Below are 43,121 nucleotides of genomic sequence, written 5' to 3'. Positions count from 1 at the left end.
GCTGGGGATGCCGCCGGCCGCGAAACGGCGACAGGCTCATCGGGAGCCACGACAACTTCGGCAAAGCCCGTCTCGCGGGCTCTCATCGTGCGGCGCCACTTGTAGATCAGGCTGGTCGCGACATCGTACTGACGGGCCACCGCCGCCACTGTGGCCCCGGGCGCGAATGCCGCGGCCAGTATCCGGCATTGATCCTCTTCACTCCAACGCCGACGCCGCTCCGGCCCGGTCAATAACGTCACATGGCTCATGCTGTGCTGCTAACTACGCTCGTAAGGACGACCATAAGAGCGCAGCCTCGCTACCGGGCCATGCTCGCGCAAGGCGGCCCTCGCCGGAGGCGTACGGCAAGGCCATGCCGGTGCATGGTGCTTAGAGAGCGGTCTCTTCCAAAGGGAGCGGTCTATGGGCATTCGGCTTGCGGCTCGGAAGAGGCATCTTCGACCGCAGGCCCGGCGGTTTTGATTGCTAATTGAGCGTGGGAAATTGGCCTACTATGCCGTCGCCTAAACGCGGCTAGGCTGTCGAATGTCTGCGTTGAGGTAAGCAATCGTTCAAAGGAAGCGGCATAGGTAGAATTCTCAATGATCGCAATTGAGTTCACCAAATTGTCAGTGACCATGGCCTTGGTAAGTTTCGGAAATAGGCTCTTGTTGTGGGCGTAGCAGCACACTTCAAGAAAGTTGGCGAACTCGACAAAGGTACTCTGTCGTTCACTTTCGGTGGTACTAGATAGAAGCTTTGCTTCCATACCACGCATGTCCGCAAGATAGCGGAACAGCCACTCCAAATCCTTGGATTTGGCCGACGACCGAACGTTGAGCGCATTGAAAATCAACGCGCCCGCCGAAATCAACAGGGCTACTGTGGGAACAACCTCTGTCCACCAAATTGGCACTTAGTCACTTCTTCGTCTGTTGGCTTGTGGCCGTAGACGCCGGCTGTTGCTGCAAGGCTGTTTGCAGGTTCGCGCTGCTCAGGCCTTTGTCTTCGATGTGGACTGGTTTCTGGCTGATTGGATGAACCGGATGGGTTTTACCAGTTGACATGAGAGTGCTCTCCGTCGCGACGATTCGCGAATGAGCAATGTACTTCCTACCTGACCGCTAGGCTACTGGTTGGACCCTGCAAGCCGTCGGCGGCATACGCCCCGTCAACTCGAAGCGTGCAGTTTCAGCCCGGCTTTCGAGCACGCAAACCGCGCCACCTGTGTCGCCGAAGAGCTATCCACAAGGTAACTCCATTTGTAATCAGCGCTGCGCGTTGACAGGGCTTCCCAAGCCTCACGGCATTGGTGAACCACATGCCGCTGGCATCGCTATAACGCGAGTGCAATACGTTCACGACGCCCTTGCCCTCGTATGTGATTTTCTGAACCGTGTAGGTGGCCTGCGGTTCACTAGGCCGATCAATCTTAGAAGGCTCCTTGAGGAGTCCACCATCGAATGCCGTTTCTGGTGCGGCAACAGAAGCCGTCTTGTCGAGCGCGACCACTGACACGCGGAGCCATCCATTGAGAGTCTCGTCGAAGGTCGCGCCGAGGATGATGTTGGCCTCGGGATCCACTTCTTCCCGGATGCGGCTCGCCGTGTCGTCGATCTCGTACAGGGTCATGTCGCGCCCTCCGGTCTGACGTCGAGAGCAGAGGAGCGCTTACTCTTTGATGGGAAGGCGGGAGATTGACACTTCGGTAGCTCACCAATGCTATGAGACACGAAATATGTTTGGATGGTCGGTAGGCATGATTAGAAAAGTGACATCCGACGGAAATGATGCCGTAAATCTTCCTGCGGACGCAATAGGAGCTTTTGTTCCCCTGACGGACTATGACATCGGGATGTTCAACGATTTTGTAACCGAAGAGGTGGACTCGTACTTTTCGTCCAGCATCGCTTGTTGCGACAGCTGCTACGACGATTTCAAAGCCCATTGGCCGGGAGTGGTCCTGAGAGATCTCGAGTTCCAAACGATGTCCAGCGATGTCGACACGTTCCTCAGCACATCAAGGATGCGGGAAGTCTACTCGCCGGCGGAGTTTTCGTCTCTGTCGCATTTCATCGAATGTCCACGCTGTCATGAGTCGATCAAATGGAACATGTGGATTTTCGAGCACCGGTTCAGCGACGTACCTCACGTCGAGGTAGCAATCGAGCAGCTGACCACCCTGGGCAATCTGACGCCGTTCCTCACGCTTGAGCACCCATTCTCGAGGAAGGTGCTGGAACAGGTCCGCTCCCATGCGTCGAGCACAATACCTGTCCGTTTGCCAGACAGCCTTTTTCGCGCACGAACTCGGGAAAGCCTTGTCGTGCGAGGGCAACGCGAAGACGAACTCATGTCCTTCGGTCCCGCCCCCGCCGAAATCGTAGGAGAGGGCCGATTCAACCACGCCGGCACGCCGATGCTGTACCTTGGTGACAAAGCCCGCACGGCTGCTATGGAAATCGGAGTGAAGGATACAGACATCTGTGTAGCGGAGATTTGCCTGAATCTACCGGATATGAAAGTCCTCGACCTAGTCGATCTGGATGAAGATTGGACATCCTTCGAGACTCTGGCGGCGATAGCTGCATCGGCTTTGCTGTCAGCCCCGCGCACAGGCACTGGCTGGCTGAAGAAGCAGTACGTCTTCTCGCGATTTGTTGCCGACTGTGCTCGATCTGCTGGTTTCGCCGCGATCAAATATGGCTCTACGAAAGACCCTAATGGGGCCAACTATGTACTTCTGGAGCCGCTCGAGGACTTCGCGTCACTGGCGAAACTGAAGGGTCTTCAGTGGTTGACGCTGTAGGTATCGTCGGTGCGATGGCGGCGCCATCCCTAGAGCAGCGTCAATAGGAGGTACCATGGGCTGGGAATCACGTCGGAGCAAGTGGAAGAAGAACGACAACGATGCGCGGTCCGACGCAGACATCGACTATGGCCGTATCATACACTCGGCTTCCTTCCGGCGACTGCAGGGTAAGACCCAAATCTTGAACCTTGGCGACAGCGACTTCTATCGCACGCGCCTCACTCACTCACTCGAGGTGGCCCAGATCGCCGGCAGCGTGGCGCGGCAGCTCGCCAAGGACAACGAAGGACACTCCGCTGTACCATACCTCCCCGACTTGGCCCTCATTCAGGCCATCGGATCGACCCACGATCTGGGCCACCCGCCTTTCGGGCACGGCGGAGAGGTTGCGCTGAACTACTGCATGGCGGAAGATGGTGGCTTCGAGGGCAACGGCCAAACGCTGCGGATCCTGACAAGGCTCGAGAAATTCTCTAAGGGAGACGGCTCAGACCTCACCCGCCGCACATTGCTTGGCACGCTCAAATATCCGGTAGCGTATTCTCGGTTGGCGAACCCTGACCGCAAGCCGAGGCTGATCGAGAGTCCATCCGTCCTGAAGCTTATCGATCGCAACTGGTCCAAGCCACCCAAGTGCCACATGGATAGCGAGAAAACAGCCGTCGAGTGGATCTTGGAGATTATGGTGCCAACAGACCGGGACCTTTTTATGTCGTGCGAGGACCCGGCACCGATCAAGGGGGCCGAAGGGAAGGAGCCCGAACCGCAGCATGGGATCGCGCTGCACAAATCGTTTGACTGCAGTATCATGGATCTTTCCGATGACATCGCCTTCGGCGTTCATGATCTCGAGGATTCACTGGCCTTGTCGCTCATCGCAGTCGATGAGTTCGAGAGCTACTTGTCGCCCGAAGTCTGCCGCCACCACCTCGATTGGGTAAACTCGAGGAGGCGGGAGGGCTCCGACAACAACGTGTACGCAACGATGGTCAAGATGCTGTTTGGCGGGGGCGCAGACCGGAAGCACGCGATCAGCCGTCTAGTCGGGTACTTCGTCGAGCACTGTACGATCGAGGAGTTGACTGAATTTCAGGAGCCGCTCATCCGATTCCGCGCCAGCATGAGACCGGAGGCTCGCGCTCTTCTCAAGGCACTTAAGAAGCTTGTCTATGAGATCGTCATCCTCAGTCCGGAAGTACAGCACCTGGAATTCAAGGGACAGCAGATGGTGGTCGCCGTGTTCGAGGCGCTGCGCTCAGAACCGAAGGCATTCCTCCCGCGCCAGACCTTTGAACTCTATAATGCCGAGGCGGAGGGGTCCGGGTGATCTGCGACCACGTGGCTGGCATGACAGATGGCTTTCTCTTAAAAACATACGAGCGTTTGTTCAGCCCGAGGATGGGGTCGGTGTTCGATAGGCTGTGAGCCGGACAGGAGCAAGCGACGAGTAGCTGACGGTCACCGCAACGAGTTCGTTTTGGGCCAACCAAACGCCGCCGCAAGGCTTGGTCCTGGCGCGATCATTCCCGTCTCCGCGGATAGCCGGCGAATGTCGTATTGTCCTTGAGGACGACGAACACCCACGAGCCACACATCGTGGAGAACTGATAGTCCCAGGCAGTGGGAATCACACGGATGGGGGAAAGCCCGCACCATCCGTAGATTTTTCGGAGCCAGCCGGCCTTCGACGTGATGCCGCTCGCGAACCCTATGATGGCAGGCGCGGCGAGTAGGACGAAGCCCCACGCGAGCGCCCAGATCTTCGGGTCGGTATTGGAATTCATAACGAGATAGATCACCCAGCCGGACAGGGGGAAGTTCAAGGCGCTTAAGGTAAGAGCCGAACGAAATAGTCAGGCCCGTCCAGCCTCTGACCTGTAATGAAGTGCGCCCGAAACGACGAGATGATGTAGCCGGGCTGCACCACGAAGACGAAGGCGACATAAACTGCGTCAAGCGAGAGAAAATTTCCCATCCAACCCATGCCCCGAGCGAATCGCACCATTCTATGTGGCTCGGAATTGGCGCCTAGGTCAGCTCAACCAATTTGTCAAAGATCAGCTCTGTTACACATGGACTGTTCGAGCGGGGATGTCAGCTTTCTGAATGTGCGAACTGGGGAGTTCGGCTGGCACCCTTTCTCGTCCATCCTCCCGAAAAGAGACTGTCCGTTTTCGGCACGACCCCGACCATTAATACACATCGCGCCTCTCGATGTTCGCTTTTTGTGCTTCGATAGTCGCATAAAAGGGCAGTGTGGAACTCAACGGCGGCTCATTGGTTTTGCGGGTTCAGCTCGTGGAAAAGGTCCGTCGGCCTTCCGTGAATGCGGGTTTCCGCATCGCCTACCTCGATTTGGTCGATGACCGCCGGACAGGCGAGGCGGAGCCGTATCTCGCCCGAGAGTACATTCGCGCGCATGATTTCGACGAACGCGCCTATCTTTTCATCCGCAGTGAGAAACCTGCGTTTGACGGATGCAGTGGTGCTACGCTTGTGGAGCCCGGGGCGTCTCTATGCGGCAATCCTTCATCGTGAGCCGATGCTATTGTGCAAGTTTCGCAGCACTGCGGGTGGCGATATCGCCCAAGACAGCATGAAGAAGCGTTCCAACTTCCTGTTCGGCGACCCCGGGTGCAATTCCTGATTCGGACAGTTGAACGAGAATTGCCTTGGCGGTGTTGCGCCAGAAGGCGTTCGCGTCCTTCCCGTTCTTGGATTCCAGGACCCGGGCGATCCCTTCGACCAACTTCCGCCGCCGATGCAGCGGAAACGCGCTTATGTTTGAATCACACATCGATCACCTCACCCCTTCAGTCGCGCGAATAAGCATTGGCGGGTGAGAAAATTTGGTTAACAGCGCTTTTGGATAATGGTCCGCAATGGAATAAAGCGTCTACCCAACAAGCCAAGAGGTGTGCCGCGTGTTGATGATCGGCGCGTGCTGAACGGCATCTTCTGGGTGCTGCGCTCCGGTGCTCCATGGCGCGACCTGCCTCAGCGCTATGGCCCGTGCACCACCTGTTGCAACCGCTTCGTCCGATGGCGAAAAGCAGGTGTGTGGCTGCGCAGTAACGAGTCTACGGCCTAAGGTTTGCGGAGCCTCACGCCGGCGCGGCTGCCGTTCTCCGGGATGAACTCGACGCCGGCGGCCTAGAGGGCGATGCGCAAGGCAGCAACGGTTCGCTCTTGTGTGGAGCCCTGTCGGGCCGCGACATCTACTTAATGTCTATTCTAGACAGTCGCCGCGACCATAACTTTTGATAACAGGTCAGGGTCGCGGGATGCCGAGCCGCTTGAAATACCGGGTTACGTCCGGATGCTCGCGATCGTCCCGCCTCAACCGCGCAAGCGCGTCATCATCGCCGGCGAGCGCCATAGCCAAACCGGGAGCGCTTATTCTCCACGGAGCACCGGGCATTGTCTGGTTGTGAAGACGGTGCTTGATCACCAGCCGCCTGAGTGTGTCTTCGCTTACGTTGTAGTCGTACCTGAACAGATCAATGGCCCTCTGGACCGTGATCGCCTCTGCCCGTGGGATCTAGAGCGGCCGAAGCCGTTCGCCTGTTGCCGGCGCTGTTTTGACACGGCGCGCATTGGTCATTCGGCCCGTCGCGCTTTTCTGCGGCCCGCCGTTTCGCCCGACATCAGGGAACGATATCGCCCCCCATGTATTAGAAACCCATGGACACTATGGAACCCCACGGCCACGGGATGGCGGCCGATCTTTTGACATCGGAAGTTGCCAATGCCAGGCAGCGCATCCACCGGACCGAGCTCGCGCTTCAACGCACTGAAGAAATGCTGGCGGAAAATCTCGCGCTGTGCAGCAGGATACGAACTGCGGTCGAGGCCGCAGACCGCTTGGTGAAGATCGATCCCCCCAGCTTTGAAGGACGTCGCGCGGGTTGAACTGGGCCGGCGTTTCATTCGCCTTGCGGCACCCTGCCGCAAGAGCCTGCCCGTTGGCATCACAGCGTGAGCAAACATTGGACAGAAGCATTCCAACGTTCACGATGTGCAACGCCGACGCTAGATAGACACGAATTTCAGTTCAAAGAGCGAGGTTAATGCTGCGGCAAACGAAGGGGGCACGGGGGGTCTTCGCGCGAGCCAGTTATCCGATCTCCCGCTCAGAAATTTCTACCAAATATTCCGACCTCCTGATGGAACCCATTCGTTGCGGGCGAGTTGCGGCTCATTGGGACGGACTTCCCGAACATGACAACGAGCAACAAAGCAGACCATCAGTCTGTCTCCGAAGCGTTTCGGAAACTGATCCGTTCCGAAGGCTATCGTCATCACGTACAAACGTTCTTAAATCTGGAGGTCGAACCAGAACTGCCGCCAACCCTACAGTCATTACTTGCGGCTATTGATCGGGCCAAACAGGGCCCGACGGAAGAAGCTCCCTAGCCGGCTGGCTGAGCGTCAGCTCAAAGAGTATAGAGGCTCGCTTCGTGGCTTGTCCCCCTGATTCCCACGCAGAAGTTATCAAACATTCTTCTTGATTTTTCTCGACAGAGGATCATGAATGTTCTCTTGGGTTCTCGCTGAGGTGGGAGGCCTTGTATGAACGTTTGGACGAACTGCCGACCCGACAAAGTGACTGCCAAACACCTTGTTCACGAGCTGATACTACAAGCCCGTCGCGGCCAAATCATCTCCGTCAAAGAGACTATTGCAGCGGTGCGCCGAGACCGGCCACATCTGGCGGAAACTGACTGCGAGATGGTGGAGCTTATTGTCAATGTTGCCCCAGCCTTTGGCCTGTTCGTCGGGTTCGATCTTCGCGAATAACCGCCTCCTCAACAGGGCGGACCGTCGCGACACGGTCTCGATCAAAGCGGCATTACGCGAAGCTCGGGAGACTGCGCCTTATTTGGTGGCCTCCGACGAAGAACTAACCGAGGCAATCGTCGAGGCAGCAACTGCCATGGGCCTCTGCGTGGCTTTCGACGCCCGGGAGTAGCTGTCGGCCGACTTCGGTGACCTCGCAATGGGCGCGCGCCCGTATGCTGTCATTCATTCTCAATATTCCGGCCTTGGCGTGACAGTCCTCACATTAACGCTCTCGCCGAGGAGAAATAACCATCGGATGCCGCAGATTTCCGACTGGTCCTTTTACGCGATCGTCGCAACGAGTAGACCGACAACAAGCGAAATGACCAGGGCGACACCCACCGGAAGATGATGCATACCGGCTTCGTACCGACCGCTTAGATAACCGTCGATGAACCTTTGGAAACATCCCGTCACGGACTCAGACATGCCTAACAAACGGTAATCGTCCTCATCGCTGAGCCGGTTAGTAGAGACGAAACCCGCTAGCCGCCTGGGGTCCATTCATGGCTCTCCACTGGTTCAACCCTCCGATCCCGGTCAAGACCGAGCGTCCCGGGATCATCCACAATGTCAACAACGCCGAGGCAGCCGGCGAGGAGTTGATGAAGTGGACCAAGCGTGGCCCTTGCTGGGACCTCGCGGTGCGCGTTTGCATGGCCGTGATTTTCGACGAGATGGAACCTGAGGAGGCCCGCAAGGCATTCCTGGCTGCTGCAAAAGAGGAGGGGACATTACTCCCCCCAATGACAACCAGCTAAATTGGATTGCGGTATAAGGTTCTAGGTGTCTCAGACCAACACCGCCTTCGCGAAAGGAGCCCGCCGCCAAGCATGGAGATGAGAGGCGACGGACCCCCCCACAGCGGCTGCACATCCACGAAGTAATCCCGCTGCCGCCTCTAAACCCGCGAGGGCCTACATCGTTCCCTTAGCTGCAGCTAAAGCGGGGTTGGTCGGCGGGCTCTTGGCGCTCTAAGTTCCCTCTTATGGGTCCCCTCTGGTTCGCTCCCCCGGTCTACGTGAAGACGAAACGTCCGGGCATTCGCCATGGGGTCAGCCACGTCGAGGGAGCCGCGGAGGAGCTCATGGGGTGGGACACAAAGGGCCCGAAGTGGACCAAGGCGGTCCAATCCTGCGTGGATGCGTTCGAGGGCAGAGCCTCCCCCCAAGAGGTCCGTGAAGCCTTTGAGGCGGCTGCCAAGGAGGCCAACGTGTATCTCTCCCCTGAGCAGGAGGTATCATGGCGCCCATCTGGTTCGTCCCTCCGGTGTTCGTGAAGACTGAAACCGGTGTCAGGCATGGCTGCAACAATGCGAAGGAAGCCCTTGAGCAGCTCAAGATGTGGACCCGGCGAGGGCCTCGCTGGCATAAGGCGGTGACCCTCTGCCTGTCAGCCTTGGAGGGCGATTCGATTGACCCCCACATAATACGAAAGGCCTTTGAGGCTGCCGCTAAGGAGGCCAAGATGTATCTCTCCCCTGAGTAGGAGTTGTCGTGGCAACCCATTGGTTCTCCCCTCCGGTGTACGTCAAGACCGACCGACCTGGGGTCACCTACGGGTGCAACAACGTCGAGGGTGCCGCCGAGGAACTCATGAAGTGGACCAAGATGGGACCTAAGTGGAGGAAGGCTGTGCAACTGTGCGCCGACCCCTTTCAGGACCGTGTGACTCCGGAAGAGGTCCGTCAGGCTTTCGAGGCTGCTGCCAAGGAGGAGAGGGGGCTGCGTGAGTAGCAGGCCGGTGCCCATGGCTATGTTGGGAAGGACCCGTTAGGCTGTCTAATGCTGACCAAGTCCGCGCTGCTCGAAATAGACCCGGATACGAGAGCATTCACTCTGGTCGGCGCATTTATGGGCCATTTTGCACTTCTTGAAACTGGCATCGGAGCTGCTCTGGGCGAGGTACTTGGCGTCAATGGGGCCCGTCGAGTAATCATCAATCGTAACATGGGGTTCGACGAGAAGATCAAACCGTACCCACGGGGACCGGAACCGGAATGTCGGGTTTCTAAAGCCGATGGCAGAAAGCGGATATTGCTGGGGCGGCATTTGAGAGCACGTTCCTGCTCTTGATTATTGCCAGTGAGCTGTGCGCGCAAATCGGAGGATGGAAGGGCCGGAGGCAGGAAGTACGGCCTCAGCCCGAGGCGCTAATCAAGCGGGTCGGCAATGATCGCGAAAAGCTCAATACGACCTGCAGCGAAACTAAAGAAGGAGTCGCGCGTTGGACGCGAATAACGCTATTTCGTCTCTGAGTATGGTTTAGGTCAGAGTGGTCAAGCCAACGTCGCGTAAGGCAATCAATGCGTCGAGCGCTAGTCAAGCGAAGTCGCCCGCTCCTGACGAGGTCACTTTAGCGCCGCCCGCTTTCCGGCCGGTCCAACTCGCAACGCTCGTGGACACGGTCCCTGCCGGCGTTCGTTGGATCCATGAGATGAAATACGACGGCTATCGTATTCTCGTTGCCGTTGGCGGTGGCGAGGCGCGAGCCTACACACGATCTGGTCTGGACTGGTCTAGCCGTTTTCCCTCGATCCTCTCCGAGGCTCGCAAGCTCAAGGTGCGCTCCGCCCTGATTGACGGCGAAGCCGTGGTTGTCGATGTCGAAGGAAGATCTAACTTCCAGGCGCTTCAGAATGCATTGAAGGGTGCCCCGGCGACTATTGACTTTTATGCGTTCGATCTGCTGCAGCTCGACAGCGAAGATCTGACAAGGCTTCCTCTTGTTGAGCGCAAGGCGAAGCTGGAGGCGATCTTGCCTGCGAAAAATCCGGTCCTTCGTTACTCCGACCATATCCTCGGCCGCGGAGAAGAGCTGCTCGATCGCTTCTGCGCTGCCGGCCTTGAGGGCGTCATCTCAAAGCTCGCGGATTCGAGTTATGTGGCGGCCCGCGGCGCAAGCTGGCTGAAGATCAAATGCATCAGGCGGCAGGAATTTGTGATTGTCGGCTGGACGCCGTCCGACAAGGTCCGGGCGTTTCGGTCCTTGATCCTTGGCGTTCATGACCGCGGCAAGCTGCGTTACGCCGGGAAAGTCGGCACCGGCTTCGATACCGCTGAACTTCTTCGTCTCTTGAACATCATGGCGCCGCTTGAGCAGAAGGCCGCCACCGTCGACGCACCACGCGCCGAAGTGCGCGGCGCACACTGGCTCCGTCCGAAACTGGTCGCTGAGATTGCCTTCACCGAAATGACAAATGAAGGGACATTACGACATCCGAGCTATCTTGGTCTCCGCGAAGACAAGAAGCCGGAGGCGGTCGTGCTCGAGACGGAACGTCATGCAGCCGATCTCGCCGCGTCTGCGACAACCACCATCGCGATAAGTAACCGTGACCGCGTCATCTATCCGGAATCCAACATCACCAAGGGACAGCTCGCCGACCATTACGCAGCGGTCGCGGCGATCATGCTTCCTTGGGTTGGCAGCCGGCCGATCAGTCTGGTTCGATGCCCACAGGGCCGCGCGAAGAAGTGCTTCTTCCAGAAACACGACGCCGGCAGCTTTGGCGACAAAGTCCACCACGTCGGCATCACAGAGAAAGACGGGCACGAGGAACCATATCTCTATGTCGACGATGCCGACGGACTCATGACTTGCGTCCAGATGGGAACGATCGAGCTGCATGGATGGGGGGCTCGGATCGAGGATGTCGAAAAGCCCGACCGCCTCGTGTTCGACCTCGACCCCGATGAAGGCCTCGATTTTGAGGCCGTCCGCAACGCTGCCTTTCAGTTCCGCGCTATCCTTAAATCTCTGGGGCTTACGACTTTCCCGATGCTGACGGGAGGCAAAGGAGTGCACGTCATCGCGCCCCTCACCCCTGGCGCCGAGTGGCCAGAGGTGAAGGACTTCGCGTCTCGCCTGGCGCAGGCGGTCGCCCGGAGCGATCCGACCCATTTCACGGCCGTGTTGTCAAAGGCGCGCCGCAAGGGTCGCATCTTTGTGGACTATCTACGCAATCAGCGCGGGGCGACCGCGATCATGCCTTACAGCGCGAGATCACGTCCGGGCGCTCCTGTCGCGGCACCGATCACGTGGGCGGAGATGAAGACAATAGACGCGCCCTCTCATTTCCACGTGGGCGATGCTCTTGAATTAAAGAAACGCGCAGCCTCCAAAACTCTGGCGGGATGGGGTCGCGCTGACCAATCCTTGCCCAATCTGTAGCGTCCGACGCGGGAAGAGGCAGTAAAGCCGGGATTCAAACGGCAACGCGGCGCTCACGGCCTTGCCTCATTGGAACCTGCGGAGATCGGTCTCGTTTGGCTGAAGCCATGGCAAAAATCGATCCGAGGACCGTCGCCAGTCTTTTGAGGGAATACGCGCAACGGGCGTCTATGCGCGGCGACAATCCCTATCGCACAAAGGCATACTTGCGCGCGGCAGACAGTCTGATGGCGCTGTCGCAGCCGCTTGATCGGATCATCGCCGCCGGCGCCCTCACCAAGATCCCGGGGATCGGTGACGCGATCGCAGACATCGTGACCAAGCTTTACCAAACCGGCACGCACCCAAGCCTTGAGAAGCTGCGCGAGGATGTTCCAGCGGGCGTTATGGAGCTGTTTGCCATACCCGGGCTTCGTCCCGATAAGATACTGAAGCTTCATCAGGCGCTCGGCGTGAACTCGCTGGCGGAGCTCGAGGCCGCAGCGAGAGAAGACCGCATCCGCCCAGTCAAAGGCCTCGGCGCCGCGCTTCAGGCAAAGCTGCTGCAGAACCTGGCCATCGTGCGAAGCGGCGAAACGCAACTTCACCTGCACAAGGCCGCCGCTCTTCTCCACCATGCGATCATATCGGTGAAGCAACAGCATCCAGAGTTTTCGCGCGTGGAAATTGCAGGTGACTTCCGACGCGGTTGCGAGCTCGTTTCCGACTTCGCCCTGGTAGCGCAGGGCAGAAGGTCGACTGGAATCGAGGATACGACCCTCAGGCTTGTTGTCACGGACAGGAAGCACTTTGGCGCGAACCTGCTCGAAGCAACCGGTTCGGCAGACCACCTCAAGCAACTGAAGACGTTCGCGGCCGACAAGGGGTTCACCCTAAACGCCGACGGGCTTCATCGCGGGAGAAAGCTGATCGCGTCAGCGACAGAAGAAGAAATCTACCAAGCTCTAGACTTGCAGTTTATCGAGCCTGAATTGCGCGAAGGCAGGGACGAGATTGAGCGAGCGGCAAAGCAGAAGCTACCCGCCCTCATTCGGGATGAAGATCTGCATGGCATCCTGCATTCTCACACGACCGCATCCGATGGCACCGAAACGCTTGAGGCAATGGCGGAAGCCACGCGTAGGCGCGGTTTCGAATACTATGGTGTCGCCGATCATTCGCAGTCCGCTCACTACGCAGGCGGCCTTTCGTTGCAGGAGATTGCTGAACAGCACCGCGAAGCTGACCGGCTGAACAAGGCATACAATGGAAAATTTCGCATACTGAAGGGCATCGAGGCGGACATCCTGGCTGATGGCTCGCTCGATTACCCGAATCATATTTTGGAGCACTTTGATTTCGTCGTCGCGAGCGTGCACAGCCGCTTCAAGTTGCCGAAGAAAGAGCAGACGGAGCGTATCATTGAGGCGATCGGAAATCCTCGGACGACAATCATCGGGCACATGACCGGTCGCCAGCTGTTGCGCCGACCCGGTTATGATCTCGACGTCGACAAAGTCCTCAAAGCGTGTGCGAAACACGGCGTCGCTGTCGAAATCAACGCACATCCGTGGCGACTCGACCTCGACTGGCGCTGGCATCAAAAGGCACTCGATCAGGGCTGCATATTCAGCATCAATCCGGACGCTCATTCGATCCGCGAGCTCGACCACATGCATTGGGGTGTCGAGATGGCGCGCAAGGGCGGTGTCCCTGCGAAGCGGGTCCTGAATGCGATGCGTTTGACGGCCCTTCTTGCGCATCTCGAACGCCGCAGGCAAACGTTCTAATCTGCTTATGCGCCCGGCCTATCAGCGCAGGAGTCCGTCATTCTCAAAATCTTCCCAGCCGCGCAAACTGGAGTGCGAGTTCTCATCGGGGCCATAACCAGCTGAAGCTGCAGTTCCGCGACCGCTTCTTTGAGCACGTTTCATAGCGGCCCTCCCCGCGGCTCGCCGCCTATTCTCTGCAGCTGTCGCTGCGTCCTGTTCGCGCCAGACCGTTACCAGGTCGCGGTCAAGCACATCCTCCACGTGCTGCGGGTCGAACACGTGAAAGGTGATGTTCCTTGCCCGCCCGCGGAGTTTCACCGTTTTCGTCCCGGCGCTCTGCAAGCGACCATCTTTCAGCCAGCGGTGCCGTTCGGCCGTCGAGATCGTCAGAATGTCCTCGATTTCACGGGGGATTACGGGCAGGTCTTCGATATTCTGCAGTGCTTTGGATATGATCCCGAATACCACCTGCCCATCATTCTCGGCGCCCTCAGACAGGCGCAGGGTAAGCACGCGGGACTCGATATTGAGCAATTTACTGAACTCCGTTGGAAGGCGGGCGCGTATTTCGAGAAAAATACCCCTCGCTCTGACCGACGATCCAAACGTTGCAGCCGGGGTTAAAGGCCACTCTCCAATCAGCTTCGCTGTTGCATTGATTTTTCGGCGCGTGGACATGCCCCTTTATATAGGTCACCGATTGTCGGCAAGCGATGAGCCGATCGCAAAGCCAACATGAGTTCTAATCCGCCAGCGGTCTGAACCACGATGCCCTGAAGGCGCAACCACGATTGTTAGCGGGGCCGCTTGCAACTTCGGCTAACAGGAAGCGGCAGAGTTGATCACAAGGTGCGATATCAGGCGCGTTGCCGCCTGGCGGCTTTTTGGGGGCCGTTTGCTGTCCGTCCGGTTATTGCCGAGGGACCAGTTAAAGCCGCCGTTCGGCTCACGACCTCTTCGCGGAATACAAGGCAAGTTCAGATCCCGCGGAAGCCGACATTGAACTGCCTCTCCGTTTACACGTTTGGCAAATGTTGCGAATGGAGGGAGTTGCATGTTTGAAGGTTTCTCGCTGGAGCAGATCAAACTTCCGGAAGCGACGCTCAGAGTGCGGGTTGGTGGAAGGGGCCACCGCTTCCTGATGCTGCACTTCCTCGCACCCATGCCACTTGGCATCGCGTGGCGCCGATTTTGGCTGAGGAATACACCGTAATTTGCCCTGGTCTTCGGTGCTCGCCCTTGCGGTGTGTCGCAACACAATCAGCGCGTCCGGTTTGCCGTGAACAGATCTTGCTGATGCACCAGTTCGTCCGCGACGGGCTGACGGAGGCGGCGTGTGCCATTCGGGTGGATGGCCGAAAATAACCCCACCTCTGCATGACGCGAATTGTCCCAGCCCGGGTAGGCCGTTATCGGGTACAGGCAAATACCCTCGAATCGATGCTCCGACACCCATAGCGGCACGCACCTCGTCGCGGCATACATAGTGGAGCCAAGCCGGCCCGCCGGATCCCTCTGAGCCGGTCTCGGCAATGAACATCGGCTTACCGTACCGATGAGCAACCTCGAGCAACATTTCCGACAAAGCGCGGTACTCATGGTGTCCCATCGATATCGTCGGCCCGTTTATTTCCCATTGATTGTGCGGCTAGAAATTCAGGCCCACGACAATCGACAACATCTTCGCTCCCGCCCAACTCAGGTTCGACGCGGCCCAGCAACATGTCGTAAGCTTCGAACTGCCCCTGACGGGCGTTTTCGGCCCGACCCCGTTCGCTGCGGGTCCGGTCACGAGGAGCGATTTGGATAAGGGGCTCGGCCCAGACAAATCTGCAGGCGGGGTCGATCTCCCGCATTGCACGAACACCCGCGATGGCAGCCTTCACGAGATGCCGCTTGAACCAGCACGTTTGTTCGGCCCCACGCGGGAAATAGCCGACCTCAACAGCCCATGCGAAAAAGGAGATCTAGTTGATGGGACACAACAGAGGCGGTGTTCCCGCGATCGAACGCTGTACCCTCACGGCTTCTGCCGCGAACGAGGCATAGGCATCGATGAAATGCAGCGATCCCTGATCGACATGGTCTGGAGATCCGTAATGGAAGATGTCCCAGATAACCTGGACACCTGCCGATCGGGCCGCCTCGACCATTGGCGCCCAACTTGACCAGTCATAGGCGAAGCTTGCGGAACCGGAGCCTCCACCTGGTGCTCGTCCATACGCCCCACTTCGCTCATTCGAAGTCTTCTTTCAGCAGTCGGCTTCGAACTCGGCCGCCTTGTTAGGACCGGGAACCGCGTTGGCGAAATACCGCATCCAATGGGGCGCGCGCCATCTTCGTTGCTCAGTCCAGCTCGTCCTGGCGTGACCGGGTAATGCCGAACCGATTTGGTCGAGCCTTTGTTCCTGTGGTGGACTGTCCGGAGCTGGGTGGCGAAGGAGGAACAAGGAGGGCCGTGCCAAGTTCGGGGCGATATACCACCGCCGCCGATCGACTCGAGCGGCTGCTCAGCAACAAGAGAGGCACGGGATCACATGACCGTTCAGATTCGACTTTCCGAGATCGACCACGCCAGGCGCGAGGATCGTGGCGACGGCGCTTGGAGCATCGCACCGGACTTGGGCTATTTGCGCCTAGCAATCGTCAATGTCGTGTTCTTCGGCGCACCGGGCAGCGGAGATCGGAACTGGATGCTGATCGATACCGGGTTGCCGACGTCCCGCGGCAGCATTCTTGCGGTCGCGGAAAAGCGGTTTGGCACGAACGCACGGCCGGCCGCGATCATCCTGACCCACGGCCATTTCGACCATGTGGGAACGGTTCTAGACCTCGCGAATAGGTGGGACGTGCCTGTCTTCGCGCATCCACTCGAGCGCCCCTATTTGGACGGAACCGCATCCTATCCGCCACCGGATCCCTGGGTCGGGGGTGGACTGATGGCGCTGCTTTCGCCGCTTTTTCCACGGGGGCCAATTGATCTTGGCAACCGTTTGGAACTCCTACCTGCCGACGGATCGATCCCCGGAATGCCCGGATGGCGATGGCTACACACACCCGGGCACGCTCCTGGGCATATCTCGCTCTGGCGCGAGGAGGACCGCTCGCTGATCGTAGGGGACGCTTTCATCACCACCGGTCAGGAGTCAGTCTATGAGGTCGCCGTTCAGGATCTTGAGATGCACGGTCCGCCGCGCTACTTCACGCCGGACTGGGATGCGGCGGAAAGATCCGTGAAGCACTTGGCTGCCCTGAACCCGCACATGGTCATCAGTGGACACGGTGCGGCTGCCGCGGGAGTGGGCATGCGTCAAGCTCTTGACAGCCTGGCTGAGCGGTTCAGGGTGTTCGCCGTCCCGCCGAAATTGAAATTCGTGCGCGAGCCGGCGGCAGTCCAAGGTAGCTGAGGCTAACCGAGCCGCCGTCGTTCTGAAATATGGTCGAATTGGGCAGACTCTGTCTCTCGACCCGGTAGAGTTACCCCGTCGGGTCGCGCTCTCCATCGTCGCCGACAAACTCTGACAAGCGGAACAAACCCGGAAGGCGCCGGGTTAGGGCGTTCGATCGGCGTAGGGCGACTGCGGGCCAAGCGCCCCGAAATTCTGCGTCAGGAGAAGACGTCAGATGAAAACGAGAACCCGAAGGACGCGTGCTCTCCGCCGGCGAGCCGACCGGCAAGAAGTTGTTCGAGCCCACACGGGTCGTCATCCGCCAAGACTTGGCTTCGATTCGCTCATCGGCCAAAACCGTGGAGGAGATCAAATGGCAAATCTGGGAAGATTGGCGATCGCGATGCTTGGCGTTCTGGCATACCAAAATCGCGACAAGCTCTGTGAATTGATTCCGGGAGCGGGGTATCTTAACCCAAACGACCCGCAACGCAGAATTCTGGCTCAGATAACGAATGGCGTGTCGAGGGCTGACCTTGGTGAGATCCTCGACCGGTTCAGGGAGGTGGGGGCAGGATCGAAGGTCGACTCGTGGGTTGGCAGCGGGCCAAACCAACCGATTGAGCCAAGGGACGTCCAAGCGGCAATGGACGAAGGTACACTCACGTCCATTTCGATGCAGACGGGTCTTTCGCGCGAGGAGCTAATCAGAAGGATTGCGCGGGATCTACCCGAGACAGTCAACGAGATGACGCCGAATGGTGAATGGCCGCCTGAGCCGACACATGGCTTGGATAAGTCGACCCTGCTCGACAATGTATCCTAGGGGACACAGCCAGGAATGCAGCCGGCCAAGGCGAGATCCAGGGTGGCAACTCTACACGGGGGGACGCTCCTGCGCGATCGCCTTCATCCGCTCGCGAACCAAGGGTCTGTTTCGAGCGCGCCGAACGCTCAACTGGCCGCCATCCTGAAAATGCGGCACCGCTGCATCGCGGCGCCCTCGCTCGCGTATATCGGTGAGCGGAAGAAGGCGCGTTCCTGGCTGGCCAGAGCGCTGGCGATCGATCCGGACGACTTCGTGACGCAGTACAACGCCGCTTGCATGCATTCCGTGCTCGGGGAAGTGGAGGAAGCGGTGCGGTACCTGGAAAGAGCCGTCGGAGGAAGCGTGAGTCAGAACGTATTGGAACGAATCCGTCACGAAGTCATTTCGACGCCATTCGCGATCACCCGCGGTTCGTGCAGCTTCTTAGTTCACTTGCCTTGTGACGCACAGCTGTACTTGCACAAGCTTCGGCCTGCCTAGCAGCCGCGTTCGGTTTGGGTGGCGGTTCAACTGATCGCAGCAACACACGCTCTTCTGAAAGATGGAGTGTGAGCCATGAAGCAGCGAAGTCGCATCTACTACTCGGCCGCTCAGCGCCTGAGATTTGGGTTCGATGGCAGGCGGGCGAGTCGATGAGCTCGATCGGACGACGATTCGATCGGGAGTCTTCATCGGTCCGTTCTTGCCGCCGCGCCTGGGCCTTGCACTGGCGGGCTGCCGGCCTTGCCTGTCGCCGGTGGTGTTTTCCCCCACATTTTGCTGCCGCTGCTTGTGCTGCTCACCTGGCCGCTCGCCATGGGCAAGTAGTTCGCCCCGGCATCGTCTCTGCAGGGTTTGCTTCGTCGGCAAAGGACATCGCCAGCGGCCTCACAGCTGCGGTCGATCGCGGCCGAATCGGGATTGATGCTGGCCGACGCGCTGGCCGGCGGCCGCTTCACCCTGTTGAGCCTGCCGGCATTATTGCCGGGGCCGGCGACCGGTTGTTCGATGCGAAAGCCGAGGCTCTTAGACTACAATCGGAGATTCCTGGTTCCTTTGTCGATATCATCCCGCAGGCCGGCCACATGGTCCACCACACCGCACCGCTAGCTGTTCTCGCCATGGTGGACAGGGTCGCTGCCGCGGCCAGCATGAAGTAGGCCGGCACTGGCGGGATCCCGAAGAAGTGGAATCGTGATTTTCGGAAAAGATCATGCTCAAAAGCAATAGGTAGAACGCCGTCCCGACTCTATCGGGTGGCGAATCCGATGATTTACTTCACGGCGGCACGCACTTCAGCGAACCGCATCCTGTGCATCCATCCGCGCCGGTTCGGCTAACATCGACGTCGAGGTCCCGTATCTTGGGGATTTGGCCAGGGGAACGGCCCCAATTCCGTGTTCGGCTTCTGCCTCTCTTTGTGGCTGCCAGCATCTACCTAGTCGTCTGCAAATCGAGGCCACGGACTGACAAGCACCCCCGCACTACAAGGAGCTGGCGGTCGGAGAACAAATGTAGACATGTCGCACCATCCTTGCGGGTACGGCTTGCGATGCATACTGACGGTCGAGGGCTTAATGTAACCAAATCAACGGCTCGGCGTTTCGGTCAGCGCCGTTGCAATGAGCGAAGCCATAACCTCTGTCACGAGCATAGACTGCCGATTTCATGAATCGCAATTTTCTGGTGATCGAACCTGAGGAAGGCATTGCCGTGCTCAAGGGGCTTGCCTCCTCGGCGCGGATCTCGATGCTGAAACTGCTGCATGAGAAGGGGCCGATGAATGTCAACGAAATCGCCGCCGTGCTGTCGCTTCCGCAGTCGACCGTCTCGACCAACATCCAGGTGCTGGAGGATGCGGGGCTGATCCGCACCGAGAGAGCGAAGAAAGGCAACCGGAAAATCTGCTATCCGACCGCCGAAAAAGTGCTCGTCGTGTTCAAGAGCGAATATCGTGCGGTCAAGAACGACGCGATCGAAGTGTCGATGCCGATCGGGCTTTATACCGGCTTCGAGGTTACCGCGCCCTGCGGCCTTTGTTCGCCGGACGGCATCATCGGTCTGCTCGATGTTCCCAACACTTTCCTCGATCCGGACCGCATGAAGGCCGGTCTGCTATGGTTCACGCGCGGTTTTGTCGAATACCAGTTCCCCAACAATGCCAAGCTCGCCAATGCCGAGATCACCGGACTCGAAGTTGCGATAGAGCTGTCTTCGGAAGTGCCGGGCACCAGCGCCGATTGGCCCTCGGACATCACGCTGACGATCAATGGCGTCGATGTCGGCACCTGGACGTCGCCGGGGGATTTCGGCGACAAGCGCGGCGTCTTCACGCCCACCTGGTGGAAGCTTAAGGGCTCGCAATACGGTAAGCTGAAGAACTGGCGAATTGCCAATGACGGCACCTATGTCGACGGCCTCAGGATTTCCGAAACCGGCCTCGCCGCACTCGATCTGAAGAGCCATCATTCAATCCGCGTCCGTATCGGCGTCAAGGACGATGCCAAGCGCCCCGGCGGGATCAATATTTTCGGCAAGGGCTTTGGAAATTACGATCAGGACATTGTGCTCAGGATCAAAACCGCGTGAATCGACTGGCCGCGTTGCTGCGCTCAGTTACAGTTCATTGCTAGGCTAGGCTTGCAGCTGGCACCGCCGTCCATGAGGCGACCGGCTTGCCTGACGTGTATAGATCCCTCGTCGCAAGCTTTGCCCACTGGCTGCGAATCCCCTGCTACCCTCAATCACCAGTACAAAGGGATCCGTCCCACCAACCAACAGCCAGATTATCCTCCGTTCCGGCAAATGCCGGAACTTACCATCTAGGCAACTCTCGAAAGTATATGCCGATCCAGGTCACACTTAGCCAACCCGAACCGCCAGCGATGGTTCGTAGCCTCACGCCTGCTCTGGTAGAACAAAGTCAATTGCCGGCCTTCGATCATTACGGTCGAATGGCCATTCTCGCCGGGCTCACCAGGGTCGAGAACGGGGCCAACGGAAACGTAGGGACCCTTGACGTCATTGGCGATGGCGAAGAAGACGCGCTGCCGGCTGCCGCGCGGACCTTCGGGGAGGAAGCAGGTGGCGTTAAGAAGCACACGACCGTCCGGCAGCTCGACGAGCTGCGCGCCTTCGATCCCCCATTCGTAATCCGGGTGTTCGCGCGCATTGTGATGCGGCACGTCGAGATGATCGAGTATCTTGCCGAGACGTTTCCATGGCCCGAACCAGGAATCGGATTGGCTGCGCGCCAGATAGACATCAGGCTGGGGCACCCTGGTGAATTTGGGCATGCCTGAATAGACGATATAGCGCTTGCCTCCGACGATTGCGGGGTGGGGATCGTAGATGCCGTCCTCATCGGTGTCGGGCAGCGACAATATCGCCGGATTGAGCACCACCCAATGAAAGCCGTCATTGGAGACCGCGTGCTCGCAACGTCCGCCGGACTTCATGAATTCGGTCTGGATAAACATGTGGAAGACGCCGCACTCATGAATGACGCCGGGCGCCGCAATGCCCGATCCGGTTACCGGCAAAACGATCGCCTCGTGCTCTGTCCAGGGTCCATAAAGATCCGGCGCTGTGGCGTGGAGGATTTTCCAGCTCTCGGTTGTGACGGTGCCGCTGGAGCCGAAGACGTGCCAGAGCGTGCCATCGAACACCGGACAAGGGTCCTTCAGATCATCCACAACCTGCGGGTGAAACAATGGAAAGACGTTGGTTTCAAAGTCGATCTTCATTCGCCAGCCATCCCTCGATTCGTCTCGGGCTCCATTCAAATGAACCACCGGCGCGACTCAGATGAATCGATTCCAAGCGTATTTATAGCTCCGCTGATGAACGGTTGTTGAACGATTGAAGGATTTGAACCGCTCTGTGGCAAAGGGCCACATTTGGGGAGCCCGACCTGACGCGAGGGGCTTCATCATGTGGATCGAATGGGGGCGGCCGGCTCGCCCCTTCTCTGTCGAGCCGTCGCAAGTGGAGCGGACGGCTGGTCTCGCCCGAGACAGTTTGGAGCTATGGAACAACTTATCGGGATGGAAGTTATATAGAAGGCTGCGAACTTCATGTCAAAGCTGCCTCGATTGACTTTTGTTAGTCGAGGCATTTTGTAACTATATCGAAGGATAATCTACATGGAAATGGCGGCGGGCCGGGCCAAAACACCAAAAAACCCTGTACAACCGTCTATTTTAATTTGCTTTTCACACCTCCGATGGAACTTCGTATATCAGAGACCACAACACATTCTGACCCTGGCGTCAAAGCAGCAACAGCTAATTTACTTCGAAGAGCCGATCTTCGATGAGAGGCGCCACCCTTCGATGCGGGTGCACAATATTACCCCCAAGATCAGAATAGTGACGCCGCTGATCCCAGTTGGTACTTCCGCGACCCGGGCGGACGCAATCCAGCGCAGGTTCGTCGATCAGATCCTCGCCTCCACGCCGCATGACCGATTGACGACCTGGTATTACACGCCCATGGCGCTACGCTTCAGCGATCATCTCGCCTGTGACGTCTGCGTCTACGACTGCATGGATGAACTCTCCGCGTTCAAAGACGCTCCCGCAGAGTTGACGCAGTTGGAAAAGGCGCTGTTGCAACGTGCCGATGTCGTCTTCACGGGCGGGCAGAGCCTCTACGAGGCCAAGCGCAGCTTGCATCGGGCGATCTTTCCCTTCCCGAGCAGCATCGACGTTACCCATTTCCATCAGGCTAGGGCGCCAGGTGAAGACCCGTTCGACCAGGCCGACATACCTCACCCGAGGGTGGGGTACTTCGGGGTCATCGACGAACGGCTCGACCTTGAACTTATCGCGCATGCGGCTGCGGCAATGCCAGACGTGCATTTTGTCATGCTCGGCCCTGTCGTCAAGATCGATCGGGCGAGCCTTCCCACGGCAGGCAACCTGCATTGGCTGGGCGGCAAGTCCTATGCAGACCTGCCGAACTATCTCAGGCATTGGAGTGCCGGCTGGATGCCGTTCGCGCTCAACGATGCGACCCGCTACATCAGCCCGACCAAGACTCCCGAGTTTCTTGCGGCAGGACTGCCGGTGTTGTCCACGGCGATCGTCGACGTTGTGCGTACCTACGGCGTCGAAGGCCTTGTCGAGATTGTCGAGGCGGAGGACATCGAGGCCAAGCTTCGCTCGATCCTGGCCCACCCCCGCGATTTCCTGGTGAAGAAGGCCGACGCCTACCTCGCCGACATGTCCTGGGAGAAGACCTGGAGCGCGATGGCTGCCCACATCGAGCGCGCCCATGCGATGAAGAGCGTCGTCCCATTCCTGAGGAGGGCGTGAGCGTGTTCGACTGGTTGATCGTAGGGGCCGGTTTCGCCGGCAGTGTGCTGGCCGAGCGTATCGCATCGCAACGGCAGGAAAGCGTCCTGATCATAGACCGACGAAATCACGTCGGCGGCAATGCCTATGACTGCTACGACGAGGCGGGAATACTAATTCACCGTTACGGGCCTCACATCTTTCACACCAACGCCCAATCGATCGTCGACTATCTGTCGCAATTCACGCAATGGCGGCCTTACGAACATCGTGTGCTGTCGCTTGTCGATGGAAAGCTGCTGCCGATACCGATTAATCTCGACACCATAAACCGCCTCTACGGCCTTGAATTGACGTCCGAGCAGCTGCAGGACTTCTTCGCTTTCCGACGCGAAACGGTCAAAGAAGTCCGCACCGCCGAGGACGTCGTGGTGAGCACAGTAGGCAGAGAGCTCTACGAGAAATTCTTCCGCGGCTACACGAGGAAGCAGTGGGGTGTTGACCCTTCCCAGCTGAGCAAGTCGGTGACGGCGCGAGTCCCAACCCGGACCGATCGGGATGATCGCTACTTTGGCGACACTTTCCAGAAAATGCCGGCAGGCGGGTATACGCGCATGTTCCAGCGCATGCTGGATAATCCCAAGATCAAGATCATGCTGCAGACCGACTACCGCGAAATTCGCGACAAGATCCCCTTCCAGCAGATGATCTATACCGGTCCGATCGACGAGTATTTCGACTGGAAGCTTGGTCGCTTGCCCTACCGTTCGCTGCGCTTTGAGCACACGACGCTTGATTGCGAGCAGTTTCAACCGGTCGCCGTCGTCAACTATCCGCAGACGGAAAAATACACACGGATCACCGAGTACAAGCATCTGACCGGTCAGCAGAGTCCGAAGACCAGCCTCACCTACGAATACCCCACCGACGTCGGAGATCCTTATTACCCGGTGCCGCGGGCCGAAAACGAGGCTTTGTACAAACGATACGAAGCTTTGGCCGCGGCGTGCCCGGAGGTCTGGTTCGTCGGACGTCTTGCAACATATCGCTATTACAATATGGATCAGGTGGTCGGCCAGGCATTGGCTACGTTCGGGCGCATTCAGACACGCCTGCCAGCAAACGGGATGCTCGTCACGCCGACGCAGCGCGAGGCGGCCGAGTGAATGATGCGCCGGCCTGACCGGCGTCGGGCGACCCACGGCCAAAGAGACCAACGATGTTGCTTCTCGGCGAACAGCTCTAGATATGCTGTGCTGTTGATGCAGCTGAAAAGCGCGCACTGTTCGTATCAGCGAGGCTATAGCGCGCTTGCTTGTTGTTCCTCAAACGCCAAGAACGATTGGCGCTGGCGCTCCAACTCGTCCGCAAGTGGCTTGCGAACAGTGCGCGAGCCGTCCGCATGAATGGTGGAGAACAAGCCGACTTCGGCGTGGCGCGAATTGTCCCAACCTGGGTAGGCCGTCACCGGGTACAGGCATATACCCTGAACAGGTGCACCGAGGCTCGTCGCATCGCGCACTTCGTCGCAAACGTAGTGAAGCCAGGCTGGCCGCCCTGAACCTTCGGCGCCGGTCTCGGCGATGAACATTGGCTTCTTGTATCGTTCGGCGACCTCGACCAGCAATTCCGAAAGTGCACGGTATTCGTGGTGCCCCATCGGTATCGTTGGGCCATTCAAGTACCATTGGTTGTGCGGATAGAAGTTGAGGCCGATGACGTCGACAAGGTCCTCGCTGCCGCCCAACTCCGGTTCCACGCGCCCGATCAGCATGTCATACGCCTCGAATTGGCCCTGGCGAGCATTTTCGGCGCGCCGCCGCTCGGGGTGAGTACGGTCACGAGGAGCAATATGGATCAGCGGTTCGGCCCAGATGAACCTGCAGCCGGGTTCGGCCTCCCGCATGGCCCTCACGCCGGCGACCGCTGCCCTGACAAGGTGTCGTTTGAACCATCCACGCTTGTTCGGCCCGACGCGGGGGAAATAGCCGACCTCCACAGCCCATGCAAAAAACGAAATCTCGTTGATCGGGCACACCAGGGGAGCCACCCCGGTAACGGAGCGATGAACCCGAACAGCTTCCGCGGCGAAACGGACGTAGGCCTTGATAAACCCCGGGCCACCTTGGTCGATATGGTCTGGCGAGCCATAGTGGAAGATATCCCAGATAATCTGCACCCCGGCCGCCTGGGCTGCTTCGATCGCCGACGTCCAACTCGACCAGTCGAAGACTCCGGGCGCTGTTTCAATCAGGTGCCAGCGCAAGCCGTCGCGGATCGTGCGAAGCCCCAGCTCGGCACAACGGCGATAGTCGGCATGTGCATGGATGTCATGTGAGGTCGCGCGGATCAGATCAAGACGGGCCCCGTCGGCGCGCCTGTGGGAGGAACACTCGAAACCAGCCATGAAAAAGCTGTCGAACCCGGAAGAGCCTGCCGTGGGCCGACGGGCGGTATCCTCGTTCATACCAACATCCTGTCGCCCAAGGCGTGGGCAAGTAATCGCATTCGCAGTCCCCCATTGTCAGTTCCGGTGGCCTAGTCGAAACCGGTCGGCCACCACCACGTCGACGGCTCGGCGGCTGCGGTGTACACGTGTGCCTGGATTGGCGAATACAACCAAGCTCCAATCCCGTCTGCCGGGGGCCGCGGTCGCGTCGATTCGATCCGAAGTTATGCGGCCTGTTGCATCGCCCGTTCGTTGACGCCTGTTTCGCCTAGTCGGGTGAGCGCCTCATCGGTTGCTTTTTCTTCCTTGAGCGTCTGTTCGAGTAGCGGGACGGCGTCTTTCAAGCCAAGTAACCCGGCCCATGTGACAAGAGTCCCGTAGCGCGCTATTTCATAATGTTCGACGGACTGGGCTGCAGCCACGAGACCCGCGTCCAATGCCGGAGCCTCCTCGAATTCCTCCAAAATCTCCTGTCCTTCTTCGATGATGCCGTCGATCGCCGGGCACGTTTTCCCTTGGGCTCTCTTGCCAAAGGCGTCGAAAACTTGCTGCAGACGCTCGATCTGACCTTCCGTCTCGTCACGATGTTTTTCGAACGCCGCCTTCAACTCTTCGGACTCCGCGCCCTTTGCCATTTTCCGGAGCGCCGTCAGAATCTTGCGTTCGGCGTAGTAGATGTCTTTCAGACCATCATAGAAAAGGTCTTCCAAGCCCTTGGAGCTGCCCTGAGAGCTTTTTTTCGTCGCCATTGTCATCTCCTCTTTCATTTCTATCGACGCATGCATGGCTCTAACTGGACCAGTCTCTTGTTGTTCCTTCGGCGACGGCACACCGGCAGCCAACAGCGAGCGACGGTCGGGTTGACCGCTGATTTCAGTCCGCCGCGCCAGCAGCGGCTTGAGCATCTCGGCTGCGCTCCATTGCGGAAGTTCCGGAATGAGGATCGTCTGCCTGAAGGGTTTCCGCTGTCATCGAGTCCTTGCGGCCGCATTTTTCGCAACGGACCTTTGCCCGCACCTGATCAAGGTTCCCGATCTCTTCTCGGGCCCCCAATGGCGTCGAACCTGGACGAAGTTGCCGACCAGATCAGCAGTGTATAGGGGCCGCGGACCTGTTTTCCGATGTAGTTGAACTCACCTTGAGGCAGCTGCTCGCGCAGGCGTTTGGACGACAGGCGGACGGCATCATGGCCTCTAAATTCGAATTCGAGGTCAAGAGGACCACGTCCACAGCATAGTTGCACCTAAGATCCTCCTCGATGTCGCCAGCGGCGCGAAGCCTCAGATGGTCTTCGAAAACCCCTCTGCGGACCGAGCATGTCATGTCTCCTTTGCAGTACCGGAAAGGCCGTGGACAGCCGTGTCGTCCTTCGCGATGCTGAACGGATGCGACGGCGGTTTGTTCCTGAGGCCAACATGCGCTGGAGCCGGATTGACTTGCACCCCCGATCACAAACGAATGAGAACATTCAATCGGGGTCCTCATGGCTTCCGCCATCGACATTCTGGCATGCTGACCAGCGACGAGGTCGGCAATTGTCCAGGACTAGAGCGGCCGGCCAGGTGCAGCGGTGCCGGGGGGACCTCACGCTCCAAGGCCGTCCTGGCCTTCGCCAGCGACAACCACAAGGCCTGCAAAAAAGCTTCATCTGCTTGCGGTGTTAATCCGACCTCCTTGCAATGTTCAACGATCCTGTCCTGGATCGACACTGCGGTTTCATACCGTTGGACAACCCTTGCCAGAACGTCCTGACAGGTGCCAATCGCCACCTCCCGAATGTGGTCAGCGACGGGAGAGAGGGCAGCACGGGTGACATCATGAGCAACGGGGGCGTCCCGATCAGTCGGATGTATTCCGCCTCGGGCTGCCCATAAGAACGATCCGCCAACGCGCGTCTATAGCAATAGCTTCAGCCTTCAATTGAACAAAGCAATCGTGTGGGGACCGGTCCTCACCCATGACCAGGGCTGCCCCGGTCATACCGTCAAAGCCAATAAGGCCAACCTCGGCCTCGACCTCAGCCCGAAGCTTCGCCACCATTAACCCGAGACCGCTCTCGAAGAAATCGACGGTGTCAATCGGGACCGAGGTCTGCTCCAGGTGCGTCCTCAGTCCCAAGTGACGGGCTTCGAGGTGAGGCTGCAGCAACGTCAGATCCGGTGCGCTCAGGCGCCGCAACAGTTCGTTCTTGAACGAGGTTTCCATCTGCGCTGTCTCCCGATCGGGGCGGAAGGGCGATGGTCGCTCACAGCTGAGGACGCCCTAACAATTGTCGACAGTCAGGGGAAAGTATACCTAAAAGGGCGGGGAGTCTCAAAAAGCTACTAGGCTGACCAGAGAAGCTCGTCAGTCTGGCGATCATCAAGATGCTGCTAACAAGCAGTGTCCGCCTCTACTGGTCGAAGGTTGCCTTCGCAATCTGGTGTGCGCCTTTTGTCGAAGCATACGGCCCCAAACTGATTCATCCTCTGGGGAAGCCAAGCGGTATCGACGCTGCCTGAAAACTTACGCGCAAGCTCCACACTTTCGGGGGGCGCTTTGTCGATCGACCAGAGTAGCCAAGCACCCCTTCTGTATCCCATAGTATTCGTCTTCGCCTATTGCTCCGGAACGGCAGAGGTTTGCGGACGATTTCGTGCTGCTTCGGCAATTTCCGGGATGTATTTCGTCGCGGTGCAGCTTCGGTTCACATTGGCGCGTGCGTCGAATACCTCTTTCTCGCAGACCCGCTTGGCGAGCTCGATAGGCACATGAACTGCCAGAGGCACTTCCACCTCGGAGATTCCAAGCTCCCTTGCGATCTGCTGTTTCACTTCGTGCCTGCCAAGCGAAACGTCGACGCCGACATCCTGGGCATCTTCGGTTGTCGATGATGCGCCTTGCCCCGGCAGATCTTGCTGCTCGGTCTGAGCAAATGACTGCACGGCAAAAAGCTGCAAGGCGAACACGGCGAGCGGCAAAATTCGTTGGAATACTCTCATGCCTGGCTCCTGCAGGTGCCTTTAACAACGGCAAAGTATTTGAAGCGTTCCAGAGGCGGGGATGCGCGCGCTCAGCGGCAGTCGAGGCGGGTTTTTTCTGTTGGAATACGATATGGCGACCGTGGTTGGGTGCGACAGCCGACTGTGCTGGCACATCGGAGTGTAGGAATTTGCCTACCGAGAAAGAAAGACAAGCCAGAGACGAGCGCGCCTCGGATGCTGCACGAGGATTGACCGACATTGAGCGTGCGGCACGAGACGCAAAGACCGCGGCTTCGGGAGCAGCGCCTGAAGGCCGCACTTGCTGTGACGTCGGCCCGCGGCATCTAAACCGAAGAGGACACCAAAACCGTGAAAGCCTAGCAGTCACTTGCACCACACGGACTTGCATTCAACCCCACGGTGCTCAAGATCCAAGTAGGCTCTGCAGCTCTCTAGGCTCAGAACGTCGTGCACCCAAGTTAGATCCTGCTGCAGCAGTCAGGACTACCCCAGAACGAATATGGCCAGCAGGGCAACAAAGAGAACAAGGGCGATCGCGGCGCCCCAGATGAGGACCTTTCCGGTGCCGCGTTGCTCTTCCTCGCGAGAAACGTCTTTCGCCATCCATGCATCCTTTGCGAAGGTCCAAACTGAGCAACGTGCCGTGCCAGGCTGTTCCCAACGCTCTCGGAGCCAACTTGGTGTCAGTCCAACTGCCGGTTGCCGTAGGGCTTCTTCGCTCTAGCGCTATCGGCAATACAGCGCGGCTCTCCTCTGAGCGCGACCGCAGCTCCCTTCAGGCATGATGCGCGAGCAGGCGGATATGTATCTGACCGAAAGCAAACAGAAGCCAGGCCTGCCCACTGAAAGCACAAGCAAGCACAAGGTTCCTCAACTGACGCTCGGCTGGCGGCAACTTGCTCGCCAGCCGAGTTGAGTTCAGGCGGTGGTCGGGGGAGATCAGCCAGCCACACGCTGGTGATTCCAACCTGAGCCGATGTGCCAATCAGCAACCTTCGTCGGTCTTTTTGACCTGGCCTGGCGCGGCGGTGTTGGCTGCTGTGTCCTGCTGACCTGGCGCCGCCTGCTGAGCGCTGCCAGTCTGCTGGCCGGGCGCGCAGTCTCTGGCCGAGTTCGGATTTGTGGTGCCGCTGGTGGTGGTCGTGTCGGTGCCTTGATCGCCGGACATGTTGGTCCCGCTGCTCGTCGTGCCGGTGCCCTGATCCGTCGTGCTGGGCATGGTCGTCGTGGTCGAGGTTCCGCTCGTCGAGGTTCCGCTCGAAGTTCCGCTGGTCGTCTGGGCAAAGGAAAGCCCGGCCGACACCGCCAGCACGGCCGAAGCCAAAAGGATGCGTTTCATCTTCTTTCTCCTGTCTGAATGCGCGGGATGCGCCTGGCAAATTGAACAGGCAGACAGAAGGAGTGTTCCCCGATGAAGTTCAACTTTTGTAACTCTGGTCGTAGGTCAGCCTTAGGATGGCCGGCGTATATTAGAACCTCATGACGGCGGCTCGAGTCGAAAAGCAATCAACGAGCGGAGAGGCCGTCGCGTTCCTTGTGACTGCGGTGGCGCGGCGAGGCACAAGGCTCAATGCGGAGCGCCAGCGGCCGCGATCAGCGCCTCGTCGAGAATCCACTTCAGCTTCGCCGAGCGCTGGTAGGTTCATCTGCTTGCCGTTCTTACTTGCCAGGAACGACATGCAGCGGTCGCAGTATGCCATGCGGGACCTTCAATATGTCGCCGCGTCGGATGGCCAGGAAGCGGCCAGTGCCAGTTGGACTTTGTGATGGAGCGGCGCAGCGGCGAGCGTCCACGGGCCGTTTTCCTTGCGCCGATCTTCCCGATCTTCGCCTTTTCCACGCATCGCTGCAGGATTTTTCGCGAGGTGAATTGAGACCCGCCACGGCGCTGATCTCTGCGACGGTCAAGGCCCGTTCGGCGGGCTCTACTCCGGAACAATGTCCTCTTCTGAAAGTTTCCTTAGATCGCAAAGGAGATTCGAGATGTCAGAAAGCCGCGAATGGTTTGTCCAATGGCTTAGAGATGCCCATGCCATGGAAGAGCAGGCCGAAACGATGTTGAACGGGCAGTTGAGTCGTATCGAGAATTATCCCGAACTGAGCGACCGAATCCGACAGCACCTCGGCGAGACCAAGCAACAGGCTGCCCGGCTCAAGACTTGTCTCGATCAGATGGACGAGGGTTCATCCACGATGAAGGATGCTGGCGGTAAGCTGACGGCGATGGCGCAATCGCTGAGCGGCGTCTTCGCTGGAGACGAGGTGATGAAAGGATCCCTCGCGAGCTACACGTTCGAGCACATGGAAATCGCCTCCTACACGATCCTGATTGCCGCTGCTCGATCGCTCGGCGAAAGCGAGGTACTTCGGGCTTGCGAAGAGAATCTGCGAGAGGAAGTCGCGATGGCGGATTGGCTGAAATCCCGTCTTCCCTCCACGACCGAGCAGTTCCTTGCGCGGGCCGAAGCGGACAGCGACAGCGCCAAGCGGTGATCGGGTAGGAACGTAGTAACCGTAAACTGGGTGATCGGGATTCGTCCGCTAGCGCGTCCCCCTTCGTGAACGCTGGGCAACGAACACGCCTAGCAGGCGGTCGTCGAGCTGCGCATTTCGAGAAATTGCAACGACGAGCGATGCTAATATTGCGGCGTCGTCACTTAGAGAGTCGAAGCGTTCGCCTGCGCAAGCCTGGTCAAATACGCATTGGCAATAGCCAGATCGGAAGGGCTAGCGCAGCGCTCGGCGAAATAAAGCTCGAGTGGGCGTGTTAAAACGTTCCAAACGAGGTCGCGATAGCGGAATGCCCGAGAACGCTCTAGATGACTGAGCAGTTGCGTGCGCGGGCACCGGCAGCGCCAAGCCGGATCGGAGAAAGTTCGTCCTGACAGCGGACAGAGCGCGCCGTTGCGCTCACGTTATGGGGTCGGCAGCACTTGCACGGTTTTCGGGGTGAATTCCGCTTCAGCCGGTCGCTGGCGGTTTCGCTGAAGGCCGTGACCGACCGGCCGACGATCATCATGCTCGAAGGGGTTGACCGCTTTGTCCGATCTTCTCCGCCGTGCGCATCGTCATCGCGCCGTCCGTGGTTCCAGAATATGCAATCCGATGGCTGAACTCGTCGGGACTCGATAAATGTCAGCGCGGCATCATACTTTGCCTTCAGGACGACTGTTTCTCTGCAATGACCTCTGTCTACGCTCTTCCAGTTCGGTCGGTGTCCATCTGCTCATTCACACGTCGTTGATAGGCAAAGCCGACAGCCGCGGCGACTGCCAAACCTGCCGCCGCCAGAAGGAGTTTGTCCTCGGTATGCTCATTGCCCGATGCGTCTTGAACAGCTAACGAAGCTTCATCGAAGGGTGCGGATGCTCTCGCGGCAGTCTCGCCCTCGTGCGGCCCAACGCCGCTATGGCGGATACCCGCAGCTAGACGTTCTGTCTTCTCTTTTACAGTTTCCTTGGCCACGCCGGTCAACTCGGCAGCTTGGCGTTTTATTTTACCAGCCGTTTCAAGAGCGAAATCACTGACGCTTTCCGCCAAATCACTAGATTGCTCCTTCAGGCGCTCCTTGGCGTACGATAGGTGATCCACCTGCTGCTCGCCGGGTGGCCGGGCCGAATTGGTCCGCAATAAGCTGAACAATCCCGCTCCGACAAGTGCGGTTGCGATCGGCGGACGGCGGAGGAAACGCCACCCCAAACCGGCCCCAATCGCCAAAGCAGCGCTCGGATTGGCAGCCGCCTTGGCCTTGAGATCGTCAATAATCGCCTGCGCCACCGATTGCATTGAGGCTCTTGCTTTCTCCACCAGGGCATCCTTTGCCTCAAGCGCTTCGTGTTTCAAATCATCGGTAAATTCGGAGAGCGTGTTTGGCGACCGAAGTGTCGACAAGTCCTCGGCGAGCTTAGCCCGGGCAGCCTCAACTTCGTATTCAAGATGCTCAAGTTGCGGATCGGCCATCATAAATCTCTCTTGCCACCGGGGCGGGCAGGTTTGCTCGACCGAGCGTTGCCCGACCGCTGCGATTTGGCCGTTATTCCTTCCGAAGGGGTGGCGCTGCCCGGTTGCAGCTTGGCGGCCGGAGTGGATGAACCGCTCGATCCACTTGGGCTTGGCGAAGGCGGCTGCACGGGTTCACTTGATTGCTCTTCTGACAAGGCGCTTCCAAAGGCGCCCGCAACGTCCCTTGCGACCTCCTTCAGGCCGTCCGAATTCAGCCCATGTTCCTCGGCGGCGCTTTTGAGCCGTTCGCCCGCCTTTGATGTCGAGGACTTCAAGCGTTCCCCAGCTTTTTCAGCAGCATCCGTCAATCGCTCTCCTGCTGGGCCGAGCGTGCGCCTCTCGACATCGCTGGCCGGCAAAGCAGCAGCTATGGCGGCACCGGCTGCGAAGCCGGCCAGAACAAAAGCCAATGGCTGTTCTTCCACCATGCGGCCAATCGTGTCTTGCAACGTTGATTGGGCTTGCTGCACCACGCGCCCTGACTTCTCGGATACGGAGCGACCGGCCTGTTCTGCGTATGACGCGGCGGATGATGCGTAGTGACTTGCGGTTTCACTCACCTTCTCCCCAATGCCGGCTAAATTGTCGCGCATGGCCTCAGCTGTCTCGCTAGCCTGTTCCTGCGCTTTTGACGCCCCGCCGCTGGCGGTGCGTGCGTGCGGAGCATTTTGGCGCCCGTTGGTTCCACGGGATTGCTCGCGATGCCCGGCACTTGAACCGCGGCTGCGCATTAGCAGCGCGCACCCTGCTGCGACGAGCAGAAGGCCTTCGGGATTGTTCCTAGCGGAGCTGAGAAGCCATTCTTTCGTTCCAAAATCCTGGACCTGTGAATTGCGGCTCATGTTAATTGCTCCTTGGTTGTCGCAATATCCTGCTTTATTTGGCTTATAGAGTGTGTCGGCAGAAGTTCTTTTTGCGCATCAGCGCGGCCCCTATAGTAGGCGAAAACAGCGGCAGCCGCCGTTGCGGTCGCGACTATGAGACACGACCAGTGCAGGGCTATCCCTAAGCTCGAGATTCCAAGTACGAGGGCTTGCATTAGAAGCAGAGCGGCGACCACTCCCAGCGCGCCAGCAGCAGACATCCACACACCTGCTTGGAGCTTCGTTGAGACGTTGGCGGACAGCTCCGCATGCGCCAGGCGCAACTCTTTTTGAAAGAGGTCCGCGGCGTCCGCCAACACTGCCGACAGTGCTTGAGGGAGAGGCGAATTCTTCAGTTGTTCCTGTGCCATCAGATCAGTTCGCTCCCGGCCGCCTTTCCTTGATGGATTCTGAAGCGGGAGGCGCGCTCTTCAGCGTGCGGAATGTCAAAAAACCCGCTACGGCGGCCAGCCCAAACACCAAACCCGGCTTGCGCCTGGCCAAATCGGACGCTGCAAGAACCAGTTGATCGACGGATCTGTCTCGCAGGTCGTCTGCGTATCCATCAAGCCTATTGGCGAAGGTGCGCACGACCCCAGCGACGATCGGTGCATTTGTGTCGAGGTCCTCGGCCGCACGTTTGGTCGAACTCGCCAGTTGGCCCATCACCTCGGCGCCGCTGCCGACCTGACGGTCCAACATCTCCTTCACCTGATTGGTCACGGTGGACGCGCCACCAGCGGCCGCCCGTTTGGCGGTTCCCGCTGCCCCTTGTGCTATGTCCGACGCTTTGGATAAGGCGCCCCTTACGGTTGCTCCTATGTCTTCCGAGGTACCGTCACCAGTCCTTACCGCAGTTGGGGGACGCCGTTCAGAATTCCGGTTGTTCATGGTTTCCTCCATTCGAGGAGCAAACGGAGGTAAGGCCCGTTGGTTCCCAATGAGCGACTGGCTAGGGTGTCCAAGTTGCATTTTCGAACTCGGTGCGCGGATCGGGTGCGTTTGCATTGGGAATGACGAGTTGCTTGCGGGCGAGCGCAATGCGAATCACCCATCTGTCCCTTCCCTGCCTGCTTCAACTCTGATGGAAGGCGCCGAGGTGGGGACCATATCTGGCGACGGTGAGCGCGACGAGGAGAGGCTGCGCGGACCTTCACGGCCGCCGCGCACCGGTCTTCGACCGCTGCGCCTCCCGCTGTCACTGGCGATCGGCGCCAAGCCTACGAGTTTGGCGATGGCTTTATTGGAAAGGGTGCCAATCTCGGACAACTCGGCCATCAGGAGTACGCGGGCGACACCGTTGACCGGACGGAAGATCTAATCGAGACAGGCCCACAGCGGGTCGTCGTCGCGTAGCGAGGCGATCTCGCCTTCAAGTCGGTGGCTCTGACGCTTCAGCAGAACAACGACCTCGTCGAGGCTGGCGAGGGGTTCGGCATCGGCGACGGCGCTTTTGCGTTGCTTCTGGATGGTGAGATCGCCTGTCACCTCGGCAAGCCGGGCCCGCGGCTTGAGCCGTTCTGGGCCACGCTCCGCGGCGTGGTTACAGCCGCTTGACCATGGCATGCAAAGTGAGCTGCGCGCTACGCATTGCGCTCGTCAAAACGCGACTGCTGGTCGGCGTCATCGGCCGATCCGCCCAGCGTGTCGGCGACCGTGGCACCTCGCGAACCCATCGGCTGCTGCGCACCTGTGGTGGTGTCCATCGCTGTCTGATGCTCCATCTCGGAATTCAGCTCCGCACCTACAACCAGGATAATCACAGAAATCCAAGTCCACATCATCAAGCCGATCACTGCCCCAAGGGCTCCATACGTCGCGTTGTAGTTGGCGAAGTTTTCAAGATAGTAGGAGAATCCTATCGAGACTGCGATCCAGACCACAGCCGCGAGGAAGGCGCCCCATGTCGCCCATTTCCACTTTGCCCTTTCACGGCTGGGCCCGTAGCGGTAAATCAGCGTGGTCCCAACGCCAGCCATGATGAGCATCATCGGCCATCGAAGGATCCGCACAAGGGCTTCGATCCAGCCGCCGAGGTTCAGCAGTGCAAGCACGGCCGGCACAATCCCCACCGCGACGATAAAGCCGATGCCAATGAGGATGGCGCCAAGTGTGAAGCCCAAGGCCAGGAGATTCAGGTGGATGAAGCCGCGCTTTTCACTCTCCTCGTAGGCGATGTTCATGGCTTCGAATAGCGTCTTTATGCCGTTACTGGCGCTCCACAGTGTGACGGCAAGGCCGAAGATGAAGCCGAAGCTGAGCGCGCCAGTCTTCTGAGCGGCTAAGGACGCAAGCTGAGATCTGATAATATCCAGACCTCCCGAGGGCAGTACGCCGCCAAGGAACGCAACGTGCTCAGCGATGGTCTGAGGATCGGCGACGAGACCGTAGATGGACACGAAGGCGGCAAGCGCTGGAAAGAAGGCAAGAAGCAGATAGAATGCGGCCCCGGCCGCGATAAGCATAACACGGTCCTCGGTGAGCTCAGCGAACACCCGCCACAGCACGTCCTTCCAGCCGCGGCCAGGAATCTCTGACGGCCATTCGGCATTGCGTCCCCGGCCCTCCGGGTCGGGCGGCCGCTCAAGTTGCACTTTACCTTCGTAAGCGTCCTCGGTTGTTTTCTTCGACATGGCCGCCGGTCCGGAGCACCTTCGTCGCAGGGAAACGTATAGTAGCGCCAAAGGATGCAGGTGCAGACCTGCGCTTGCAAATAACACCCCGGCTGCAGAAACACTCGCGGCATCCCCACTTGGACCTTCGGCTCCCATGCCCATCTGCTGGGATGCGACGGCTGAGCGTGCATGTTGTCGGGACGACAGCCTGATAATCCTCATTGCGCTGGATCAGTTTTAGGACACTCGCGTTACCAGCCATGATCTCGCTCGCGCCTGAACATCAGTTCGTCAACGCCGGAAGCATTCGGTTTCATGTCGTTCAGGCCGGGCCTGCCGGGGGTAAGCCGGTCATGCTCCTGCACGGCTTCCCGGACTTCTGGATCGGCTGGAGACGGCAGATCGGTACGCTCGCTTCCGCCGGATATCGGGTCATCGTTCCCGACCAGAGGGGCTACAACACCAGCGACAAGCCAGGGGGCATCCGCGAGTACACGCTCCCCAAGCTCCTCGGCGATGTCTTCGCCTTGGCCGACGCGCTCGGCATCGGAAGGTTTCACCTCGCCGGCCATGACTGGGGCGGCATCGTCGCTTGGGCCGCCGGGGCAAAGTTGCCTCATCGCCTGGACAAGCTCGTCATCCTGAATGCGCCCCATCCCGACGTGGTGTTTACCCATGCCCTGCGATCTCCGACGCAGTTTCTGCGGAGCAGTTACGTGGTTTTCTTCCAGATCCCATTGCTGCCCGAAGCCGTTTTGGGTGCGCGGCGCTCCGCCTTGCTCGCACGAGCACTCAGGACATCCAGCCGGGAAGGCGCCTTCGAAGAAGAGGAGATTGCAGAATATCGGCAGGCTTGGGAGCGGCCGGGGGCGCTGACCAGCATGCTCAACTGGTATCGCGCCTTGCGCTTTCGCCCGAGCCTGAAGGAGCGGATCACGACGCCCACTCTTGTTATGTGGGGGATGCAGGACCAGGCTCTGGAATCCGGGCTGGCCAAGCGCAGTCTCGCCCTTTGCGACGATGGCCGCCTGCAGACTTTCGAGGAGGGGACGCATTGGGTTCAACGCGAAGAGAGCAACGCGGTGAATGCGGCGCTTCTGGCGTTCCTGGAGGGCTGAGGAACTCAAAAATGGATAGAAACTGGGGGCAGCGTCAGATGGAGCCGGAGGAGGCCTGCAGGGCATTCCTGGCTGCGGCAAAAGAGGAGGGGACATTACAACTAGCTAAGTTGGATTGCGGTATAAGGTTCTATTATCTCCGACCAACACCGCGCTTTGCGGAGTAGATCGACAATGAGATCGACATCGTCCGTCGCCCTGACATCCCCAAGCGTGACTTCGTCGGTAATGAAAAGAGCGGTCGTGCATCCGCCCACAAATATCAGACGCTCCCGAAAGTCGCTTCCCAGCGCCTCGGCTACTATCTGTAGCATGTGGAGCAGCTCGCCTCTGATAGTAGTCATTTCTTCAGAAGCCTTTCAGAAAGCCGCTCACCGGCAAGGCCCACCTCCCGCTGGTTTCCGAGCCGGATCGCATCGACAAGCGCAAGATATTCGTCCAGCCGCTCATCTTTCGGAACAGCTTCAGGCACGCTCTTGAACAAGGGCTCGATCGATTGGCCCATATCCCGGCCTTCCGCAAACGGCCAGATGTGGATGTACTCACCGCCGCTCATCAGCAGTCCTTTTAGCATTGGCGCGGCAAAGGCCGTCGGCATGCCGCGCGTGATGCCGCCCGCCTTGCGGGGAACACAAATTTCAGTCCGTGGACGAGAAAATTGTGTAGATTGCGGCGAGGGGGATTGGCTCGGCCCGTATCTCGATCTTTGATGGCGAGTCCCGACGAGAGGGTTCGCTTGATCGAAGCGTCGATCTCGTTTTGCTGATCCCGGGTAGCGATTCCAGGCCGCGAACTGAGTACGGGGCCTCGCCCGAGAAGCTCCAATGAAGCTCCCCGGAGCCAACTTGCCCCTCCTGCTCCTGCAAGCTCACGAGCTTCAGAAGCATCACGATATCCTGACTTTTCATCCCATTCATGCGGTGTGTCCTCTGTCCTAGGACATAAGACCATATCAAGGTGTATGACCCCAGTGCAGAGCGAACTCAGAACATCAAGGTGGCTTGCGCCGTCTCACTCGGCCTCAGCAAACTCGAAAGCCAACTCTCCGCCAGCGAACTGGCCGGGACGAACCGTCCTGATTTCGCTGCCGACCTCCATGACGATGCCGCAGTATTCTTGACCCATGTGCATGGGGCTTCGACATTCTGGATCCCCCTATACGGCCACAGGTCCGAGCCGCAAATGCAGGTCGCCGAGAGCTGGATGATGGGTCAGTCGGATGAAGAACCTTCGGGTCGGCGACTTCATCGCAGCGGATGTCGCCAGGACCATAAAGAACTGTTCCAAGCTTCCAAGCATTGTTGTTGTCCTGTCGTCAGTATGGGATCAGGAGAGGAGTTCGATGCGGAGCGGAATTCGCCTCCCACCAGCAGAGGATCGAAGCCGCCGTCGATGCGACCGAGCCTAATCAATCCCTGGACCAGTGGTAGCCGGCGTAGAAGATCGCAAGTTTGCCCCAAGGTGCATAGTAGCAGAGGTCCCGAACGGGCCGCTGCCCTCTTCGCTGAGCTTGCGCGGCAGGTAGCTGATCTTCTCGTTGTTCGCGGAGCGCACCTACTTGAAGGTTTGGAGAAGGCCAACTGTCGTCTAGCTTTGCAGACCGGGCCGGATGCTTTTCCTCGAGGATTGCAATGATCGTACATTTAGTGGACGGCACATACGAACTGTTTCGCCACTTCTACGGCCAACGCCGGTTCAACAACGGCCATGACAAGCCGTTTGGCGCCGTCGTCGGCGTGCTGAACACAGTGCTGGAGATGATCGAGAATGGCGCCACACACGTTGGGGTGGCTACCGATCATGTAGTCGAATCTTTAGAAATCAGCTCTGGCCCGGCTACAAGACCGGGGATGGCATCGAGCCGGCGTTGCTCGCGCAGTTTCACCCCCTCGAGGAAGCCTTGGCGGCGATGGGAGTGGCGGTCTGGCCGATGATGGAGCTCGAAGCCGACGACGCGCTGGCCTCCGCGGCGCACAGCGCGGCTGCCGATGAGCGCGTGCAGAAGGCGTGCATCTGGACGCCGGACAAGGATCTCGCGCAGTGTGTCCGCGGTGACCACGTGGTCCAGGTAGACCGCAGGACCCAGAAAATTCGCGATGGCGCGGGTGTACGCGAGAAGTTCGGAGTTGAGCCGGCCCTCATTCCAGATTTCCTCGCGCTCGTCGGTGATGCCGCCGATGGCTATCCGGGTCTCGAAGGCATCGGCCTGGTCTCGGCTGCCCGGCTGCTTGGCCGCTACGGCCCTCTTGAACGCTTTCCGCCTGAAGCCCTCGGTAAGGTAGAGAGCTCGCGCTTTTGTTCAAAAATCTCGCGACGCTTCGCACGGACGCTCGGCTGTCCGCGTCCGGGACAGCCAGGACCCACTTAACCGACGGTGAATTTCTGCGCTGGCCAAACAGTGCGGCTGCACCTTATCAAAAATCGCGATCAGGATTGCGCGGAGAACTGGGCTTGATGAGCAGATGATTCTCCGTGGTCTCTTCGACCGCGAGTGTCTCGGCTCGACGGCATCGGTCTTGGCATCGCGATCCCTCACGCTCTGCTGGGCACGATCTCTTCGCCAGTCGTGTCTTTGACACGCTTGGTCCAGCCCGTTGACTTCGACGGGAGGCGTTTCGGCTGCCGCGGGAGAAGGCAGTATTTCGGGCTTCAAGTGGGGCGGCTCTTCAGTGTTAGGGAGGCCGGCATGACCTCACATCAGATCTTCAACCATCCGCGCAATTTTCCCCAGACCTGCGGTGGTCCCTCTTGTTCTAAGGAGTCCCTGTTCAGCCGCGGCCGCCTTGAAGGCCTCGAGCGCAGCTTGCTGGCTGCAATGCCCGGCGAGGGACTCCTCGACCATTCGGATCGCGTTGAGCCGCCCCGGCTTTCCCATTCTAGGCCATGGTTGCTGAAGCACCTTCATTGCGTCGGCTATGGACGCGACCACCGTCAGGTTGCGATTGAGGCAGATTGTAATTGGACTGAAGGCCCGCATTCTTGTCGCTCCCCACGATTGAACGCAGCTAAACGCGAAGACAAGGGCAGTGGTTGCATGAATGTGGACTACCGCGAATTCAAAGAATCGCTGGCCGATGCGATTGAGGCTGAGCTGGCTCTCCTTGGGCCCGGCACTTTGCCTAGCCGGACCATCCTCTCGTCGTACAACAGGACCCGGCCGGCAAAAAGCATCTGTGCACCGTCCGACGCCGCGAACTATTTTTCGAGCTCGTCACGCCGCTTGCCGACGGCTTCTCAAGCACACCGCGACGAATTCGACGGCTGTGAGGGAGGAGATGAAAAGATTATGGTCGTTTCGTTGGGCCCTCCTTTAGAGCAGGGGCTCCGAGGCGGTTTGTATCGAGCAGATGTCGCATCAGATCTTGACCTGGAGATCGGCTCCGGCAGCGGGATCGGCGCAGCGCGGCAAGGATGCCACGTTCCTTCGGCGGCCCACCGGCGATGGTCTGGCTGACGGCCCCGCGAAGGCGCGAAGCATCGAGGCCTTCTTCTGCCAGTCGGGCGAGCCAACTTTCTTTGGCTGGGAGGGCGGTGCAGTGCTTCGGCTCGGAACTGTTGACACATGCGTCAGGCTGGCAGACCGGAAGCGGCGGCGTCCCCTGACGTCATGGAGACTAGCCTCGCTTCCGAAGCCGCAGATTGTGATCTCGTTGGCTATGCAGAGCATCCAGCCGTCGTTTTGATCCGTTTCCGTCATCCAGAGCCAGCGACCATCCATGAGATCCGTCTCAAACGCTTAAAAGCCGGTCTTGCCCCGCCGCGACTGTGTGGAAATCAGCCATGTTTCAAAGTCGGAATGCTGGACGAACTCGACAAGGAACTGGAGCGACGCAAGCACTGCTTCGTTCGCTACGCCGACGACTGCCCTCTATGTTCGCAGCGAGCGTGCGGGCGCACGGGTGATGGCCAGCGTCGAACACTTCCTCGACAGGCGTCTGAAGCTGAGGGTCAAGATACGGAAGAGCGCGGGTCAGCTTGGGAGAGGAGCGTTTCATAGTCTGGTGGGGCCTAATTCGCCTCGTAGTCCTAGTGGTCACCTATCGGCGCTCACCGGTCCCCTGAAGCTCCCGATAAACGCTCCGCTCACTGACCCCAGTTCCTTTGGCTATCGCTGTTCTGGTCATGCCCTCGGCATCCAACTTCACGATCTTGTCGCGCTTCCCCATCGCTGTTGGCTTCGGTCCTGGGTACTTGGTCTTGTCGCCTTTTGGCGGCATCGATCCCGATCCGTTGGCGCTCCAGCATGACGCTACGCTCAAGGCCATCCGCCAGTATCTGGCGCCCTTCTACAAGTGGCGGCAGGCCGAGATCGTGGCGGCGGCCGAGCCGCTGATGCCTGGCCACCAGGCCTTTATCCGCATCATCAACCGGCGCGATCAGGCCAGACCTTTGAAACGCCTGTTCGTGGCCTCCACGCTCATATCGGCGCAGCGGGCGCTCGACATCACTAGAGCTCATTGGCAAGCAGTCCGCCGCTATACACTGGCCGTGTCCAGGCGTGGGCGTGGCCTTTCCGCCTGGGTATTAGGGTGCGGCCTGCCCGATCGGCCGTCCCTCGATCGACCCTGAGTTGCTGATCCGCATGGGGATCGTCGGCCAGCTCGTCCTCGACTCGATGAGCGAAGTCGTCGACGCCGTGCGCACCGGGAAGACAAGCCTGGAGCTGTAGCGGCCTCGCCTGTCCCGCCCCGGTGTCGTCGCTTCGCTGGCGCCACGGTGAGAACGCATAGATCTGGTCCAGTATTTTCAGCATCAGAACGTTGAGCTGGCGGGAACTTGCTCGCCAGCCGAGTTGAGTTCAGGCGGTGGTCGGGGGAGATCAGCCAGCCACACGCTGGTGATTCCAACCCGAGCCGATGTGCCAATCAGCAACCTTCGTCGGTCTTTTTCACCTGGCCCGGCGCGGCGGTATTGGCTGTCGTGTCCTGCTGACCAGGCGCCGCCTGCTGAGCGCTGCCAGTCTGCTGGCCCGGCGCGCAGTCTCTGGCCGAGTTCGGATTTGTGGTGCCGCTGGTGGTCGTCGTGTCGGTGCCCTGATCGCCGGACATGTTGGTGCCGCTGCTCGTCGTGCCGGTGCCCTGATCCGTCGTACTGGGCATGGTTGTGGTGGTCGAGGTTCCGCTCGAAGTTCCGCTAGTCGTCTGGGCAAAGGAAAGCCCGGCCGACACCGCCAGCACGGCCGAAGCCAAAAGGATGCGTTTCATCATCTTTCTCCTGTCTGAATGCGCGGGATGCGCCTGGCAAATTGAACAGGCAGACAGAAGGAGTGTTCCCCGATGAAGTTCAACTTTTGTAACTCTGGTCGTAGGTCAGCCTTACGATTGCGGGCGTATATTAGAAGCCTCTTGAAGAGGACACTGCCCGCACCAGAATCCATGGCATGGCTCGGGGAATAGGCATTGGTGACCAGGTGGCGATTACGGCCAGGGTTCGAAGGCGGATAACAATAACAGAGGACCGCGTAAGCGTCTCTATCCCAGGTTACGACTTCCCACATTCCATCATCGACCACACCAAGGTGAACCGAGGCCAGCAAATCGACCTGAAAGGCGAGGTCACGCGCATCGACGAGGACACCGTGACGATCGACCTCGGGCCGCTGGTCACGGTCGACCGTGACAAGGTCCGGCTAATAGAGAAATATCGGCCGCCAAAACGACGAAAGGCACTTGTCGATGCCCCGGATTAGAACCGACAACATCGCGACCGGCTATGAGGGCAGGCCGCATGACGGGCCGGTAGAGGACGAGTCGAAGCACTTGGTCTACTGCCCGGTCTGCGGCCAAACGTTCGACGCGCGCGATCTTGGACAGGTCTTTCATCACGCTGAGCCGCAGCACCAGCCGCTTCCGGTCGAGCAATAGTCCAGCTAATTGAGCTCCGGCGGCAGACCGTCATTGAGACCCTTCAGCGCGCCACCGACGTACGTTGGATGAGAAAAGGGTGCTGCGTGCACCGCGCCTTCCCCGCGCGCCGATGCTCCACCTGGACCGCAAAAAAGTCCCGCCGCACTGCCAGAACGGCGGGACCGATCAA

The 43,121-nt window shown here is 59.0% G+C and carries 48 protein-coding genes and 5 pseudogenes; 28 read left to right on the top strand and 25 right to left on the bottom strand.

The window, feature by feature from the left end; translation table 11 throughout:
• The 3 genes and pseudogenes from NKI41_RS28250 to NKI41_RS28240 form a co-directional block, all read right to left on the bottom strand.
• The coding region (locus NKI41_RS28250; protein WP_352686012.1) for a transposase at positions 1-251 on the bottom strand (251 nt) is incomplete at its 3' end.
• A 152-nt stretch (positions 252-403) separates the two neighbouring features.
• A complete protein-coding gene (locus NKI41_RS28245; RefSeq protein WP_352686010.1) occupies positions 404-898 on the bottom strand; it encodes a hypothetical protein in 495 nt (164 codons plus the stop codon).
• Between the two features lie 557 nt (positions 899-1,455).
• Positions 1,456-1,629 (bottom strand): annotated as a pseudogene (locus tag NKI41_RS28240) (cell division protein FtsZ); the annotation flags it as partial.
• A gap of 112 nt (positions 1,630-1,741) precedes the next feature.
• Between NKI41_RS28240 and NKI41_RS28235 the strand changes: the two are divergent.
• The 3 genes from NKI41_RS28235 to NKI41_RS28225 are packed head-to-tail and all read left to right on the top strand — an operon-like array spanning position 1,742 to position 4,219.
• Positions 1,742-2,791 (top strand): RES family NAD+ phosphorylase, encoded by a 1,050-nt coding sequence (locus NKI41_RS28235; RefSeq protein WP_352686008.1) that lies wholly within the window; start codon positions 1,742-1,744, stop codon positions 2,789-2,791.
• 55 nt (positions 2,792-2,846) lie between these two features.
• On the top strand, positions 2,847-4,121 hold the full coding sequence (locus NKI41_RS28230; protein WP_352686006.1) for an anti-phage deoxyguanosine triphosphatase: 1,275 nt from the start codon (positions 2,847-2,849) through the stop codon (positions 4,119-4,121).
• A 20-nt stretch (positions 4,122-4,141) separates the two neighbouring features.
• Positions 4,142-4,219: a hypothetical protein gene (locus tag NKI41_RS28225; RefSeq protein ID WP_352686016.1), complete on the top strand. Its 78-nt coding sequence runs from the start codon at positions 4,142-4,144 to the stop codon at positions 4,217-4,219.
• A 95-nt stretch (positions 4,220-4,314) separates the two neighbouring features.
• Here NKI41_RS28225 and NKI41_RS28220 read toward each other — a convergent pair whose 3' ends face one another.
• The gene (locus NKI41_RS28220; RefSeq protein WP_502901249.1) at positions 4,315-4,593 is read right to left on the bottom strand and encodes a DUF6338 family protein; all 279 of its coding nucleotides are present in this window, start codon (positions 4,591-4,593) and stop codon (positions 4,315-4,317) included.
• A gap of 457 nt (positions 4,594-5,050) precedes the next feature.
• Between NKI41_RS28220 and NKI41_RS28215 the strand changes: the two genes are divergently transcribed.
• Entirely contained in the window at positions 5,051-5,332 is a 282-nt protein-coding gene (locus tag NKI41_RS28215; protein WP_352686003.1) for a hypothetical protein, read from the top strand.
• Between the two features lie 7 nt (positions 5,333-5,339).
• Here the strand turns inward: NKI41_RS28215 and NKI41_RS28210 are convergent, their stop codons facing one another.
• Positions 5,340-5,591 (bottom strand): DUF6074 family protein, encoded by a 252-nt coding sequence (locus NKI41_RS28210; protein ID WP_352457909.1) that lies wholly within the window; start codon positions 5,589-5,591, stop codon positions 5,340-5,342.
• Positions 5,592-5,666: 75 nt separating this feature from the next.
• Between NKI41_RS28210 and NKI41_RS28205 the strand changes: the two are divergent.
• The 10 genes and pseudogenes from NKI41_RS28205 to NKI41_RS28160 all read left to right on the top strand — a co-directional run.
• A pseudogene (locus tag NKI41_RS28205) lies at positions 5,667-5,864 on the top strand (transposase); the annotation flags it as partial.
• Between the two features lie 644 nt (positions 5,865-6,508).
• The gene (locus NKI41_RS28200) at positions 6,509-6,706 is read left to right on the top strand and encodes a hypothetical protein (protein ID WP_023722969.1); all 198 of its coding nucleotides are present in this window, start codon (positions 6,509-6,511) and stop codon (positions 6,704-6,706) included.
• A gap of 660 nt (positions 6,707-7,366) precedes the next feature.
• Complete coding sequence (locus NKI41_RS28195; RefSeq protein ID WP_352508310.1) at positions 7,367-7,594, top strand: hypothetical protein; 228 nt, start codon at positions 7,367-7,369, stop codon at positions 7,592-7,594.
• Between the two features lie 548 nt (positions 7,595-8,142).
• Positions 8,143-8,397 carry a DUF982 domain-containing protein gene (locus tag NKI41_RS28190; RefSeq protein WP_352686000.1) on the top strand — a complete coding sequence of 85 codons (255 nt, stop codon included), beginning with the start codon at positions 8,143-8,145 and terminating at the stop codon, positions 8,395-8,397.
• 227 nt (positions 8,398-8,624) lie between these two features.
• On the top strand, positions 8,625-8,915 hold the full coding sequence (locus tag NKI41_RS28185) for a DUF982 domain-containing protein (protein ID WP_352516194.1): 291 nt from the start codon (positions 8,625-8,627) through the stop codon (positions 8,913-8,915).
• Complete coding sequence (locus tag NKI41_RS28180) at positions 8,879-9,124, top strand: DUF982 domain-containing protein (protein ID WP_352508312.1); 246 nt, start codon at positions 8,879-8,881, stop codon at positions 9,122-9,124. Before NKI41_RS28185 ends, NKI41_RS28180 begins: the two co-directional genes overlap by 37 nt.
• A gap of 8 nt (positions 9,125-9,132) precedes the next feature.
• Positions 9,133-9,372 carry a DUF982 domain-containing protein gene (locus tag NKI41_RS28175; RefSeq protein ID WP_352508313.1) on the top strand — a complete coding sequence of 80 codons (240 nt, stop codon included), beginning with the start codon at positions 9,133-9,135 and terminating at the stop codon, positions 9,370-9,372.
• A 48-nt stretch (positions 9,373-9,420) separates the two neighbouring features.
• The gene (locus NKI41_RS28170) at positions 9,421-9,711 is read left to right on the top strand and encodes a hypothetical protein (protein ID WP_352685998.1); all 291 of its coding nucleotides are present in this window, start codon (positions 9,421-9,423) and stop codon (positions 9,709-9,711) included.
• A gap of 199 nt (positions 9,712-9,910) precedes the next feature.
• On the top strand, positions 9,911-11,809 hold the full coding sequence (gene ligD, locus NKI41_RS28165; RefSeq protein WP_352685996.1) for a DNA ligase D: 1,899 nt from the start codon (positions 9,911-9,913) through the stop codon (positions 11,807-11,809).
• Between the two features lie 107 nt (positions 11,810-11,916).
• Positions 11,917-13,578, top strand: a complete 1,662-nt coding sequence (locus NKI41_RS28160; RefSeq protein ID WP_352686014.1) for a DNA polymerase/3'-5' exonuclease PolX — start codon at positions 11,917-11,919, stop codon at positions 13,576-13,578.
• A gap of 21 nt (positions 13,579-13,599) precedes the next feature.
• Here NKI41_RS28160 and NKI41_RS28155 read toward each other — a convergent pair whose 3' ends face one another.
• Positions 13,600-14,238 carry a hypothetical protein gene (locus NKI41_RS28155; protein WP_352685994.1) on the bottom strand — a complete coding sequence of 213 codons (639 nt, stop codon included), beginning with the start codon at positions 14,236-14,238 and terminating at the stop codon, positions 13,600-13,602.
• Between the two features lie 376 nt (positions 14,239-14,614).
• On the opposite strand from NKI41_RS28155, the gene NKI41_RS28150 reads away from it, so the two are divergent.
• The 5 genes from NKI41_RS28150 to NKI41_RS28130 all read left to right on the top strand — a co-directional run bounded on the left by NKI41_RS28150 (position 14,615) and on the right by NKI41_RS28130 (position 20,346).
• Positions 14,615-14,773: a hypothetical protein gene (locus NKI41_RS28150; RefSeq protein WP_352682150.1), complete on the top strand. Its 159-nt coding sequence runs from the start codon at positions 14,615-14,617 to the stop codon at positions 14,771-14,773.
• Positions 14,774-16,097: 1,324 nt separating this feature from the next.
• Positions 16,098-16,967, top strand: coding sequence for an MBL fold metallo-hydrolase (locus NKI41_RS28145; RefSeq protein ID WP_352492316.1), 870 nt, complete (start codon positions 16,098-16,100; stop codon positions 16,965-16,967).
• 355 nt (positions 16,968-17,322) lie between these two features.
• A complete protein-coding gene (locus tag NKI41_RS28140) occupies positions 17,323-17,775 on the top strand; it encodes a YidB family protein (protein WP_352503351.1) in 453 nt (150 codons plus the stop codon).
• Between the two features lie 15 nt (positions 17,776-17,790).
• A complete protein-coding gene (locus tag NKI41_RS28135; protein ID WP_352516189.1) occupies positions 17,791-18,258 on the top strand; it encodes a tetratricopeptide repeat protein in 468 nt (155 codons plus the stop codon).
• A gap of 1,167 nt (positions 18,259-19,425) precedes the next feature.
• Positions 19,426-20,346, top strand: coding sequence for an ArsR/SmtB family transcription factor (locus NKI41_RS28130; RefSeq protein WP_352516188.1), 921 nt, complete (start codon positions 19,426-19,428; stop codon positions 20,344-20,346).
• 233 nt (positions 20,347-20,579) lie between these two features.
• Here the strand turns inward: NKI41_RS28130 and NKI41_RS28125 are convergent, their stop codons facing one another.
• Positions 20,580-21,503: a glycoside hydrolase family protein gene (locus NKI41_RS28125; protein WP_352508321.1), complete on the bottom strand. Its 924-nt coding sequence runs from the start codon at positions 21,501-21,503 to the stop codon at positions 20,580-20,582.
• A gap of 399 nt (positions 21,504-21,902) precedes the next feature.
• Here NKI41_RS28125 and NKI41_RS28120 point away from each other — a divergent pair, with 399 nt between their 5' ends.
• Together NKI41_RS28120 and glf are read left to right on the top strand one after the other, a co-directional pair.
• Positions 21,903-23,075, top strand: a complete 1,173-nt coding sequence (locus NKI41_RS28120; protein ID WP_352457923.1) for a glycosyltransferase family protein — start codon at positions 21,903-21,905, stop codon at positions 23,073-23,075.
• Positions 23,076-23,077: 2 nt separating this feature from the next.
• Positions 23,078-24,220, top strand: coding sequence for a UDP-galactopyranose mutase (gene glf, locus NKI41_RS28115; RefSeq protein WP_352457944.1), 1,143 nt, complete (start codon positions 23,078-23,080; stop codon positions 24,218-24,220).
• A 134-nt stretch (positions 24,221-24,354) separates the two neighbouring features.
• On the opposite strand, the gene NKI41_RS28110 is transcribed toward glf, so the two are convergent.
• The 5 genes from NKI41_RS28110 to NKI41_RS28090 form a co-directional block, all read right to left on the bottom strand.
• On the bottom strand, positions 24,355-25,521 hold the full coding sequence (locus NKI41_RS28110) for a glycoside hydrolase family 1 protein (RefSeq protein WP_352685991.1): 1,167 nt from the start codon (positions 25,519-25,521) through the stop codon (positions 24,355-24,357).
• Between the two features lie 206 nt (positions 25,522-25,727).
• A complete protein-coding gene (locus NKI41_RS28105; RefSeq protein ID WP_023677856.1) occupies positions 25,728-26,252 on the bottom strand; it encodes a YciE/YciF ferroxidase family protein in 525 nt (174 codons plus the stop codon).
• A gap of 1,090 nt (positions 26,253-27,342) precedes the next feature.
• Positions 27,343-27,708, bottom strand: a complete 366-nt coding sequence (locus NKI41_RS28100) for a hypothetical protein (protein WP_023677855.1) — start codon at positions 27,706-27,708, stop codon at positions 27,343-27,345.
• A 392-nt stretch (positions 27,709-28,100) separates the two neighbouring features.
• The gene (locus NKI41_RS28095) at positions 28,101-28,484 is read right to left on the bottom strand and encodes a hypothetical protein (protein WP_156937370.1); all 384 of its coding nucleotides are present in this window, start codon (positions 28,482-28,484) and stop codon (positions 28,101-28,103) included.
• 988 nt (positions 28,485-29,472) lie between these two features.
• A complete protein-coding gene (locus NKI41_RS28090; protein WP_023680319.1) occupies positions 29,473-29,826 on the bottom strand; it encodes a hypothetical protein in 354 nt (117 codons plus the stop codon).
• A gap of 644 nt (positions 29,827-30,470) precedes the next feature.
• Here NKI41_RS28090 and NKI41_RS28085 point away from each other — a divergent pair.
• On the top strand, positions 30,471-30,980 hold the full coding sequence (locus NKI41_RS28085; protein WP_352685989.1) for a ferritin-like domain-containing protein: 510 nt from the start codon (positions 30,471-30,473) through the stop codon (positions 30,978-30,980).
• 699 nt (positions 30,981-31,679) lie between these two features.
• On the opposite strand, the gene NKI41_RS28080 is transcribed toward NKI41_RS28085, so the two are convergent.
• The 6 genes and pseudogenes from NKI41_RS28080 to NKI41_RS28050 all read right to left on the bottom strand — a co-directional run bounded on the left by NKI41_RS28080 (position 31,680) and on the right by NKI41_RS28050 (position 35,985).
• Positions 31,680-32,450 (bottom strand): hypothetical protein, encoded by a 771-nt coding sequence (locus tag NKI41_RS28080; RefSeq protein ID WP_352508326.1) that lies wholly within the window; start codon positions 32,448-32,450, stop codon positions 31,680-31,682.
• Entirely contained in the window at positions 32,447-33,331 is an 885-nt protein-coding gene (locus NKI41_RS28075) for a hypothetical protein (protein ID WP_352508327.1), read from the bottom strand. The genes NKI41_RS28080 and NKI41_RS28075 overlap by 4 nt, the downstream gene beginning before the upstream one ends.
• Entirely contained in the window at positions 33,328-33,723 is a 396-nt protein-coding gene (locus NKI41_RS28070) for a phage holin family protein (protein ID WP_352508328.1), read from the bottom strand. Before NKI41_RS28070 ends, NKI41_RS28075 begins: the two co-directional genes overlap by 4 nt.
• Positions 33,724-33,727: 4 nt before the next feature.
• Positions 33,728-34,075: a hypothetical protein gene (locus tag NKI41_RS28065; RefSeq protein WP_352508329.1), complete on the bottom strand. Its 348-nt coding sequence runs from the start codon at positions 34,073-34,075 to the stop codon at positions 33,728-33,730.
• 229 nt (positions 34,076-34,304) lie between these two features.
• Positions 34,305-34,873 (bottom strand): annotated as a pseudogene (locus NKI41_RS33380) (transposase); the annotation flags it as partial.
• Positions 34,874-34,935: 62 nt separating this feature from the next.
• Positions 34,936-35,985, bottom strand: a complete 1,050-nt coding sequence (locus NKI41_RS28050; RefSeq protein WP_352685986.1) for a YihY/virulence factor BrkB family protein — start codon at positions 35,983-35,985, stop codon at positions 34,936-34,938.
• Between the two features lie 242 nt (positions 35,986-36,227).
• Here NKI41_RS28050 and NKI41_RS28045 point away from each other — a divergent pair, with 242 nt between their 5' ends.
• The gene (locus tag NKI41_RS28045) at positions 36,228-37,085 is read left to right on the top strand and encodes an alpha/beta fold hydrolase (protein ID WP_352508333.1); all 858 of its coding nucleotides are present in this window, start codon (positions 36,228-36,230) and stop codon (positions 37,083-37,085) included.
• Between the two features lie 340 nt (positions 37,086-37,425).
• Here the strand turns inward: NKI41_RS28045 and NKI41_RS28040 are convergent, their stop codons facing one another.
• From NKI41_RS28040 to NKI41_RS28030, 3 genes and pseudogenes are all read right to left on the bottom strand, one after another.
• The gene (locus NKI41_RS28040) at positions 37,426-37,683 is read right to left on the bottom strand and encodes a hypothetical protein (RefSeq protein ID WP_352508334.1); all 258 of its coding nucleotides are present in this window, start codon (positions 37,681-37,683) and stop codon (positions 37,426-37,428) included.
• Between the two features lie 446 nt (positions 37,684-38,129).
• Positions 38,130-38,343, bottom strand: a pseudogene (locus tag NKI41_RS28035) (alcohol dehydrogenase catalytic domain-containing protein); the annotation flags it as partial.
• Positions 38,344-38,493: 150 nt separating this feature from the next.
• Complete coding sequence (locus tag NKI41_RS28030; RefSeq protein WP_352516146.1) at positions 38,494-38,742, bottom strand: cyclophilin-like fold protein; 249 nt, start codon at positions 38,740-38,742, stop codon at positions 38,494-38,496.
• 153 nt (positions 38,743-38,895) lie between these two features.
• Here NKI41_RS28030 and NKI41_RS28025 point away from each other — a divergent pair, with 153 nt between their 5' ends.
• Entirely contained in the window at positions 38,896-39,453 is a 558-nt protein-coding gene (locus NKI41_RS28025) for a 5'-3' exonuclease (protein WP_352508345.1), read from the top strand.
• Between the two features lie 324 nt (positions 39,454-39,777).
• Here the strand turns inward: NKI41_RS28025 and NKI41_RS28020 are convergent, their stop codons facing one another.
• Positions 39,778-40,062 carry a DUF982 domain-containing protein gene (locus tag NKI41_RS28020; protein WP_023680323.1) on the bottom strand — a complete coding sequence of 95 codons (285 nt, stop codon included), beginning with the start codon at positions 40,060-40,062 and terminating at the stop codon, positions 39,778-39,780.
• 57 nt (positions 40,063-40,119) lie between these two features.
• Here NKI41_RS28020 and NKI41_RS28015 point away from each other — a divergent pair, with 57 nt between their 5' ends.
• A complete protein-coding gene (locus tag NKI41_RS28015; protein WP_352682210.1) occupies positions 40,120-40,539 on the top strand; it encodes a hypothetical protein in 420 nt (139 codons plus the stop codon).
• Positions 40,540-40,725: 186 nt separating this feature from the next.
• Here NKI41_RS28015 and NKI41_RS28010 read toward each other — a convergent pair.
• Positions 40,726-40,890 (bottom strand): annotated as a pseudogene (locus NKI41_RS28010) (diguanylate cyclase); the annotation flags it as partial.
• Positions 40,891-41,122: 232 nt separating this feature from the next.
• Positions 41,123-41,251 carry a helix-turn-helix domain-containing protein gene (locus NKI41_RS28005; protein WP_352516145.1) on the bottom strand — a complete coding sequence of 43 codons (129 nt, stop codon included), beginning with the start codon at positions 41,249-41,251 and terminating at the stop codon, positions 41,123-41,125.
• A gap of 31 nt (positions 41,252-41,282) precedes the next feature.
• Here NKI41_RS28005 and NKI41_RS28000 point away from each other — a divergent pair, with 31 nt between their 5' ends.
• Positions 41,283-41,654, top strand: coding sequence for a hypothetical protein (locus tag NKI41_RS28000; RefSeq protein WP_352508346.1), 372 nt, complete (start codon positions 41,283-41,285; stop codon positions 41,652-41,654).
• A gap of 296 nt (positions 41,655-41,950) precedes the next feature.
• Here the strand turns inward: NKI41_RS28000 and NKI41_RS27995 are convergent, their stop codons facing one another.
• The gene (locus NKI41_RS27995; protein ID WP_352457937.1) at positions 41,951-42,289 is read right to left on the bottom strand and encodes a hypothetical protein; all 339 of its coding nucleotides are present in this window, start codon (positions 42,287-42,289) and stop codon (positions 41,951-41,953) included.
• A 176-nt stretch (positions 42,290-42,465) separates the two neighbouring features.
• On the opposite strand from NKI41_RS27995, the gene NKI41_RS27990 reads away from it, so the two are divergent.
• Entirely contained in the window at positions 42,466-42,774 is a 309-nt protein-coding gene (locus NKI41_RS27990) for a hypothetical protein (RefSeq protein ID WP_352685982.1), read from the top strand.
• Positions 42,761-42,949, top strand: a complete 189-nt coding sequence (locus NKI41_RS27985) for a hypothetical protein (RefSeq protein ID WP_352508339.1) — start codon at positions 42,761-42,763, stop codon at positions 42,947-42,949. Before NKI41_RS27990 ends, NKI41_RS27985 begins: the two co-directional genes overlap by 14 nt.
• Positions 42,950-43,121 lie beyond the last annotated feature (172 nt).

The sequence above is a fragment of the Mesorhizobium sp. M0601 genome, from assembly GCF_040320845.1.
Taxonomy (GTDB): Bacteria; Pseudomonadota; Alphaproteobacteria; order Rhizobiales; family Rhizobiaceae; genus Mesorhizobium.
Note: the sequence above shows the minus strand (reverse complement) of the source record. Positions and strands in the feature narration are given on the sequence as shown.

Bases quoted from the DNA above. Each gene is read 5' to 3' on its own strand.
- NKI41_RS28210 (WP_352457909.1), bottom strand. From the start codon at position 5,591: ATGTGTGATTCAAACATAAGCGCGTTTCCGCTGCATCGGCGGCGGAAG.
- NKI41_RS28170 (WP_352685998.1), top strand. From the start codon at position 9,421: ATGCTGACCAAGTCCGCGCTGCTCGAAATAGACCCGGATACGAGAGCA.
- NKI41_RS28105 (WP_023677856.1), bottom strand. From the start codon at position 26,252: ATGGCGACGAAAAAAAGCTCTCAGGGCAGCTCCAAGGGCTTGGAAGAC.
- NKI41_RS27995 (WP_352457937.1), bottom strand. From the start codon at position 42,289: ATGAAACGCATCCTTTTGGCTTCGGCCGTGCTGGCGGTGTCGGCCGGG.
- NKI41_RS28110 (WP_352685991.1), bottom strand. From the start codon at position 25,521: ATGAACGAGGATACCGCCCGTCGGCCCACGGCAGGCTCTTCCGGGTTC.
- NKI41_RS28160 (WP_352686014.1), top strand. From the start codon at position 11,917: ATGGCAAAAATCGATCCGAGGACCGTCGCCAGTCTTTTGAGGGAATAC.
- NKI41_RS28180 (WP_352508312.1), top strand. From the start codon at position 8,879: ATGGCGCCCATCTGGTTCGTCCCTCCGGTGTTCGTGAAGACTGAAACC.
- NKI41_RS27985 (WP_352508339.1), top strand. From the start codon at position 42,761: ATGCCCCGGATTAGAACCGACAACATCGCGACCGGCTATGAGGGCAGG.
- NKI41_RS28090 (WP_023680319.1), bottom strand. From the start codon at position 29,826: ATGAAACGCATCCTTTTGGCTTCGGCCGTGCTGGCGGTGTCGGCCGGG.
- NKI41_RS28080 (WP_352508326.1), bottom strand. From the start codon at position 32,450: ATGATGGCCGATCCGCAACTTGAGCATCTTGAATACGAAGTTGAGGCT.
- NKI41_RS28230 (WP_352686006.1), top strand. From the start codon at position 2,847: ATGGGCTGGGAATCACGTCGGAGCAAGTGGAAGAAGAACGACAACGAT.
- NKI41_RS28050 (WP_352685986.1), bottom strand. From the start codon at position 35,985: ATGTCGAAGAAAACAACCGAGGACGCTTACGAAGGTAAAGTGCAACTT.
- NKI41_RS27990 (WP_352685982.1), top strand. From the start codon at position 42,466: ATGGCTCGGGGAATAGGCATTGGTGACCAGGTGGCGATTACGGCCAGG.
- NKI41_RS28120 (WP_352457923.1), top strand. From the start codon at position 21,903: ATGGAAATGGCGGCGGGCCGGGCCAAAACACCAAAAAACCCTGTACAA.
- NKI41_RS28075 (WP_352508327.1), bottom strand. From the start codon at position 33,331: ATGAGCCGCAATTCACAGGTCCAGGATTTTGGAACGAAAGAATGGCTT.
- NKI41_RS28040 (WP_352508334.1), bottom strand. From the start codon at position 37,683: ATGCCGACGGCCTTTGCCGCGCCAATGCTAAAAGGACTGCTGATGAGC.
- NKI41_RS28085 (WP_352685989.1), top strand. From the start codon at position 30,471: ATGTCAGAAAGCCGCGAATGGTTTGTCCAATGGCTTAGAGATGCCCAT.
- NKI41_RS28190 (WP_352686000.1), top strand. From the start codon at position 8,143: ATGGCTCTCCACTGGTTCAACCCTCCGATCCCGGTCAAGACCGAGCGT.
- NKI41_RS28140 (WP_352503351.1), top strand. From the start codon at position 17,323: ATGGCAAATCTGGGAAGATTGGCGATCGCGATGCTTGGCGTTCTGGCA.
- NKI41_RS28235 (WP_352686008.1), top strand. From the start codon at position 1,742: ATGATTAGAAAAGTGACATCCGACGGAAATGATGCCGTAAATCTTCCT.
- NKI41_RS28185 (WP_352516194.1), top strand. From the start codon at position 8,625: ATGGGTCCCCTCTGGTTCGCTCCCCCGGTCTACGTGAAGACGAAACGT.
- NKI41_RS28155 (WP_352685994.1), bottom strand. From the start codon at position 14,238: ATGTCCACGCGCCGAAAAATCAATGCAACAGCGAAGCTGATTGGAGAG.
- NKI41_RS28195 (WP_352508310.1), top strand. From the start codon at position 7,367: ATGAACGTTTGGACGAACTGCCGACCCGACAAAGTGACTGCCAAACAC.
- NKI41_RS28005 (WP_352516145.1), bottom strand. From the start codon at position 41,251: ATGGGGAAGCGCGACAAGATCGTGAAGTTGGATGCCGAGGGCATGACC.
- NKI41_RS28135 (WP_352516189.1), top strand. From the start codon at position 17,791: ATGCAGCCGGCCAAGGCGAGATCCAGGGTGGCAACTCTACACGGGGGG.
- NKI41_RS28225 (WP_352686016.1), top strand. From the start codon at position 4,142: ATGACAGATGGCTTTCTCTTAAAAACATACGAGCGTTTGTTCAGCCCG.
- NKI41_RS28070 (WP_352508328.1), bottom strand. From the start codon at position 33,723: ATGGCACAGGAACAACTGAAGAATTCGCCTCTCCCTCAAGCACTGTCG.
- NKI41_RS28130 (WP_352516188.1), top strand. From the start codon at position 19,426: ATGAATCGCAATTTTCTGGTGATCGAACCTGAGGAAGGCATTGCCGTG.
- NKI41_RS28125 (WP_352508321.1), bottom strand. From the start codon at position 21,503: ATGAAGATCGACTTTGAAACCAACGTCTTTCCATTGTTTCACCCGCAG.
- NKI41_RS28015 (WP_352682210.1), top strand. From the start codon at position 40,120: ATGAATGTGGACTACCGCGAATTCAAAGAATCGCTGGCCGATGCGATT.
- NKI41_RS28145 (WP_352492316.1), top strand. From the start codon at position 16,098: ATGACCGTTCAGATTCGACTTTCCGAGATCGACCACGCCAGGCGCGAG.
- NKI41_RS28020 (WP_023680323.1), bottom strand. From the start codon at position 40,062: ATGCGGGCCTTCAGTCCAATTACAATCTGCCTCAATCGCAACCTGACG.
- NKI41_RS28045 (WP_352508333.1), top strand. From the start codon at position 36,228: ATGATCTCGCTCGCGCCTGAACATCAGTTCGTCAACGCCGGAAGCATT.
- NKI41_RS28100 (WP_023677855.1), bottom strand. From the start codon at position 27,708: ATGGAAACCTCGTTCAAGAACGAACTGTTGCGGCGCCTGAGCGCACCG.
- NKI41_RS28150 (WP_352682150.1), top strand. From the start codon at position 14,615: ATGTTTGAAGGTTTCTCGCTGGAGCAGATCAAACTTCCGGAAGCGACG.
- NKI41_RS28200 (WP_023722969.1), top strand. From the start codon at position 6,509: ATGGCGGCCGATCTTTTGACATCGGAAGTTGCCAATGCCAGGCAGCGC.
- NKI41_RS28095 (WP_156937370.1), bottom strand. From the start codon at position 28,484: ATGAGAGTATTCCAACGAATTTTGCCGCTCGCCGTGTTCGCCTTGCAG.